The organism is Myceligenerans salitolerans, from assembly GCF_017349295.1.
GTDB classification, from domain to species: Bacteria; Actinomycetota; Actinomycetes; order Actinomycetales; family Cellulomonadaceae; genus Myceligenerans; species Myceligenerans salitolerans.
Map to the genome: position 1 here is coordinate 1 of NZ_JAFMPK010000032.1, position 45,451 is coordinate 45,451.

The window sequence follows — 45,451 nt, forward strand, 5'->3', positions numbered from 1 at the left end:
GGGGCTTCCCCCCGAATGGTGGACACCTCGGTGTGTTAACCAGCAATCGGCATTGTAGTGGCGAGGTGAGTATTCTCGAAATCGATTGGGCTCATGTAGTCGCAGTAGGAGTGTCGTCGTCGCGTGTTGTAGCGGGTGACCCACCGGAACACGGACTTCCTGCACTCCCGGGCCCCGTTCCAGCGGCGTTCACCCTGGAGAGTCTCGCGCTTGAGCGCGGCGTTGAAGCTCTCGGCCAGCGCGTTGTCGGCGCTGGTCCCGACCGCGCCGCGTGACAGGGTCAACCCGTGCCGCCCGGCCGCGGCGAGGAAGTCGTCCGAGCAGTACTGACGGCCGTTGTCGGAGTGGAAAATCGCCCCAGCCAACGAGCCTCGTTCGCGGGCGGCCGCATCGAGGGCCTCGATGACCAGGGTGTCGCGCATGTGGTCGGCGATCTGCCAGCCGACCAGGCGCCGGTTGAAGCAGTCGATCACCGTGGCCAAGTAGAGGAACTGCCCATCCCCGATCGGCAGGTAGGTGATGTCACCGACGTACTTCCGGTTCGGCGCGTCGGCCGTGAAGTCGCGTTCTAGCAGGTCAGGGACCTTCGGGGCGTCCTTGGCCGGGACCGTGGTGCGGACCTTCTTGCGCAGGTGGACCCCCACAACCCCGTGCTCGCGCATCACCCGGGCCACGCGCTTGGCGTTCACCACGACCCCGGCGTCGCGCAGCTCAGCGGTCACCCGCGGGGACCCATAGGTCCCATCGAACTGCGCGGTGATCGCGGACGCCTTCGCGGCCAGATCGGCGTCCGCCGCCACACGCTCGGCCCGACGATCAGCGCCATCACGCCACTTGTAGTAGGAAGACCTGCCGATCTGCAGGACCTCACACAGCCGCTTCACCCCGTAGGTGTCATGGAACTCGGCGACGAACTGGAAACGGCTCACCAGGTCGTCTCGCCCGCGAAATACTTCGCCGCCTTGCGCAGGATCTCCCGCTCGGTCTCCAGCAGTGACTTGTCCGCCCGCAACCGCTTGACCTCCGCGCGCAGCCGCTCCAGCTCCTCAGCCGCCGTCTCAGGCACCCCCGCCCCGCTCGACCCACCGCCGTCATCGGCCCGACCAGCCGCCGTCGGCGACGTCACACCAGCGGCCTGCAACCACCTCGACAGGGTTCCCTCGTGAACTCCCAGGTCAGCAGCGATCTCCTTGATCGTCGCCCCCGGCGTGGAGGAGTACAGCTCGACAGCGTCGGCCTTGAACTCCTCCGGATAGAACTTCCGCACCATGACGGTGAACTCGCTTCCTCCGGACCAAACCAGGTCCAGTCTCTCGCGTGTCCACTACTCAGGGGGAAGCCCCGGTGAAGAACTCTTCGCGCACGGTCGCCGCGGGGAGGCCGCACGGCTCGCCGCTCTGGCCGCGGCGCTGGATGGCAGCACGTTCAGGTGGCTGGAGCGGCTACCGATGCTCCCGCACTGGCGATGCCTTGACATCGGCACCGGGATCGGCACGGTAGCGACCTGGTTGTCGCGGCGCTGCCCCGACGGCCGGGTCGTGGCCACCGACCGCGACTGCGCCCTGCTGCCACCCGCAGCGGAACGCGACTGGGAAGCGCTCGAACACGACGTGACCACCGACGACTTCCCCAACAGGTCGTTCGACCTGATCCATATTCGGTGGGTGCTGTCTCACCTGCGCGACCGTGAAGCCGTACTGGCCCGAATCGTACGGTGGCTCGCACCCGGCGGCTGGATCCTGATCCAGGACCTCGACCGGTTCCCCATCGCCTCCTCACCCGACCCGGTCTACCGAAAAGTCAGCGAAGCGATGTGCGACGCGGTGGAGGCCAGAATCGGCACCGACACCTCATGGGCACGCACCTTTCCAGCCCCACTTCGGCGCGCCGGCCTGGTCGACGTCGACACCGAGGCGCACGTCGCCCCGACCGGAGCCACGGCGATGGGCCGATTCTGGCTGGGCAGTACCGACCAACTGCGGGGAGATCTGCTCGACCAGTTCGCCGTCACCGAACCAGAGCTGAAGCACGTGCGCGAACAGATGGTGAACCCGAGCTATCGCGACTTCGCGCTGGCGTCGGTCGCAGCATGGGGCCGCCGCCCCTCACCCCGTCACGCTTGAACTATCCACGAAGCCTGCGAACACCCCACCGCCACATGTCAGGGCAGCCCCGTGATCACGTACGAGCATCAGGTACGAGCATGCGCATGCTTGAGCGTCTCGCCCGGCCGCTCACCGTACCGATTGCGGTACTCGGCAGCGAACCGGCCGATATTGCTGTAACCCCAACGGGCGGCCACCTCGCTCACCGACGCCGCACCGCCCCGAAGGTCGGCACGAGCCCGCTTCAAGCGCGCCGAACGAAGGTACTCCCCCGGCGTCGAATCGAGATAACGCCGGAACCCCGCCTGCAGCGCCCGCGCACTGGCCCCCACATCGCGGGCGAGCTCAGCGATCGAAGACACGGCGTCGGGCCGCTCCTCAATCAGCTCGACCGCCCTGCGCACCTGCTGCGGACCCAAGGATCGTGTCCGCCCGGTCAGCGCATCGGTGTAGTTGTGCCTCTGCACCGTCAGGAGCCCCGTCGTCACGACATGCTCGACCGCATCGCTCGACATCGCCTGCTCGACCAAGTTGTCCTCAAAAGCTAGATCCGAGGCCAGATGGCTCACATAGCCCCACCAGCTCCGACCCAGGCCCCGGGTCAGATCCATCGCCGCATGGAATCGGATCGGATGGTCCAGTGGCGCGTCGAGCAGGTCCCGCAACTCCGCCTCGAGCGCCGACCGCTCGATCCGGACCACCAGATAGGTGCTCGTTGCGGCCAGTTCCAACGACAGGTGCCTCATCGGGTCCGGAACACAGGCCAGCCCTGGGTGCACGTCCACGCGATCCGTCCCGGAGGTGAACACGTCGGCTCCGATCAGCGGGACGTGTACCAGATAGAACGACTCCAGCTCGCCGGGCGTAACCGTTACCTCGGCCCCGTACTGCATGTAGTTAAACGATGTCGTCCGCAGCCGCGCACTGTGTAGCCGCGCGTCCAGCACCCGGTCGACTCCAGTGGGTTCGAGCCGATGCGGGCAGAACAGCCGAGTGCTCTCCTCAGCCATCTCATCTACATCGGCGGTACGCAGCAACTCGTGCCGGTGCAACGGAAGCGAACCGTGTTGAGATTGATCGAGCTGTGACATCGTCGATGTGCTCCTGCCGTGATCGATCCACGCCCCCTCATCGCGGCAAGCCAACGCACGGTATGAGTGTAAACGCGAAGAACCGGGCACGCACCCATTCCGTCAGGATCAGCAGATTTCGTGCCGACCGATCAGGGCCTTCCGCCTGGCGGGCTGGTCGATCGCCGACCACATGCACACACAGCTCGTCGCCGACGCGCTCCAGGCCGCCGCGGCCGAGCGTGGTTCGCCGGCCGGAGCGATCTTCCACAGCGACCACGGGCCCAGGACAGTTCCCGCTCAGGTCGGCGGGTGCGGGTGCCAGGGTGCCCCCTGGGTCGGTGGGCGGCCGCATCCGGGCCGGCCACGAAAGGTCGGCCCGAACCCACATTTCCTCCGCCGCCCTGTCTGCTCACCAGCAGCACCGGGGATCCGGGGGCCCGGCCCCCCGGGGCGGGGCGTGGGGGCTCCGCCCCCACACAACATGACGAGACGGCGTGGCCCGAAAGGGCACACGCCGTCTGTCGTCGAGTGTCCGAGAGGGGACTTGAACCCCTACGCCCTAATACGGGCACTAGCACCTCAAGCTAGCGCGTCTACCAATTCCGCCACCCGGACAGGTGGACCGGCCCGGCCCTTGCGGCGCCGTTCCGGTGCGGAAAAAACATAGCACGAACCGGGCGCGAACTTCGCATCGATAGGGATGTGACCTGTGCCGCTCCCCGCCGCCCCGGCGTCGTGGCCCGCGCGGTGGCGACCTGCCGCCGCGCGCACGACGATGGAACGGAGCTGACCCAGGGCCGACCCGGTCGGCCCGCCGAGATGGCCGGAAGAGAGGACCCGCAATGTCCCCGAAGCTGCCCCGCTACACCGTCCCGTCCCTCACGCCCGAGGAGGGCGGCAAGGTCGCCGGGATCCTGCAGGAACGCCTGCACGCCCTGAACGACCTGCACCTGACTCTCAAGCACGTGCACTGGAACGTGGTGGGCCCGCACTTCATCGGCGTCCACGAGATGCTGGACCCGCAGGTCGAGGCGGTTCGCGCGATGGTCGACCAGATCGCCGAACGCATCGCGACGCTGGGTGCCGTCCCGATCGGTACGCCCGCGGCCCTTGTCGCGGCGCGCAGCTGGGACGACTACAAGCTGGGCCGCGCCCCGGCGATCGAGCACCTGGGCGAGCTGGACCATGTCTACGACGGCGTCATCACGTCCCACCGCGAGGCCGCCGAGAAGACGGCAGGCCTGGATGACGTCACGAACGATCTGCTCATCGGCCACCTTCACGACCTCGAGCAGTTCCACTGGTTCGTCCGCGCCCATCTGGAGTCGGCATCGGGCGCGCTCCCGGAGTGACCGAGCCCGCCGCCCGTTCATGACCGCGGGCTGAGGGGCGGCCCGGACCGCCAGGCCACGCCGGGGGGGGCGCCGAGCGCGCGGCGCCACCCGGCTCGACCTATGTGAGAACCGTGTGTCGGTTCCGCGCAGGCAGCATGGTTCCTCGCTTCTCCGCGCCGACTTGGATACGTTGGCAACGTGGTCGAGCAGGGGCCATCAACAGGCTGAGCACTGTCGATGGAGCAACCATGCGCGATTCCGTCCCTGTCCCACTCCCCGCCCCAGTCTCCGACCGCCTGACCATGGGCAGCGCCACCCCCGTCGGGCGGTTCGCCGCCGATCTCTCCACCGGTCGATGGCGGTGGTCGGACGAGACCTACCGCATCCACGGCTTCGAGCCCTCCGAGGTGGTTCCGAGTACCGCCGTCGTGCTCGCGCACACCCACCCGGACCACCGTGAGCGGGTTCGGGGCGTCCTCGACCACGCCGTACGCACCGATGAGCCCTTCGCCACCGTGCACCGCATCATCGACGCCGATGGGCGCGACCACGTCGTCTCGGTGGTCGGTGAGGCACGGCCGGGGCCTTCCGAGTCGTCCCACGAGGTCACGGGTTACGTGCAGGACCTGACGAGCACGGTCAAGGAGTTCGCCGCCGAGCAGGCCGACGAGTCCATCCGGGCCGCCGCCCGCAGCCGCCGCGACGTCGAGCAGGCCAAGGCGATCGTCGCGATGCTCCTGGACGTGGACGACGACGTCGCGTTCGGGGTGCTGCGCCACGAGTCCGACGTCACCAACACCCCGGTCCGGGAACTCTCCCAGGACCTGGTGGCTCGCGCCCGTGAGACGGGGCGCGACTACTGCCTCTCCCCCGACCTCCTGCCCCGCCTGCTCCGCTCGTGACGCCGGCCGGATGCCGCCGCACCACACCATGACACGACGACGCGAACCCGGCCGCCCCCCGGAGAAGTCCGGGAGCCGCCTGCTCACGATGCTGTGGCACCCGCGGTGGGGGCTCGCGGCGCGGGGTGCGGTCGCCGCCTCGCTCGCCTGGCTCGCCGGTGAGCTCGCGCCGGCGCCCTTGTCCGACTACGCCTACTACGCGCCCCTGGGGGCGGTGGCGGCGACGTCGAGCACGACGATCCGGTCGGCACGGGAGTCCGCGCACGCGATGCTCGCCGTGCTGCTGGGCGCCGCGATCGCGCTCGGCGTCGACGTCCTGGCGCTGCCCGGCACCCTCGCGGTGGGCCTCGTGGTGGCACTCACCCTGCTGTTCGCCGGATGGCGTGCGCTCGGCGAGATGGGCAGCTGGGTGGTCACCTCCGGCCTGTTCGTGCTGCTGCTCGGCAGCGCGCACGACCTCGAGTACCCGCTCGCGTTCGCCGGGCTGCTCTCCGCCGGCGCGTTGATCGGTGTCGTGCTCAACCTGATCGCGCCTCCGCTGCCGCTCGCGCCGTCCGACGTCGCCCTCGGCCGGCTGCGCGGGGCGCTGGTCGACCAGCTCGACGCCCTCGCGTCCCAGCTGGAGTCGCACGGTCCGCTCGTGGCGGACGAGTGGGAGGACCGGCGCCGCGCCCTGGTACCGACGCTCCACCGCGCGCAGGACGCCGTCTCGCATCTGCAGGAGGCGATGCGCGCCAACCGCCGCGTGCGTCGCTTCCACGACCGCACCACGGCCCAGATCCGGCGTGCGGAGCAGCTCAGCAGATCGGCGGACGTCGTCGACGACGTCGTGCGGCTCCTGGCGGACTGGGAGCGCCAGGATCTCACCGAGGTCGCGTTCGGGCCGGACCTGCGCCCCCGGCTCGCCGCGGCGCTGCGGGCCTACGCCAGGGCCGTGGAGGCGGCGGCACCGGACGAGGAGGACGAGGCCTCCGAGGTGGCCCTGTCCCGGTTCACCGACGCCGTCAGGACGTTGAGCGAGGACGTCGAGGCCGCTTCCCGCACACCGGGTCACCGCTACTTCGTGGCCGCCGCCTTGATCGTGGTGCTCTGGCGGGGCGGCGACACGCTCACCTCCCGGTGACGAGTGCCGCCGCCCCGCGGACGGCCCGACGAGGTGAGCGCGCCCGCCCGCCGGCTTCGTGAGCGTGCCCGGGGCGGCGGTCCGCGCCGGGCGGCTCAGAGCGCGCGGATCCGGTCGGCCAGCGGCCCGGCCGCCTCGGCGAGGAAGCGCTCCTGGTGGTGGTCGCCGATCTGGATGATCGCCAGGTCGGTGAATCCCGCGTCGAGGAACGGCCGGGCGCTCTCGGCGAGCTTGTCCAGGTCGGGGCCGCACGCGATCGACGCCGCGACGTCCTCGTGGCGCACGAACCGCGTCGCGGCCGAGAACCCCGCGGGCGTCGGCAGGTCCGCGTTCACCGACCAGCCGCCTCCGAACCAGCGGAACTCGCGGTGGGCACGTTCGACCGCCGCCTGCTCGTCGGGATCCCAGCACACCGGCAGCTGGCCGTACACCCGGGAGCCGCCGGGGTGCCCGTCGGACCAGCCACGCACGACCTCGCCGTCGGGCATCGCCTGGACCAGGTGGTCCGCGATCGGGGCGAACCGTTCGACCCCCCGGTCCCCGGACAGCGCGACGCCGATCTCGACACCGACGTCGGGGACGTCCCACAGGCGTGCGGAGTCGACACGGAAGTGGTCGCCCTCCCAGGTCACCAGCTCACCGGTGAAGAGCTCCCGGATGATGTGCATCGCTTCCTCGAGGAGGTCCTGACGCACCTCGATGCTGGGCCAGCCCTCGCCGACGACGTGCTCGTTCAGGTTCTCGCCGCTGCCCAGCCCCAGGGTGAACCGGCCGTCGGCCAGGAGCTGCAGCGTCGCCGCCTGCTGGGCCACCACCGCGGGGTGGTACCGCATGGTGGGGCAGGTCACGAAGGTCATCAGCTCGACGTCACGGGTCGCCTGGGCCACGGCCCCGAGCAGCACCCAGGCGTTGGGTGCGTGTCCCTGCTCCGTGAGCCACGGGGTGTAGTGATCGCTCGACAGCTCGAAGTCGAAGCCGGCCTCCTCCGCTGCGACGGCGTATCGCAGCAGCTCGCGTGGACCGCTCTGCTCGGTCATGAGGGTGTATCCGACGCGCATGATCTGCTCCTTGCCGCGTGTGCCGGGAACGTACGCCTTCGACCATAGGCAGGCCCGTGGCCACTCGCCCGTCCCACAGTCCCGGCGTGCGAGCGCTGTCGTCGCGCGGCACGATGCGGCCGTGACCCGTGACCTCCCCCGGCGCCTGCGCCGTGCCTGCGCCGCGGTGGCGGCGGCGTGCGTGACCGCCGGCGCACTGGTCGCCTGCGGCCCGGCCGCGGTCCGCGCGGACGACGTGAACGCCCTGAGAAGCGTGTCGGACCACCTCGACGCCTCCGCGTCGGCCGTCGCGACGGCACGGCTGGCCGTCCGGGCACGCGCCACGGGACGCCTGCCCTCCGTGACGGCCGACGCCACCGTCGCGGAGGCCGCCGAGACCGCCACCGGCGCGGTGCACGGCATCGGCACGCTCACCGTCGCGGGGCAGGACGCCGCCGGCGCGCGTGAGAAGGCTCTCGATGCGGCGTCGGGTGCCGTCGGCCCGATCGCCGCGGTCCGCACCTGGCTGGGCGGGTCGCCGTCGGCCCCGGACGACGTGCTCCGCGCCCTGGACGACGCCGCGACGGCCCTGGACGACGCCGACCGCATGGTCCGGCGGACAACCGGCGAGGTGGCGCCATGAGCCGTCGGCTGCTGGTCGTCGCCCTGGGGGTGCTCACGGCCATCGGCGGCTTCGTCGACGCGGGCGACCTGGTCACCAACGCGGTGGTCGGCTCCCGGTTCGGGCTGTCGCTCGTCTGGGTGGTCGCGGTGGGCGTGGTGGGCATCTGCGTGTTCGCCCACATGTCCGGCAAGGTCGCGGCCGTGTCCGGGCGGGCGACGTTCGAGATCATCCGCGAGCGCCTCGGGCCGACGGCGGCAGGTCTCAACCTCCTGGCGAGTCTCGCGGTCACGGTGCTCACGCTGGTGGCCGAGGTGGGCGGGATCGCGCTCGCGCTGCAGCTCGCGAGCAGCGTGGACCACCGGTTGTGGGTTCCCGTGGCGGCTCTGGCGCTGTGGCTGGTGCTGTGGCGCGTGAAGTTCAGCGTGATGGAGAACGCCGCGGGCCTGCTGGGCCTGGCGCTCGTCGGCTTCGCCGTCGCGGTGTTCCTGCTCGGCCCCGACTGGGCCGAGTTGGGCGCGCAGGTGGCTCAGCGCTCGGCCGCCACGGAGACGGGGGCCACGTACTGGTACTTCGCCGTGGCGCTGTTCGGCGCCGCGATGACGCCGTACGAGGTGTTCTTCTTCTCGTCCGGTGGCGTCGAGGAGGGCTGGGGCACGAAGGACCTGGCGACCTCGCGGCTGAACGTCCTGGTGGGTTTCCCGCTCGGCGGGCTGTTGTCGGTCGCGATCGCCGCGAGCGCCGCGGTCGTGCTGCTGCCGGCGGGGATCGCCGTGGACTCGATGGCCCAGTTGACGCTGCCCGTCGCGCAGGCGGGCGGCACGCTGCTCGTGGCGGTCGTGATCGTCGGTCTGGTGGCGGCGACCTCGGGTGCGGCGATCGAGACGACGCTCTCCACGGGTTACACGCTCGCGCAGTATCTCGGATGGTCGTGGGGCAAGTTCCGGCGCCCGGCAGAGGCGCCCCGGTTTCATCTGGCCATGATCGTCGCGCTCGTGGTCGCGGTGGGCGTCCTGATGACGAACGTGGACCCGATCGCCGTCACGGAGTACTCGGTGGTCTTCTCGGCCGTGGCGCTGCCGTTGACGTACGTGCCGATCCTGGTGGTCGCGAACGATCCGGAGTACATGGGTGAGCACGTCAACGGGCGGGTGATGAACTTTCTGGGCACGGTGTACCTGGTGATCCTCGTCGTCGCGGCGGTGGCGGCGATCCCCCTGATGATCGTGACGGAGGCGGGTGGATGAGCGTGAGGCGTGCCGAGAAGGCGAGGTCTGCGGTGCCGGAGCCGCCGCAGCCGGGCCGGGTGCTGGACGCGCGGCTCCATCTGCTCGACCGGCAGGTGCTCGACGTCGACGGCGTGCCCGTGTGCACGCTCGACGATCTCGAGCTGGACGACGTCGCGGCGGAGCCCGCGACTCGCGCGGCGGGCGGCGGCACCGCCGTCGGCGACGGCCCGGTCGTGATCCGGGCGCTGCTCAGTGGCCCGGTGCTGGGTACGCGGATGTTCGGCGGGCGGCCGCCCGGGTCTCGGTGGCACCGCCTGCCGTGGCGGGACGTCACGGACATCGGCACGGCGGTGCGCCTGGGTGTTCCCGGGGCGCGGCTCGACGTGACGTGGCTCGAGCGGTGGGCCCGCAACCACGTCGTGGGGCGGATCCCGGGCGGCCGGGCCCGGCCGGGGAAGGGCTGAGGGGATGATCGCTTCGGACCTGCTCGACGTCCGGGTGCTGGACGCGGGGGGCACGCCGGTCGGCTGGGTGGTGGACCTGCGTTTCGTGCTCGACGGGCCACCGGACGGCCGGCTCGCCGGGGCGCGGCTGCACGGGCTGGTGGTGTCCCCGCGCACGCGGTCCTCGTTCCTGGGCTACGAGCGGTCGCGCGTGCGGCACCCGTGGCCGATCGCTCCGCTGGTGCGCCGCCGGCACCGTGGCACGTTCCTGGCCCACTGGGAGGACGTCGCACGGGTGCCGGACCGGGACGACGGCACGGATCCGGAGCGCGAGCCCGTCGTCGTGCTGCAAGTGGGATACACGCGCTACACGGCCGGTCTCTGACCAGTGCCGGGGCGAGGTCCGGCCCGCCGCCGCGACGCCTCGTGCTGGGAGAGGGCGGCGGCGCGGGGCGGGACGGTCATTTGCGTGCGGGGCGTGGGCGCCGGGTGAGCAGCGGGTCGCGGCCGTGCGGACGGTCGACGGGATGGATGGCGTCCAGCGCCCGCGACAGCGCGGCCTGCGTGACGCCGGACTTCTCCCCCGTCTGCAGGGCCGCGATCATCTGGTCGGCCGCGACGCGCAGGGGGATGCCGACCTCGCCGGCCGCGTCGCGCAGCAGCTGCTCCGCCGCGCTGTCCCCGATCCCGCGGACGGCCGATATCACGCCCTTGGCCTGTTCGATCACGGCGCGGCTGACGAAGGCGTGCTGCACGACCGACGCCGCGCGGCGGTCGAGCGCCTCCTTCTGCACGGGGGTCACGTCGACCACGTATCCGGCGATCTCCGGTGTGCCCGCGGGTGTGTTCCGCCGACCCTGCCCGACCACGACGAGCGACCGTGTCCGGCCGTCGTGGCCCACGATGCGGTGCCCGCAGGCGAACGGGCGCCCGGCGCGCAGGGCGTCGCCGACGGCGCGGACCATGCGGGCCCGGTCGTCGGGGTGTTTGCGGGAGCTGAGTGCCTGGAGGCTCGGCTGCACCTCGTGCCGCTTCCAGCCGTGCATGGCGTACACCTCGTCCGACCACCACCAGTCGCCCGAGGCGAGCTCGACGCAGTAGCGGCCGATCAGCAGGTTGGTCCCGACGCCGAGGGCGTCGGTCAGTTCGCCGGCGGAGAGTGGCGGGAGCGTCCCGTTCGTGGCCCCGTTCTCGACGGCCGGACGGGATTGCTGGGCGGGGGACTTGACAGGGGACATGTGAACCTCTCAGATCCGGGCGCGATCTGAAGCCGCTTCATGACTCCGTCCGTTGCGAGTGTAGAGCGTTCAGCAGAAAAGGGACACCCCGCCTGGCAGGGCGGCCGCCCGCTGCGAGTGGCGGAGCTCCGTGTCAGGCTCGTGAGGCTGTCCGGGAAGCGACCGCGTGCGCAGGAGGCACATCATGAGCAACGAACCCCGCCACCGCACCCCCGGCCCCGGAGGGACGGGCACGCCCGACGTCATGGCGCCGGGCCCGCTCCGTGCGGACGTCGTCGTGGTCGGCGCGGGCCTGACCGGGGTCACGACCGCCGGCCTGCTCGCGGAGGGCGGTGTGGACGTCGTCGTGCTCGACGCCCGGACCGCCCGGGCGACCACCACCGCGCGCTCGACGGGCAAGCTGTCGGTGCTGCAGGGCACGCGGCTGGCCCGCATCGCCCGCCACGGCGACGAGACGCTGCGTTCCTACCTCGCCGCCAACTTCGCCGGTCTCGGCTGGCTCCGGCGCACCCTCGAGGACCTGGGGGTCCCCGTGGACAACCGCGACGACCTCACCGTGGCCACGACGCCGGACCAGGTGAGCGAGGTCGACGACGTGCTCCTGGCGTGCGCGCGCCAGGACGTCGCGGCCCGCTGGGAGGAGGACCCGCCGTTCCCCGGACGAACCTTCGGCGCGGTGCGCCTGCCCGGGCAGGGGCAGACGGATCCGCTGCGCATGCTCTCGGCCCTTCGTGCCCGCCTCCGCGCTCGCGGGGTACCCGTGCACGACGGCGTGCGGGTGCGGGAGGTACGCCGCCACCGCTCCGGCATCGCGCTGCGCACCACGCGTGGCACGGTGCAGGCCGACCGGGTGGTGCTGGCCACCGGCGCCCCGCCCGGGCGGCTCGGCGGCCTGTTCCTGCGCCTGGAGGCCGGACGCAGCCTGCTGACCACCTGGGAGGTGCCCGATCCGGCCGCCCTGCCGCTCGGCTTCGGCGACACCATGTCGATCACGGCCGGCACCCCGGTGCGTTCGCTGCGCATGGCGGGCGATCTGCTCGTGGTCGGCGGCGAGGGCTACACCGTCGGCCGGGAACGCCACCCCTCCCGGCGGCTGGCCGCACTGGACGAGTGGACCGGCACGCAGCTGCCGGTCGGCGATCCCGTGCACGCCTGGGCCGCCCAGGACTACACGACCGACACGGGGCTGCCGTTCGTGGGGCCCGCCGTACCGGGCGACGAGCGACTCCTCGTGGCGACGGGCTACGCCAAGTGGGGCCTCACCAACGCCGCGGCGGCAGGGCTTGCGCTCGCCGGACGTATCCTCGACGACCCCGTGGAGTGGGCGGCGGACCTGGAACCGTGGGCACGCCCGGCCGCTCCCACCACCCGCGCCGCGGCGACGTTCGGGGAGCAGGCCAAGGGGTGGGCGTGCGCCACGACGCGTCCCGCGGGGCAGCGGTCCGGGGCCCGCCGGGTGTCGCGCGTGTGCCCCCATCTGGGCGGCGTCGTGCGGTGGAACGACCAGGAGGAGTCCTGGGACTGCCCGGTCCACGGCTCGCGGTTCGCCGCCGACGGCACGCTGCTCGAAGGACCCGCCACGGAGGACCTGTCCCCACGATGACCTGCGCCGACATGGGGAGAGCACCGAGAAGCGCTTCAAGATGCGAGTGGTTCTCCGGCCTGAGAGCGTGAGTGAACCGGAAGAAGCCCGGTGACGACCACTTGTGGAGGTCACTGTGCGAGTTCTCGGGGTCAACGCTCTGTTCCATGATCCGTCGGCGGCGCTCGTCGTGGACGGGCACGTGGTGGCCGCGGCCGAGGAGGAACGGTTCTCCCGGCGCAAGCACGGCAAGCGCCCGGTGCCGTTCGCGGCCTGGGAGCTGCCCGAGCAGGCGATGCGCTGGTGCCTGGAGGTGGGCGGGCTCGAACCCGCCGACCTGGACGCGGTCGCCTACTCGTTCGATCCGGGCCTGGCCAAGCCGTCCGACGAGATGGGGCTGCCCGACCCGTGGGACTGGCTGCGCCTGCGCTACGCGGAACGGGCGCCGCAGTTCATCGCGACCGCGCTGCCCGGCCTGAGCCCCGCGACCGTGCGGTTCGTGCCGCACGAGGTGGCGCACGCCGCGTCGGCGGCACTCGCCTCGCCGTTCGACACGTGCAGCGTGATGTCGCTCGACGGGCGCGGTGAGCGGTCCTCCTACCTGGCGGGCCGGTACGACCACGGGCGGCTGGAGATGCTCGCGAGCCAGGACCTGCCGCACTCGCTCGGCCTGGTCTACGAGTCCCTGACGGAGCATCTCGGCTTCCTGCGCTCGAGCGACGAGTACAAGGTGATGGCCCTGGCCTCGTACGGCCGTCCCCGGTTCCTGGACCAGCTGCGCGACATCCTGCGCCCCACGCCCGACGGCGGATTCGTCGCCGAGGCACCCGACTGGTCGCGCTGGGCGGCGGCGGCCGCTCCCGGAACCGCCGACGAGGTCATCGCCACCGGCACCCCGGCATCCGACCGGGCCGACCTGGCCGCCTCCGTCCAGGCACGCCTGGAGGAGGTACTCGTCGAGCTCGCCACGGCGCTGCACGCCCGGACCGGTGACCGGGCGCTCACCCTGGCCGGCGGCACCGCACTGAACTGCGTGGCGAACTCGCGGGTGTGGCGGGAGGCACCGTTCGACGAGGTGTGGGTGCAGCCCGCGGCCGGGGACTCCGGCACGGCGCTGGGCGCCGCCCTCCAGCTCACGGCCGAGGCAGGCGTCCCCGTCGTGCCCATGGAGTCGGCGGCCCTCGGCCGCTCCTGGTCCGACCGGGAGCTGTCGGACGCGCTGCGCGCCGCCCGGCTCCCGTTCACCACGCCCGCCGACCTGCCCCGGCAGGTCGCCGACGTGCTGGCGGGCGACGGCATCGTGGCCTGGTTCGACGGCCGCGCGGAGTTCGGGCCGCGCGCGCTGGGCCAGCGTTCCCTGCTGGCGCATCCCGGCCGGCGCGCCACCACGGAGAAGCTGAACGACGTCAAGGGACGCGAGCAGTTCCGGCCGGTGGCGCCCATGGTGCTGCTGGAGGACGCCCCGGACATCTTCTCGGGCGGGCCCGTCCCCAGCCCCTACATGCTGTTCGTCCACGACGTCGCACCCGAGTGGCGCAACCGGATTCCCGCGACCGTCCACGTCGACGGCACCGCGCGGATCCAGACGGTCGACGACTCCCAGCCGCGCCTGCAGGCGACGCTGCGCGCGTTCCGGGACCGCACCGGGCTGCCGGTGGTGGTGAACACCAGTCTCAACACCGCCGGAAGGCCGATGGTCGACAGCCCGCGCGACGCGCTCGAGCTCTTCGGCTCCGCGCCCGTGGACCTGCTGGTGCTCGGGCCCCACCTGGTGCGCCGGGCGGACCTCGCGGCACTGCCCGCCCGAGAGGAGACGACCTCATGACGCCGTCGTACTCCGTCGTCGTGCCGACCATCGGGCGGCCCGTGCTCGGCAACCTGCTCACCTCGCTGGCCGCGGCGCTGACCGCGGGACCACGGCCGCTCGACGTCGTGGTGGTCGACGACCGCCCGTTCCCCCGCCGCGGCACGAACGCTCCCCTGGCCCTGGGGCCCGCACCGGTCGCGGGTGTCCGCGTGTTGCGTACCGGCGGGCGGGGCCCCGCCGCCGCGCGCAACGCCGGGCGGCGCACGACCCGCGCGGACTGGATCGCCTTCCTGGACGACGACGTCGTGGTCCCGCCGGACTGGGCGGAGGCGCTGGAGCGGGACCTGGCGGACGCCGGCCCCGAGGTGGCCGGCGTCCAGGGCCGGATCGTGGTCCCGCTGCCGGAGCACCGCCCGCCGACCGACCTCGAACGCAACACCGCGGGCCTGGAGCACGCGGCATGGCCGACGGCCGACCTGGCCTGCCGGCGCGCCGCCCTGGAGTCCGTGCACGGGTTCGACGAACGCTTCACCCGGGCCTACCGGGAGGACGCCGACCTCGCCCTGCGGCTGCGCGAGGCCGGCTGGAAGCTCGAGCGCGGTGCCCGGCACGTACGGCATCCGGTGCGGCCCGCCGGCAACCTGGCGAGTGTGCGGGCCCAGGCCGGCAACGCGGACGACGCGCTGCTGCGCGCCCTGCACGGACGCCACTGGCGCCGGCGCACCGAAGCCGGCCGCGGGCGCCTGCCGTGGCACGCGGCCACCGTGGCGGCGGGACTGACGGCGCTGGGCGCCGGCCTGACCGCGGCCCGCTCCCCTGCCCGGCGGCCCGCGGGCGCCCGCGTGACCGCCGTCGTGGCCGGTGCCGCCTGGGCAGGCCTCACCGGCGCGTTCGCCCGCGAGCGCCTGGCTCCCGGCCCGCGGCCCGGCGACGAGGGTTTCGCCGCGGAGGTGGGGCGCATGCTCGTCACGAGCGCGCTGATCCCCTTCGCCGCGGTCGCGCATCGTGCCCGGGGGGCCTGGAGCTGGCGGGGCCGGGAGGTGCCCGCCTGGCCGCTGCCCGTGCGGGCCGTCCTGTTCGACCGTGACGGCACCTTGATCCACGACGTGCCGTACAACGGTGATCCGCGGGCCGTGGAGCCACTTCCCGGTGCGCGGCGGGTGCTGGACCAGCTGCGCGCGCGCCGGCTGCGGGTGGGCGTGGTGTCGAACCAGTCGGGCATCGGCCGTGGCCTGCTGACGACGGCTCAGGTGGACGCCGTCGACGACCGGGTGCGTGAGCTGCTGGGCCCCTTCGGTACCTGGCAGCGCTGTCCGCACCACCCGGAGGACGGGTGCACGTGCCGCAAGCCGGAGCCCGGCCTGGTGCTGCGGGCGGCGGCGGAGCTCGGGGTGCTTCCCGCGGAGTGCCTCGTGGTGGGCGACATCGGGGCGGACGTCGACGCGGCGATCGCGGCGGGCGCCCGGAGTGTTCTGGTTCCGACGGCGATGACCCGGCGGGAGGAGCTGTCCTCCGCGCCGGTGGTCGCCTCGACGCTCGACGAGGCGGTGCCGCTATGACTTCGAGATCGGCTCTGACGAACGCTTCTCCCGTGCCGGACGGTGCGGCGGACCGGCAGGTGCGGGTGCTGGCCGTGCGGCTCGACAGCGACGGGGACGTCCTGGTGACCGGGCCGGCGATCCGTGCGCTGGCCGCGACCTACGGTCAGGTGGACCTCCTGGTCTCCGGGGCGGGGACGCAGGCCGCCGCGCTGCTGCCCGGGGTGACGGAGACGCTCCGGTTCGACGCGCCCTGGTCGGGCACGCACCCGCCGCGCGTGTCGCCGGAGGCGGTCCTCGACCTCGTGGCCGGGCTGATCGCCCGGCGCTACGACCTGGCGGTGATCTTCACGTCGTTCCATCAGTCGCCCCTTCCGATGGCGCTGCTGGCGCGCCTCGCGGGCGTGCGGCAGGTCGTCGCGACGAGCGAGGACTATCCCGGTTCGCTGCTGGACGTGCGCCATCACCGGCCGCCGGGGCTGCACGAGGTGGAGGCGTGCCTCGACCTGGCCGCCCGGGCCGGTGCCCAGCTACCGCCGGAGGACGACGGGCTGCTCGCCGTGCACGACGCGCTGCCCCCGGTCCCGGCGTGGCCCGCACCGCGCGGCGCCGGCGACACGGGCGGCCGCGACGGTGACACGGTCGTGCTCCACCCCGGCGCCTCGGTTCCCGCCCGGGCACCCCGGCCCGAGGACTCCCGGGCGTTCGCCGAGCGGCTGGCGCACGACGGCTGGGACGTGCTGGTCACGGGGACGGCCATGGAGCGTGAGCTGACGTCGTACGTCGCGGGGGGCCACGCCGTGGACCTCGGCGGGCGCACGAGCCTGGCCGAGCTGGCGGCCGTGCTGCGGACGGCGGCGTGCGTGGTGGTGGGGAACACGGGCCCGGCACACCTCGCGGCGGCCGTCGGGACCCCGGTGGTGAGCCTGTTCGCGCCGGTCGTCCCTCTCGAACGGTGGTCACCGTACGGCGTGCCGCTGTTCGTGCTGGGCGACCAGGGCGCCGCCTGCCGGGACACCCGGGCACGCACGTGTCCCGTCTTCGGCCATCCCTGTCTCGCGTCGGTGACGCCGGACCAGGTGTCGGACGCGGTGGCGCGGCTGGCCCGCCCGCCGGCCGGTGCAGCGGCCGGCGGCCGGCGGCCGGCCGTGGGGAGGTGGTTCTGATGAGGATCCTGTTGTGGCACGTCCACGGCTCATGGACGACCGCTTTCGTGCAGGGCGAGCACGAGTACCTGGTACCCGTGCTGCCCGGACGGCCCGCGGACGGCAGGGGCCGGGCCCGCACCTGGGACTGGCCGTCCTCGGTCCGCGAGGTGACTCCCGGCCGGCTGCGCCGCGCGGTCGAGGACGGCGAGGTGGACGTGGTGCTGCTGCAGCGCCCCCACGAGGCCCGGCTGCTGCGCGAGTGGACCGGGCGGACCGCGGGCGGCGACCTGCCGGCGGTGTATCTCGAGCACGACGCGCCGGGCGGGCCCGCGGCCGCGACGCGCCACCCGCTGGCGGACGTCGACGCCGTCGCGGACGGCCGCGTCCCGATCGTGCACGTGACCGCCTTCAACGCCCTCATGTGGGACACCGGTACCGCGCGCACCACCGTGATCGACCACGGCGTGCCCGACCCGGGACACCGCTACACGGGCGAGCGCGAGCACCTCGCGGCGGTGGTCAACGAGCCCGTCCGCCGCCGGCGCGCGGCGGGCACGGACATCCTCCTGTGCCTGGCACGGGAGATCCCCGCCGAGGTGTACGGGATGGGGACGGAGCGGCTCGCCGAGCAGCTGGCTCCGCTCGGCCCGGTCGCGGCCGGGACGGCGGGGCGGCTCCACGACTTGCCCCAGCCGGAGCTGCACGAACGGCTCCCCGGGGCGCGCCTCTACCTGCATCCGTACCGCTGGACGAGCCTCGGGCTCGCGCTGCTGGAGGCGATGGCGCTGGGCATGCCCGTGCTGGCGCTGCCCGTCACGGCGGCGTACGAGGCCGTGCCCCCGGAGGCCGGCGTCCTGAGCGCCGACCCGGACGAGCTGGCCGCGGTCGCACGCCGCTGGCTGAACGACCCGGCGGAAGCCGCCGCCTACGGCAAGTCCGCCCGGGAGCACGTGCTGCGCCGCTACCCGCTGGACCTCTTCCTCGACCGCTGGTCCACGCTGCTGACACAGGAGGTGTCCCCATGAGGATCGCCATGATCTCCGAGCACGCCAGTCCGCTCGCCACCCTGGGCGAGGCGGACGCCGGCGGGCAGAACGTGCATGTCGCCGCGCTGGCGAAGGGCCTCGCGGCCGAGGGCCACCGCGTCGACGTCTACACGCGGCGTGACGACCCGGACCTTCCGGAGCGGGTGCCTCTGACGCACGGCGTGGACGTCGTGCACGTCGACGCCGGTCCGCCCGAGCCGCTGCCGAAGGACGAGCTGCTGCCCTGGATGGACCGGTTCGGCGACGATCTTGCGGCGCGTTTCGCCGACCCGGGCTCCCGTCCCGACGTGCTGCACGCCCACTTCTGGATGTCCGGCCTCGCGGCCCTGCGGGCGACCCGGGGCGGGGCTCGCACCGGCTCCGGCCGGGTCCCGGTGGTGCAGACCTTCCACGCGCTCGGCTCCGTCAAGCGCCGCCACCAGGGCGCGGCCGACACCAGCCCGGCCGAGCGCATCGGGCTGGAGAGCAGGCTGTGCCGCGAGGTCGACCTCGTCGTGGCGACGTGCCGGGACGAGATCCGTGAACTGCACCGGCTGGGCGCGACGGACGACCGGGTCGAGATGGTGCCCTGCGGCGTCGACCTGCGCACGTTCGCGCCCGGCCCGGGCCCGGCCCGCCCCGCCGACGACCCGCTGCGGGTCCTGTCCCTGGGCCGGCTCGTGGAACGCAAGGGGGTCGCCACCGTCGTGGAGGCTCTCGCGCGCCTCGCCGAGCGCGGGAACGCGCCGGTGGAGCTCCTGGTCGCCGGCGGACCGCCGGCCGCGGAGCTCGACCGCGACGCGGAGGTGCGGCGCCTGCGGGACCTGGCCGCCCGTGCCGGGGTCGCCGGCCGGGTGCGGTTCCTGGGCGCCGTGGCGCACGAGGACATCCCGGACCTCATCCGGGGCGTCGACGTCGTCGCCTGCACCCCGTGGTACGAGCCGTTCGGCATCGTGCCGCTGGAGGCCGGGGCGTGCGGGCGGCCGGTGGTCGCCTCCGCGGTGGGCGGGATGCTCGACACCGTGGCGCACGACCGCACCGGCATCCTCGTGCCACCGCGCGATCCGGCCGCCGTCGCCGCAGCTCTCGGAAGGCTCTCGGACCGCCGGTTCCGCCGGCGTCTGGGCGCAGCCGCGCGGGTCCGCGCGGAACGCCGGTACGGCTGGGCGGAGATCGCCCGGCAGACGTCCGGCGCCTACGCCGGGGTCGCCGGTTCCGCGGCTCCCCGGCACCCCGTCACCGCACGCACCACCGAGACGCGTGCGCCACTGGCCACCGCGGCAGGAGGTACCCGATGAACTCCGCGCTCGACGACCTGACCACCGAATCCGACGCCTCCGGCGGACACCGCTGGCTCGACGAGCACCGCAGCGACCTCACGCTGGGGCTCGACCACCTGACCGCCTCCGTGGACCGCATCGAGTCCTGGGGCCGGGAGCTCGCCGACCGGATGCTGGACGGGCACCGGCTGCTGGTGGCCGGCAACGGCGGCAGCGCCGCCGAGGCGCAGCACCTGACGGCCGAGCTCGTGGGCCGGTTCGAGGGCGAGCGGGTTCCGCTCGCGGCGATCGCCCTGCACGCCGAGACGTCCAGCCTCAGCGCCATCGTCAACGACTACGGCCAGGACGAGATGTTCGCCCGGCAGGTCGCGGCGCACGGCCGCCCGGGCGACGTGCTGCTGTGCCTCTCGACGTCCGGGGCGAGCGCCAACGTGCTGGTCGCCGCGCGCCGCGCACGTGAGCTGGGCCTGACGACGTGGGCGATGACCGGTCAGGCGCCCAATCCGCTCACGGCGCTGTGCGACGACGTCCTCGCGGTCCCCGCGAAGTCCGGTGCCGCCGTGCAGGAGGTCCACCTCGTCGCGGTCCACGCGCTGTGCGCGACACTGGACGCGCGGGTCGCCCAGCGCTCCCGCTCCCACGTCCGCGCGCGGCGAACCACCCCGCCGTCGGTCGGGACGCGAGCATGAGCGGCCCGGCCGGCGCCCGCGGCGGCTCCGCGCGCGCCTACCTCGCTCCCGTACCGGGCGACGCACCCGCGCGGCCGCGGGTCGCGGTGGTCGGAGACGTCCTGCTCGACCGGGACATCGACGGCACCGTCACCCGCCTCGCCCCGGACGCGCCCGTCCCCGTCGTCGACGTGACGACCGTGCGCCACAGCCCCGGGGGTGCGGGCCTCGCCGCCCTGCTGTGCGCCCAGCGGGCCGACGTCGTCCTCGTCGCGCCGCTGGCCGACGACACCGACGGCCGCGAACTGCGCCGCCGGCTCGAGGGAATCACCCTGGTGCCGCTCGGCCACGAAGGGCCCACCCGCCGCAAGACCCGCGTGCGCAGCGACGGGCAGGGCATCGTCCGTGTCGACGAGGGCGGCCCCGGCACCCCGACCGGCACGACCCCGTCGGCCGTGACACGGGTGCGCGACGCCCTGGCCGGGTGCGACGCCGTGCTCGTCGCCGACTACGGCGGCGGCACCACCCGCGACCCGCACCTGCGCGAGCTGCTCACCGAAGCGGCCGCGCGCGTACCGCTCGTGTGGGACCCGCACCCCCGGGGCGGTGCTCCCGTACCGGGTGCCGCCCTGGTGACGCCCAACGCCGCCGAGGCCGAGCGCGCCGCCCAGGACCTGCCCGGGGCCGGCGCCACCACGCCGCTCCCCGATCTGGCCGAGGTGCTGCGCCGCGCGTGGTCCGCACGAGCCGTCAGCGTCACCGCGGGCGAACGCGGCGCGTTCGTCGCCGCCCGCCCGCACGACGGCGACGACGGCGAGCCCGCCGCCGTCCGGCACCTGCCCGCGCGGCCCGCGCACGGGGCCGACTCCTGCGGGGCCGGCGACCGCTTCGCCGCGACGGTCACCGAACGGCTCGCCGGCGGCGACGAGCCGGCCACCGCCGTCCAGGAGGGCGTGCTCGCCGCGAGCGCCTGGGTCGCCTCGGGCGGCGCCGACGGCTTCCGCCGCGCTCAGGAGGACGGGCAGCAGCGACCCGAGCCGGACCCGGCGACGTCCCTGGAGGAGCTCGGCGCGCGGCTGCGCGCCGCCGGCGGCGTCCTCGTGGCGACCAGCGGCTGCTTCGACCTGCTGCACGCCGGCCACGTCACCATGCTCGACGCCGCCCGGCAGCTCGGCGACCACCTCGTGGTGCTCGTCAACTCCGATCGTTCCGTGCGCCGCCTCAAGGGACCCGAGCGGCCGCTCGTGCCGTTGGCGGAGCGGCTGCGCGTCCTGGAGAGCCTCGCGTGCGTCGACGCGGCCGTCGTGCTGGAGTCCGACGAACCGTCCGACGCCGTCGCGGCCCTCCGGCCCGACATCTGGGCGAAGGGCGGCGACTACACCGTCGCGGACCTGCCCGAGGCCGCCGTCGTGCGCGCCTACGGCGGACAGGTCGTCACGCTGCCCTTCCTGCCCGGCCACTCCACCACCCGGCTCGTCGACCGTGTCCGGGAGTCCGAGTCCGTCACCGCCACACCGACCATGAGGAGGTCATCATGACCGCGACCACGACCGGCACGTCGCAGGGCACCGTGCCCGTGCCCGCCACCGCTTCGCTCACGCCCCGTGCCCTCGGCACCGTCTTCGTCACCGGAGGGGCGTCCGGCCTCGGTGCCGCGCTCGTCGACGTGCTGGGGGCGTCCGGGGGCCGGCCCGCCGTCGTGGACGTCGTCGAGCCGCCGGGCGACGTGCCCTTCGCGGCCGCGGACCTCGGGGACCCCGGCGCCGCCCAGGCCGCCGTCGACCAGCTGGTGGAACAGGTGGGCCCGCCCGACGCGGTGGTGACCGCCGCCGGCATCGACGCCTGCGGGCCGCTGCTGGGGATCGACCCGGACAAGTGGGAACAGGTGGTCCGCGTCAACCTGTTCGGCACCGTCTCCGTCGTCCGTGCGGCGCTGCCGTACCTGGAGGAGCGTCGCGGCACCGTGGTCACGGTCGCCTCGACCCTGGCGCTGCGCGGCGCCGGGGACGCGACCGCGTACTGCGCGTCCAAGTGGGGGATCCGCGGTTTCAGCCAGGCGCTCGCGGCCGAGTACGCGGGCCGGGTCGGGGTGACGTGCCTCATCCCCGGTGGCATGCGGACCCCGTTCTTCGACGGGCGCACCGAGCAGTACAAGCCCGGCCCGGACGCCGACCTCAACGATCCGGCCGCGACGGCCGCGGCCGTGGTGGCCGCGCTGACGCAGCCTCCGGGCAGCGAGATCCGCGAGATGCTGGTCATGGCCTCGGGTGAGGCGTCGTGGCCGTGATCGGGCGGGCCGTCCGGGGCCGGTCGTGACCGTCCTGGCGCTGCGGGCGCTGGGGCTGGGTGACGCGCTGACGGGCGTGGCGGCACTGCGCGGGGTGCGGCGGGCGTGGCCCGGGCACCGGCTGGTGCTCGCCGCGCCCCAGCCGGTCGGCCAGTGGCTGACCGACCTCGGCGTGGTGGACGCGGTGCTCCCCACGCCCGGGCTGACACGGCTGCCCTGGCCGTGGAGCGGGCCGGGCGGCGCCCAGGACGCACCCGGATGCCTCGCCGTGAACCTGCACGGCAGCGGGCCGCAGAGCCACCGCGTGCTGCAGGCGACGCGGCCGGACGCCCTGATCGCCTTCGCCAGCCCGGCCGCAGGGCATCCTGGCCCGGCATGGGACGAGCACGAGCACGAGGTACTGCGCTGGTGCCGCCTGGTGAGCGGTGTGGGCGGCCGCTGCGGTCCGGAGGATCTCCGCCTCGGCGCGGCCGACGCGCCGGACGCGCACGACGGCCCGGACGCCGGACGCACCCGGGTGGTCGTCCACCCGGGTGCGTCCGCCGGGGCCCGGCGCTGGCCCGCCCCCCGCTGGGCGCAGGTCGTCAGGGCGCTGGTGGCGCAGGACTGCGACGTCACGCTGACGGGCTCCCGCGCGGAGCAGCGGCTCTGCCGGCGTGTGCGCGCGGCAGGGCCCGCCGACGGGGTGCGGGACGACTCGGGGCGGCTCGACCTGCCCGCGCTGGCGGGGCTCGTGTCACGCGCGCACCTGGTGGTCAGCTCCGACACCGGGGTCGCCCACCTCGCGACGGCCTACGGCACGCCGTCGGTCACGTTGTTCGGGCCCACCCCGCCCGATCTCTGGGGCCCGGCGATCGACCGGTCGCGGCACCTCGTGGTCTGGCACGGCGAGCCGGGGGCGCCACCCCGGGACGCGAACGCCGAGCGTCTCGACCCCGCGCTCGCCCAGGTGACGGCCGAGGAGGTGCTGGCCGCGTGCGAGGCGGCGCTCAGGCGGCCTCCTGCCCCCGCCGCCGGAACCACCCCACCGTCCGGGACAGCCCGTCCGGCCACGTGACGCCCGGCTCCCAGCCCAGCTCCGTCCGGGCCAGGGTGATGTCGGGGCACCGCATCCCCGGGTCGTCGACCGGCCGCTCGATGTGGTCGATCCGTGAGCGAGACCCCGTCGCGTCGATCACGTCCTCGGCGATCCGGCGGACCGTGAGCTCGTGCGGGTTACCCAGGTTCATCGGGCCGGGGTGGCCGCTGCGGGCAAAGGCCAGCAGGCCCGCCACCATGTCGTCGACGTAGCAGAGCGAACGGGTCTGCGACCCGTCCCCCGCCACGGTGAGCGGCTCGCCGGCGAGCGCCTGGCGGATGAACGTGGGCACGACGCGGCCGTCGTGCTCCCGCATCCGGGGCCCGTAGGTGTTGAAGATGCGCACGATGCCGGTGTCCGTGCCGAGGGTGCGGCGGTAGCCCGACACGAGCGCCTCGGCGAACCGCTTGGACTCGTCGTAGACGCTGCGCGGCCCGACGCTGCTCACGTTGCCCCAGTACTCCTCGCGCTGCGGATGCACCTGCGGGTCGCCGTAGACCTCGGACGTGGAGGCGAGCACGAGACGCGCGCCGTGCTCCTGGGCCAGGTCGAGCGCGGCGCGGGTGCCGCGCGACCCCACGTCGAGCGTCTCCAGCGGGTGTTCCAGGTAGTCGACGGGCGAGGCCGGGGAGGCCAGGTGCATGACGAGGTCGACGCCGGGTCGCAGGGCGGCGCGCACGGCGGGCGACGTGAAGCCGTCCTCCGCGATGTCGGACCGGACGAACCGCAGGGCGCCGCGTCCGCGCAGGGCACCGAGGTTCTCGATGGCTCCGGTCAGGAGGTTGTCCACGCACACGACCTCGGCACCCGAGTCGACGAGCGCCTCGCAGAGCCTGCTCCCGACAAATCCTGCCCCACCCGTGACGACGGCCCGTGTCACGGACACCCGCGGGAAGTACGTCTGGCTGCTCATCGGTCGTCCTTTCGCCGGCGGCTCCGGCAGCCTGTTCTCGACCACTTCCCCTACGGTGCACCGCTCCACGCCCACTCGCAGAAGCTGGACGGCAGGCGCGCCGGAACGAGGTCCCTGCGACCGGGCGGCGCCCCGGTTAGCCTGAGGAAAGGTCGAGCAGAGGCCGGCACGTCGATCGAGAACGCCCGACGACGGAGGACGGCATGAGCCAGGACCAGCACTTCCCCGCCCAGCGGCAGAGCCCGCCGGGCGCCACCGACGCGATGACGCCCGAGCCGGACTGCGGCGAGGCCGACTACGTCGGCACGGAACAGCTCACCGGCCGCCGGGCCCTGGTGACGGGCGGCGACTCCGGCATCGGGCGGGCCGTCGCCATCGCGTTCGCCCGCGAGGGCTGCGACGTCGCCCTGTCCTACCTGCCCGAGGAGGAGCAGGACGCGCGCACGACGGCCCGGTGGGTGCACGAGGCGGGACGCCGGTGCGCGCTGCTGCCGGGAGACCTGCGCGACGAGGCGACCGCCCGCGGCGTCGTGCACCGCGCGGCCGGCGAACTGGGCGGCCTCGACGTGCTGGTGAACAACGCCGGCCACCAGATGGCCCGCCGTGGCTCGGTGGAGGACATGACCACCGAGGAGCTGGACCGGGTGCTCAAGACCAACCTGTACGCGCTGTTCTGGGTCACCCAGTCGGCGCTGAAGTACCTGGAGCGCGGCGGGGCGATCATCAACACCTCCTCGATCCAGGCGTACCGGCCGTCCGGCACCCTCCTCGACTACGCCGCCACCAAGGCGGCGATCAACAACGTCACCGTGAACCTCGCCGCGGAGCTCGGGCCACGCGGCATCCGGGTGAACGCCGTCGTGCCCGGGCCGGTCTGGACGCCCCTGCAACCCGCGACCCAGCCGGCCGAGAAGATCCCGGCGTTCGGTGCCGACACGCCGCTGGGCCGCGCCGCTCAGCCTGCCGAGGTCGCACCCGCCTTCGTGTTCCTCGCCTCGCCCCGCACGGCGTCCTACGTGTCCGGCACGGTGCTCGGCGTGACCGGCGGACATCCCGTCTTCTGACCCCGGAGCGGGGCCGCACCGTCCGCCGCCCGGACGGCCCTCCCGCGTGCGAGTGACCCAGCCGGTGGCGACAGTGGATCCACCGGCGCGACAACACCGAGGAGCCCGACATGTCCTCCCTTCCGGTACGAGAAACCAGCTCCGGCCCGACGAACGGGGCCTTGCCGCGCGGCTCCGCCCCGCAGGGGGCCGCCGCCCGGCTCCCGGTCCCGCGGCCCCGCGGACCGTTGAGCGCACTGCTGCTGACCACCCTGACGGCAGGCCCGCCGGCCGGGTCCGCGGACCCCTGGGCGTCACCGCTGCTGCGGGCCGCCGAGGAAGCGGCCGACGCCGCCGCCGACCCCTTGCGGGACGACGACACGCAGCTGGCGCTCGCGGTCCTGTACGAACTGCACCACCGCGGCGTCGAGGGCGTCGACGACGCCTGGGAGTGGGAGCCGGGACTGCTGTCCGCACGGCGTGTCCTGGAGGTGCCGTTCGAGGCGGCCCTGCGCCGGCGGGCAGGGCAGCCGGTCGCCACGGAGTCCGACGCGGCCGGCTTCGCCCGCCGCCTGTTCGAGTTCGTGGCCGACGACGGCGGCCCGGCGCTGGCCCGCTACCTGGCCCGGCGCGCCGACCGGGAGCAGGCGCGCGAGTGGCTGGCGCTGCGGTCGCTGTACCAGCTGCGGGAGGCGGACCCGCACTCGTGGGCCCTGCCCCGCCTGGCCGGCGCGCCGAAGTCGGCACTCGTGGAGATCCAGGCCGACGAGTACGGCGGCGGACGGGCGGGCCGCACGCACGCGGAACTGTTCGCGCGGACGCTGCGCGGCGCGGGGCTCGACGACCGGTACGGCCGGTACGTCGACGTCGCGCCCGTACCCGTCCTGGCCGCGCTGAACACGATGTCGCTCCTGGGGCTGCACCGCAGGCTCCGGGGAGCGATCGTCGGCCATCTGGCGGCGTACGAGATGACCTCCCCGATCCCCAGCCGCCTCTACGGCGACGGCTTCCGCCGGCTCGGGTACGACGCGGACACGACGCTCTACTTCGACGAGCACGTGGAGGCCGACGCCGTGCACGAGCAGATCGCGGCCCGTGACCTCGCGGGACGGCTCGTCGAGCAGGAGCCCGGGCTGCGCGACGACGTCCTGTTCGGGGCCGCCGTGTGCCTGGCCGTGGAGGGGGACGCCGCCGCCCACACGCTCACGCGCTGGAAGGAGGGCCGCTCGGCCCTGCGGGCGCCGCTCGACGATCCGGAGGAGACATGAGGGCCCACGACGAGATGCCCCGGCACGACGACGAGGTGACCCTGGCGGCCTGCCCCGACGGCCCGCTGCTGCTTCGCGGCCCGGTACGGATCGTCGACGACCGTGGCCAGGACGTGCCACGGCACCGCGCGACGGTGGCACTGTGCCGCTGCGGCGGCACGGCCATCCCGCCGTGGTGCGACGGGACGCACAAGGTGAACGGCTACCGCAGCGAGACGTGACACCGGCGCGGTTGCGGCGCCCGGCGGCGCTGCGGGACCGGGCGTTCACCACGGCGCGAGCAGCGCCCGCAGCGCCATCACGTCGGCCGGGACCGGGCGGCGCCGTCGCAGGGCGGCCGGCGCCTCCCGGAGCCCGTGCAGCACGCCGGCCCGGTGGCTGGGGCTCATGGCCGCCACCCGGCGGATCTCCCCCACCGCGTCGCGCCACGGCAGGCGCATCAGCGCGCTGAGCGTCGCGGCGCGCGCGATCCCGCGCCGTCGCCGGTCGGGCGAGTGCCTGCTCGGCGACGGATGGTGGTGCACCACGACGTCGTCCAGGTAGCTCATCGCCCAGCCGGCGGCGGCGAGGTCGAGCGCGAGACGCTCCTCCTCGCCCGGGAACCGCACCACCGGGTCGAACCCGCCCACGGCGAGGAAGGCGCTCCGGCGCACCATCGCGGCGCACGCCACGAAGCCCAGGAGCGGCTCCCCGGGCAGCCGCGGGTCGCGCGGCAGGGGCGAGCGGGCCATCGCGGCGCTGATCGGGTCGGTGCGTTCCTCGGGCCCGACGAGGATCCGGGCGCACACCAGCCCGAGGCGCGGGTGCGCCGCCAGGGTGCGGGCCGCCTCGCGCAGAGCCCCCGAGGCCCACCACGAGTCGTCGTCGGCGAACGCGACGAACGGCGTGGTCGCCGCCTCCACGCCGACGGTCCGGGCCATGGCGCCGAGGTTGCGCGGCAGCCGGATCACGGCCGCGTCGGGCCGGGCCGCGGCCACCGCGTCGGGACTGGCGTCGGTCGATGCGTTGTCCACCAGGATGACCGGGGCTCGGTGCCGCGGCAGCGAGGCGAGGAGGTCGTCCTGGCGGTTCCTCGTCGCGACCACGACGGTCACGCGGTCGTCCTCGGGCTCCATGACGGTCCTCCTCGCTCTCGCGTGCGGTTCAGCTGTCGACCGGCACCTCCGGGTCCTTCAGGAACGCGTCGATCGCCTCGCGGGTCGGGAACACCGTGACGTCGGGCCCGGCGATCAGCTCCACCAGCCTGTCCGCGAGGTCTCGCACGGCGATGTTCGTCCGGTTCGACGCCTCTCGCAACAGCTCGAACGCCTCCAGCTCCTCCACGCCGTAGACCGCCATCAGCATGCCCTTGGCCTGCTCGATCACGGCGCGGTGCTCCGCCGACGCCTTGATGGACGCCGTGGCGTCCCGCTGCGCCGCCGCGCGGTGGGAGTCGGTGACGTCGATGAAGTACCCGATGAGTTCCGTGACCCGGCCGGTGGCAGGGTCACGCCGGCCCTGTCCCGTGACGGCCAGGGTGCGCGTCGAACCATGGGCGTCACGGATGCGGTGCACGGAGCTGAACGTCTGCCCCGTCTCCGCGGCCCGGCGCAGCACGCCGTCGACCCGCCCGCGGTCGTCGGGGTGCTTGTGGGAAAGCATGAGCGGTGTCGTCGGCACGATCTCGCCCGGCTCGAAGCCGTGCATCAGATAGACCTCGTCCGACCACGCCCACTCCCCCGTGGCGAGATCGAGACGGTAGCGTCCGACCGGGGGGCGAGTCCCCCCGTCGAGCGCCTGTTCGACCTTCCCCTCGAGTGGAGAACCGCCCGAAGGCTGTACAGAGGTCACGATTCCTCCTGGGATGAATTTCGTGAATGGCCTACATGACCGGACAGAAGGGTACGACACCCGCGACACAACGAGCGTATCCGATCCAGCGCGGCTTGACTCCCGGGTGAAGGAACATAGGGCGACGAGTATATGGTGCGCCGATCGTGAGCCCTCGGTGCCGAGGCGGCACACCACATCGCCCGCGCTGCTGCTGCGGCGGCTGCGGCGGCGGCTGCGGTCTCGCCCTGCGCGGTTCGCGCGATGCCCGGCAGCGCGACCCCGTGACGTCGCCCGGAGCGGCCCGGCGGGGCCGCTCCGGGCGACGGCTCACCGCTCCCCGGCCCGCTGTTCCCGCAGCAGGCCCCGGGCCTGGTCGCCGTCGCTCTCCTGGTCCAGGGCGTCGGCGGTCCGCGCGACCTTCTCCTCCGGCTGACGTGGCGGCAGGAGCGGGACGTCGGGGTCGACGAGCGCCTCGACCAGCACCGGCCGGTCGGCGCTCAGCGCCATGGACCAGACCTCACCGACCTGCTCGGGCCGCTCGACGCGCAGGCCCCGCAGGCCCAGCAGCTCCGCGTAGGCGGCGTACGGGAACGACGGCACGGCCTGGGAGGCCGGGAACCGGGGCTCGCCCTCCATCTCGCGCTGCTCCCAGCTGACCTCGGCCAGGTCGCCGTTGTTCAGGACGACGACGACGAACCGCGGGTCGGGCCAGTCCTGCCACCGGTCGGCCACGGTGATGAGCTCCGACAGCCCGTTCATCTGCATCGCCCCGTCACCCGCGAGGGCGACCACGGGGCGGTCGGGGTGCAGCAGCTTGGCCGCGATCCCGTACGGCATGGCGGAACCCATGGAGGCGAACGTGCTCGACAGGTGCGCCGGTACGCCGTCGGGCAGCCGCAGGAAGCGCGCGTACCAGTACGTGACGGATCCGACGTCCACGGCCACCTGCGCGTCCGCCGGCAGATGGCCGGACAGCTCGCCGACGAGGAACTGCGGGTTGAGCCTGTCGGGTTCCTCCGCGAGGCGCCTCCGCGCGACGTCGTGCCAGTCGGCGACGGCGCGTTCCACGTCCGGCCGCCATCCCGGTTCGTCCGGCAGCAGGGGCAGGAGGGCGTCCAGCGTGGCGGCGGCGTCGCCGACGAGCGCCACGTCGACGGGGAACTTGGTGCCGATGTTGCGGGCCGTGACGTCGATCTGCACGGCCCGGGCCTGGTCCGGCCGCGGGTAGAACTCCGTCCACGGATCGTTGCTCCCCACGATCAGCAGCGTGTCGCAGCCGTTCATCAGGTCGGCCGAAGCCGTGGTGCCCAGATGTCCCATGACCCCGCAGTGGTACGGCAGGGACTCGTCGAGCAGGGGCTTGCCCAGCAGGGAGGTGGTCAGCCCGGCGCCGAGCCGCTCGACGACGTCGCGCAGCTGCCGTTCGGCGCCCGCCGCACCCTGGCCCGCCAGCACCGCGACCCGCCGCCCGTCGGCGAGCAGGTCGGCGGCCGCCCGCAGCTGGTCCGAGCCCGGCAGGGCACGGCCGCGCGCGTAGGCCGTGGACGTCGGCACGATGCCGTGCCCGTGGTCCTCCTGCGCGGCCGACTCGGCCGTCTGGACGTCGTGCGGGATGATCACGCAGGTGGGGCTGGACGTGGCCAGGGCCGTGCGGAACGCGTTGTCCAGCACGTGCGGCAGCTGCTGCGGCGACGACACCGTCTGCAGGTACTGCGCACAGACGTCCTTGAACAGGGTGTGCAGGTCGACCTCCTGCTGGTATCCCGACCCCAGCGCCGTGCTCGTCACCTGCCCCACGATCGCCACGACCGGCCGGCGGTCCAGCTTCGCGTCGTACAGGCCGGCGAGCAGGTGGACGGCGCCGGGGCCCTGCGTCGCCAGGCACACGCCGACGCCTCCCCCGTACTTCGCGTGGCCGCCGGCCATGAAGGCGGCCATCTCCTCGTGACGGGCCGTGACCAGCTCGATCCGGTCCTCCTGCCGGTGCAGGGCCCCCAGGATCGGGTCGACGCCGTCGCCCGGGTAGCCGAAGACCCGTCGCACGTCCCAGTCGACCAGCCGGTCGACGATGTGATCGGCCGCGATGGTGGAGCTCATGCGCTCTCCTCGTTGTCTCCCGTCCGCGGACGGCGGGCCCACGTCCCGGCGTGGGCTCCACCGGGAAGCGCCCTGCCGCCAGTATGGGCAGGGTGCCGGGCACTCGCCACGCGCGGGCGCTCCCGCCCCACGGCGGCTACCCTGCGCCGATACCGAAGCGCAGGGCGAGGTGGTCCATCGTGCACGGCAGCGGGTCGTGCCGCAGGAACCGCCCGCGTTCGACGCGCGGGTCGTGGCCCGACAGCCGGCTCAACGCGTGGGAGGCGACCAGCAGGACGAGGTTCCGGGCGGGGCAGGCGGCCGGTCCGCCGCTGAACGGCACCATGCGGGCGTCCGCGTCGTGCCGCCCGTCGATCCAGGCGTCGGGCACGAACCGGTCGGCGTGTGCGAGCCGCCCCGGGTCCCGGTGGAAGAACGCGCTGACGATCACGAACCCCGTCCCCGCCGGCAGCATGCGCCGGCCCCAGACGATGGGGCGCGTCGCGTCGCGCAGCACCGCGAGCGTCGTCGGCCACAGGCGCAGCGACTCCAGCACGCACGCGCGCGCGTAGGGCAGCGGCGCCGGGCCCGGCCCGGCCTGCGCCGCCTCGGCGCGCAACCGGTCACGGACCTCGGGCCGCGCCGAGGCGACCGCGAGCGCCCGCAGGGTCGCGGCCGCGGCGGCGTCGAACGCGAACAGCCAGTGCGGCACCTGGCTGACGGCGACGGCGAGGCCGGCGGGCCGCAGGCGGGCCGCCAATGATCCCGGCGCGGGCGTGTCCAGGTGTGCCGCGATGCGGCGCTCCAGCTCGCGACGCAGCCACGGCCGGCGGGGCCGGAACCACGACCAGTTCCCGTCCCGGCGCAGCCGGTCGAGAAGATCGATGATCCGCCGGTCCGTGCGCGCCGCGGGGCCCAGCACGATCTCCAGGACGAGCTCCCACCAGGCGTCGGTGAAGCCCGCGGCGTCGAACTGCCCGGCCGGACGGGCCCGGTCGACCAGACCGTCCATGGCCGCGGCGGTCGCCCGGACGAACCCCTGCCCGTCGTCGTGCACGGGACGGCCGGCCTGGAGCGCCGCCTCGTTCACGGGCCGCAGCACCGCGCGGGCGGCAGCCGAGGAGATGAGGACGCCGTCGGGCTGGAAGTGCGCGAGCGCGCCGCGCTTCTCGAAGGAGGCCGGCGTGAAGGGGGCGGGCGTGCCCTCCAGAAGGCGCCGCACGTCACGGGGCTGCGTCACCACGACGAGACGGCGCCGGCCCACCGGCAGGACGAGCGGGGCGTCCCCGTACCGGTCGCGCAGGCCGGCCAGGACGGCACGGGCCCGGCGGTCCGTCTGGTGCCGCTCGGCCCAGGCCGTGGCGCGGGGGCGGCGGATGATCGCTCCCTGCGCGACGAGCGGCAGCAGCACGGAGGCCGCCACGCGCAGACGTTCGGCAGGCTTCAGGTCGACCGGGGTGCTGGGCATGGCCGGTCAGACGGTGGGCGCGGGGACGGGATGTGCCGCCAGCGCCGAGGCGACGGCGTGGAGGTTGTGCGCCATCAGCCGGCCGGTCCCGTGCGACCACTCGTGCCCGTGCTCGGTCTGCGGGTACTCCGCGCCCGGCCCCGGTCCCTGGTTCCAGTACGTCCAGGCCTGGCCGGGGATGGTGTAGCCGATGTCGGCGAGAGCCCCGTTGATCTCGGAGATGACGTGGTGCGCGCCGTCCTCGTTGCCGGTCACCACCACCCCCGCCACCCGGTTGTAGGCCACGGGCGTGCCGTCGGAGCGCTTCTCGGTGAGCATCGCGTCCATCCGTTCGAGCATGCGCTGGGCGATGGACGACGGCCGCCCCAGCCACGTCGGGCTGACCACGACCAGGATCTGCGCGTCCAGGAGCCGCTCGTGCACCCCGGGCCACTCGTCGTCACCGCCCAGGTCGGTCACGACCCCCGGCGGCACGTTCAGGTCGGCGAGGCGGACGTGCTCGACGGCCACCCCGCGATCCTCCAGATCGGCGGCGACGACCCGGGCCAGCGCCTCGGTGTTGGACGGTTCGGGGGACGGCTTGAGCGTGCAGCTGAGGAACAGCGCCTTCATGGAACACCTCGTCGGGACGGTGTGGCGACAGCCGCTTCTCGACCACTGCCACCATAACGCGGGGGTCGCGCGTCAACGAGTCCGGCAGCGCCCGGGCGCCGTCACGTGCCATCCGCGCCCGGGCGGAAGACGCGCCGGTAGACCGCGCCCGCCTCCTCCACCACGGCCGGGCGGATCGCCGCGACGGGTACGACGTCGACGAGCAGCGGCTCGCAGTCCGGGCCGCGCCCGGCCACCCGCCCGGACAGCAGCCACGGCAGACGGCCGTCCACCATGAGGTGCGCGTACTGGCACAGCTGCCGCGCCGCCCAGTGCTCCACGGGCCGGGTCCACCACGGCTCGGGCGTCATCGGGTTGACGCTCAGGCCCGGCAGCACGCAGCCGCTCTCGTGGTCCCGGCTCACGATCGTGCGGTCCGCCTCCGGGCCGGCGCTGAACCGCACGTACACCGCGGGCAGCGCCTCGACCAGTTCGGCGAGCTCGCCGAGGGAGCCGAGAAGCGGCGCTCCCGGCGGCATGAGCAACCTTCGCGGTTCGCCGTTCACGCCGTCCACGCTAGCCCGCCTCGCCGCACGCTTGCGAGTGCGGGCCACGTTGTTAGCGTCGAGATGCTCCCACGCCCTGCGCCCCGACCCACCGCGAGGTGATCCCGTGACCGCCCCCGAGACGAGGCCCGACGAGACCGGGGACGACCCGGCCACCCAACCCCGGGCGGCGGTGACCCGGCGGTCGGTGCTCCGGTCGCTCTCGCTGATCAGCGGCGCCGGGCTGGTCGGCGGGACGGCGCTCGCGGGCTGCACGCCGGACTCGCCCGGTGGCGTCGCGACGCGCGGCCGTCCCGGCGACGACGACGTCCACCAGCCCGAACGCCCGCCGCTGCCGCCGGAGGAGGCACCGGACGAGTTCCGGTTCCTCACCGACGAGGAGGCGCGCCTGCTCGAGGCGGTCCTGGCCCGGCTCGCGCCCGGCGACGACGGCGACCCGGGCGCCGTGCAGATGGGGGTGGCGAGATACATCGACGGCAAGCTCGCCGACGCCACGTACGCCGAGCCCACCTACACCCACGGCCCCTTCGCGAGCGCCTACGAGGAGTCCCCGGACGAGGTGGAGCGCGACCAGGTCCCGGTCGCCGCGGACCAGCTCTACCGGTACGGCTACCAGGACAGCCGGCCGCCGCAGGACGTGTACCGGCTCGGCCTGGCCGCACTGGACCGGTACGCGCAGACACGGTTCGGGCGCCTCTTCGCCGATCTGGCCCCGGAGCGCCGGGACGGGATCCTCGTGGTCCTGGAGGACCACGGGCGGCGCGGCGAGGGGGACACGGTCCCGACGAGCGACACCGTGCTGGACCAGGCCGGTGAGGTGTTCGGCGCGGTGGACCCGGGCGGCTTCTTCGCCATGGTGCGCGAGGACATGATCGAGGGGATGTTCGCGGACCCGGTCTACGGCGGGAACCGGAACCTGGCCGGCTGGCAGCTGATCGGCTGGCCCGGCGCGCAGCGCTCGTACTCGCCGCAGGAGATGCTGCACGGCACGGACAAGCAGCCGCGCCCGATGCACGAGCTGCCCGTGATGAACCCCGACCGTCCCGGCGGCGGCAGGCAGGCCCTCGAGCGGCCCCGCACCGGCTCCGGGGAGGGCTGAGGATGCGGCGTCACGACCCCGTGGACATCGTGACGATCGGTGGGGGCATGTCCGCCTCGATCCTCGCCTCGCAGATCCTGCCGCCCACGTCGCTGCGGATGGTGTCGCTCGAGCAGGGGCCCGCCCAGTGGACCTACCCGGACTTCGCGCACAACCACGACTCGCTGCGCTTCCGCAACCGCTACGCGATGATGCAGGACCTCTCGCAGACCACGTGGACGTGGCGGCCCGACGCGCGCTCACCGGCACTCCCCTACCGGCAGTTCGGCAGCTTCCACCCGGGCGAGGGCCTGGGCGGCTCGATGGTGCACTGGACGGCCGTGATGTGGCGGTTCCTGCCGGACGACTTCCGCTACCGCAGTCTCAACGAGGAGAGGTACGGCGCCGACCGCATCCCGGACGAGATGACCACTCAGGACTGGCCGATCGGCTACGAGGAGCTGGAGCCCTACTACGACCAGCTGGAGTACGACATGGGCGTCTCCGGCCGGGCCGGCAACCTGGGCGGGCAGATCCTGGCCGGGGGCAACCCGTTCGAGGGCCACCGCCGCCGCCCCTACCCGAACCCGCCGCTCGCGCGCAGCAAGTTCGGCCGGCTGTTCGCCGGTGCCTGCGAGGGACTGGACCTGCACCCCTTCCCGACGCCGGCGGGCATCCTGTCGCAGGGGTACACCGATCCGTACGGCAACACCCGTGCGGGCTGCCTGTACTGCGGCTTCTGCACCCGGTACGGCTGCGAGGTGGGAGCCAAGACGAGCCCTCTGACGACGTGGCTGCCCCCGGCGCTCGACACCGGACGGTACGACGTGCGCACGGGCTGCCGGGTGCTGCGCATCGAGACGGCCGACGACGGGAGGGCCACCGGCGTGCGGTACGTGGACTCCGCCGGCGAGGAACACGTGCAGCCCGCCGAGGTGGTGGTCTGTTCGGCGTTCACCCTGGAGAACGTCCGGATGCTGCTCCTGTCCCGCGGTGACGCGCACCCGGACGGCATCGGGAACGACCGGGGGCAGGTGGGACGCAACTACACGTACCAGATCATCCAGTCGCCGGCGAAGGGCCTGTGGGAGGACGAGACGTTCAACTTCTACATGGGCAACGGCTGCACGAACGCGCAGATCTACGACTACAACGCCGACAACTTCGACCACTCGGACCTCGACTTCCTGGGCGGTGCGGCCATCTCGGGCCAGGCCGGGCAGCGCGAGCCGATCAGCTCGTCGATGTCGCTCCTGAGCGGGTTCACCGACCGGCAGTGGGGCGCGGAGTGGAAGTCGATGCTGGGCCGTTCCTGGGACCGGGTGGGCTCGGTGAACATCCAGGGGGACAGCCCGGCCTACGCCGGAAACTTCCTGGACCTCGACCCCACGTACAAGGACGCGTGGGGGGTTCCGATGCTGCGCATCACCTTCGACTGGCGGGAGAACGAGCGGAACATGTACCGCTTCCTCGCCGCCCGGTGCGAGGAGGTGCTGCGGGCGATGAACCCCGACCGGGTGACCGTGAGCCCCGAGCTGGGCTCCTACCGGATCGACCAGTACCAGAGCACCCACCCCACGGGCGGGGCGATCATGGGCCGGGACCCCGGCGAGAGCGTGACCAACAGCTACGGGCAGGTGTGGGACACGCCCAACGTGTTCGTCACCGGGGCGGCCCTCTACCCGCAGAACCCCGGCGCGAACCCGAGCGGCACGGTGGGGGCGCTGGCCCTGCGCACCGCCGAGGCGATCCGCGACCGCTACTTCTCCGCACCCGGGGAGCTGCTGTGACCCGCCCCGCCGCCCCCGCGACGCCGTCCGCCCGGACGCGAGGCCGCACGGCGAGCCGGCCTCGCACGGCGGCCGGCACGCTCGTCCGGGCGGCGGCGTCGCTCGTCGTCGCCGCGGCGGTCCTGACCGGATGCGCCGACGCCGGCGGGCCGCCACCCGTGGAGCTGCGGCTCCGCGCCTCGGGGTTCGACCCGGTGCGCCTCGAGACCGCCGCGGGCGCGGAGGTGCGCTTCGTCAACGACTCCGGCCGCCCGCAGCGGATCGTGTCCGCCGTGCTCGGCGACGGTGACGGCGTCGCCGTCCCGGCGGGAGCGGAACCCGTCGACTCGGGCCGTCTCGTGGCGGGGGCCGCCCACGCGAGACGGCTCGACGTGCCGGGCGAGTACGTGGTCGAGGCGGTCCCGGCCGACGGCGGCACGCGCGCGGTCGCCACGATCCTGGTGGAGGAGGCCTCATGATCGACGCCCGGATCCGGTCCATGTTCCCGCCCGCCGGCGACGTCGCCGACCGCGTCGACAGTCACTGGCAGCTGCTCCTGGTCGTCGGCTCGGTGGTGTGGCTGGTCGTCGTGACGGCGATGCTCGTCGCGGTGCTGCGCCGCCGCCGGGCGGAACGGGAGGAGCGGGACGACGACGTCCCCGGCGACGAGCCGGGAAGGGGCCATCTCGTGGTCGCGTTCCTCGGCGGCGTGGCGCCGGCGCTGATCATCCTCGGCATCATGGCCGACTCGGTGCTGACGCTGCGCGACACCGGTGCCGCCACCGACGCGTCGCGGGCACCGGTCGTCGTCGAGGTCGACGGCCGCCAGTTCTGGTGGGAGGTGCGCTACCCGGACCACGACGTCGAGACGGCCAACGAGATCCACATCCCCACCGGCCAGGACGTGCGCATCGAACTGACCAGCGACGACGTGATCCACAGTTTCTGGGTGCCGCAGCTCGCCGGCAAGGTGGACCTCGTCCCGGGCCGGACGAACGTCCTGACGCTCCACGCGGACGAACCCGGCACGTACTGGGGGCGGTGCGCCGAGTACTGCGGCCTGCAGCACGCCTGGATGCGGTTCGTCGTGGTGGCCCACGACGCGCCCGAGTACGCCGGCTGGCTGGAGGCGCAGGCGCGGCCGGCGCGGTCCCCCGACCGCGTCGACGACGGCGACGACCAGCCGGGCGGCGACGAGACCGGCGGCGACGACGGGCCGGGCGCCGGCCCGGACACGGAGGTGGCGGCGGGCCGCGAGATCTTCATGTCGTCGTCCTGCGTGTACTGCCACACGATCGCCGGTACGGAGGCGCGAGGCACCCTCGGACCGGACCTGACGCACCTGGCGAGCCGGCAGGCGATCGGCGCCGGCGTCCTGCCCAACGACCGGGAGAGCCTCGCCCGCTGGATCACCGAGCCGCAGGACGTGAAGCCCGGTAACGCCATGCCCGGCACCGAGCTGGACGACGACGAGCTCGACGCCCTGATCACCTACCTGGAGAGCCTGGAGTAGCACGTGACGACGACCGACCAGGAGACCCGCCCCACCGCCGAGGACAGGTCCCGCTTCGAGGAGGTCTGGGCCAGGCCGCGCGGCTGGCGGCGGGCGCTGACCTCCGTGCAGCACAAGTCGGTCGGCACGCGCTACATGGTGACGGCGGCCGTCTTCTTCTTCGTCGGTGGTATCCAGGCGCTGTTCATGCGGGTGCAGCTGGCCCAGCCCGAGCAGCAGGTGCTGTCCGCGCAGACGTACAACGAGCTGTTCACCATGCACGGCACGACGATGATGTTCCTCTTCGCCGTGCCGTTCCTGGAAGGGCTGGCCGCGTACCTGCTGCCGCTGATGCTCGGCGCCCGCGACATGCCGTTCGCCCGCTACAACACGTTCAACTACTGGTGCTACCTGTTCGCCGGCATCATCCTGTACAGCAGCTTCCTCGTCGGGATGGTGCCCGACGCCGGCTGGTTCGCCTACGTGCCGCTGTCCGGCCCCGAGTTCGCCGACAAGGCCATGGACATCTGGCTGTTCGGCCTGGCGCTGGCCGAGCTCGCCGCGATCGGCGCGGCGATCGAGATGATCGTGGTCGTCCTCGGCATGCGCGCGCCCGGCATGTCGCTGGACCGGATGCCGATCTTCGCGTGGACCATGCTGTGCGTCGCGGCGATGATCATCCTGGCCTTCGTGCCCCTGCTGGTCGGTTCCATGCTGCTGGAGCTGGACCGCAACGCCGGCACCGCGTTCTTCGACGTCGAACGCGGTGGCGACCCGCTGCTGTGGCAGCACCTGTTCTGGATCTTCGGGCACCCGGAGGTCTACGTGATGTTCCTGCCGGGCGCCGCCATCATCAGCCAGGTGGTGCCGGTGCACTCCCGGCACCGGCTGGTGGGCTACCCGTTCGTGGTCGCCGCCGTGGTGGTGACCGCGATCATGAGCCTGGGCCTGTGGGTGCACCACATGTACACGACCGGGCTGCCACCGGTGACGCTGTCGTTCTTCACCGCCGCGAGCATGTCGATCAGCGTGGCCTCCGGCGTGCAGGTGGTCGCGTGGATCACCACCCTGTGGTCGGGCCGGCCGCGGCTGACCGTGCCGATGCTGTTCTCCCTCGGCTTCCTGTTCACGTTCGTGGCGGGCGGGATCACCGGGGTCATGGTCGCCTCCGCCCCGTTCGACGCCCAGGCGCACGACTCCTACTTCGTCGTGGCCCACTTCCACTACGTGCTGATCGGCGGCATGCTGTTCCCCGTCATGGCGGGACTGTTCCACTGGTGGCCCAAGTTCACGGGCCGCATCCCGTCGGCCCGGCTCGGCACGGTGAGCTTCTGGCTCACGTTCGCCGGCTTCCACCTCACGTTCTTCCCGATGCACCTGACCGGGCTGTGGGGCATGCCGCGCCGGGTGTTCACCTACGACGCCACGCTCGGCGTCGGCCTGCTGAACCTGTTGTCCACCGTCGGCGCGTTCGTGCTCGCCGCCGGCTTCGTGCTGGCCGCCACGACCCTGCTGGTCGCCCTGCGCCGCGGAGAGCGGTCGGGACCCAACCCGTGGGGGGCCGACTCCCTCGAGTGGGCCGCCGACTCGCCGCCGTCGTCCCCGAACTTCGGCCGGATACCGGTGGTCGGCAGCCGGGCGCCGCTGTGGAACCCGCCGCCGCAGGACCCGGAGCTCGACGGGATGGCCGCCGCGTTCGACCACGCCCCGCAGAACGTGCGCGCCACACCCTTCACCACCGTCCTGGCGGCCCGCCCGGGCACCGCGGCCGTCCAGGCCCGCCCGAGCCTCTGGCCCCTCGTCACCGCCGGTGGGCTCGCCCTGGTCGCCGTCGGCCTGCTCGTCGGAAGCGTCTGGGTCGTGGCCGCGAGCGTGCTGGTCATCGTTGCGGGATTCGTGGCGTGGGAACTGCAGAACGAACGGGAACTGGGCGCGGGGGAAGCCAGGGAACCCGTGGGCGGCCGGTACCCCGTCGAGGCGCCCGGCCCCCGCTCCCCCGGCTGGTGGGGCGCGACCGCCGCCGCGGTCGTGCTCGTCGTCGCCGTCGCGACCGTCGCCTTCAGCCTGCTGTTCCTGGAGGTGAACGCGCCCGTCTGGCCCGCGGGAGAGACCCTCGGGCGGCCATGGCTGTCGGCGGGAACGGGCGTCGCTCTCGCCCTGGCCGTCGCCGCGGCGTGGTGGGGGTCGCGCCACGGTCCCCTGGACCACGCCGCCGCGTCCGAGGCACGCGGCGTCCACCTCGCCGCCACCGCGACGGCCGGCCTGGCCGGAACGGCCGCCCTGGCGCTCACGGTGGCCCAGTGGGTCACGTCGGACCTCGACCCGACGGCGCACGCCTACGACTCCGGCGTCCTGACACTCCTCGGGACACAGGCCCTGGCGATCGTGCTCGGCCTCGGCATCACCGGCTGCGCCGTGGTGGCGCGCCTGACGCACGCCCGCGACGTCCGCCCCCGGATCATGCTGCAGAACAGCGCGATGCTCTGGACCGGCGTGCTCGTCGTGTGGGCGATCGCGTGGGCGGCCACCGACCTCGTCCCCGTGGCGGTGGTCTGACGTGACCGCCGTCCCCGCCGCCCGCCCGCGCACCGTCCGCGCGGCCGTCACCGCCGTGCTCGTCCCGCCCGCCGCATGGCTGGCCGCCCTCGGCCTGTCCTACGTCGTCCAGGACTTCGCCTGCTCCGCGTACACGAGCGCCGGCCGGGTACCGCCCGCTACCGCCATCGGCGCCGTCGTCGTCGGGCTCGACGTCGTCCTGCTGGCGCTGACCCTGGCCGCCGGTGTCGTGGCCTGGCAGGCGTACCGGCACGCCAGTACCGAGCACTCGCCGCTGCCCGGCTTCCTCGGCGTTCTCGGCATGATCCTCTCCCTCGCGTTCGCGGGCGGGATCGTCATGATCGCCGTCAACCCGCTCGTCCTGGAGGTGTGCGCATGAGAACACGTCCCGACCGGCCCGCCGCGCCCGGCCCGCGCCCCCGCCAGGCGCTCACCGCCGCGGCCGGTGTCACCACCGCCGTCGCCCTCGTCCTCGCCCTCGTGGTCGCACCGCCCGACGCCGTCCAGGGCGAGGCCCAGCGCTGGATGTACCTGCACGTCCCAGCGGCGTGGTCGGCCTACCTGTGCTTCGCCGTCGTCCTGGTCGCGTGCCTGCCGGTCGTCCGGCACGACGCCGCACGGCCACGCGCCGTCGCCCGCGCCGCCGCCGAGACGGGCGTGGCACTCACCGCCCTCACCCTGCTGACCGGCAGCATCTGGGGCGCGCAGACCTGGGGCACCTGGTGGGTGTGGGACGCCCGCGTGACCACCACGGTCGCCATGGGACTCGTCCACGTCGCCTTCCTCGCCACGCTCGCCCTGGCCACGACCCGCCGCGCCCGGCGCGCCGCCGGCCTCGTCGGCGTACTCGGCTTCCTCATGGTGCCGGTGGTGCACCTGTCGGTGGTGTGGTGGCGCACCCTCCATCAGCCGCCCACCCTGCTCGCACCCGGCGCGGGCGCGCCGATCGCCCCGGTCATGGCCTGGACGCTCGGCGTGTGCGTCCTGGCGTGCACCCTGCTGACCGCGGCGGCCCTCCTCACCCGGGTACGGTCGGGCGCCCCGCACGACGCCGTCGTGCCCGCGCGCCCCGCAGCCACCGCACCCGCCCCGCGCCCGCAGGCGACACCATGAGGCTCGCGGTCCCGCGCGGACGCCCGCGCGCCTGGCTGGTTCTCGCCGTCGCCTGCCTGGGCCTGGCCCTCCTGCTGACGTCCGCGATGCGCGACGGGCTCACCTACTGGGGCACGCCCAGCGAGGTCGCGGCCGCCGGCCCGCCGCACGACGACGTCCGGCTCGGCGGCCTGGTGGTGCCCGGCACCCTCACCGAGGAAGCCGCCGGCTCCTCGTTCGTGCTGACCGACGGCGCCACCGACGTGACCGTGCACTACGCCGGCGCGCTCCCGGCCACCGTCCGCGAGGGCGAGGGCGCCGTCGTCGAGGGCCGGCTCGACGGACACGTGCTGCACGCGCGTGCCGTGCTGCTCCGCCACTCGAACGAGTACCGGCCACCGGAGGAGACACCATGACCGGCGCCATGCTCGCCGGCACCGCACTGCTCGTCCTCACGCTCACCGCGGCGCTCGCCGGAGCCGCCGGGTGCGGCATCACGGCACGGGCCCCGGCCGCCCGCACCGGCCACGTCCTCGGGCACGCCGCCCGGCTCGGCCCGCGGGCACTCGTCCTGAGCGCCGTCGCCGCCGCGGCCGCCACCGCACACCTCGAGGCCGCCCTGCTGCGCGGGAGCGACGCGCTGCCGTACGTGAGCCGCGTGACCGCCCCCGACATGCCGGCCTACTACCGCGCCACCGCGATGTGGTCCGCACTGGAGGGCTCGCTGCTCCTGTGGCTCCTCGCGCTCGCCGCCGTGGCGGCGCTCGCGACCGCCACCACCCGCCGCCTGGAGCCGCGGCACCGCGCGGCCGTCCTGACGGTCCTCGGCGCCGTCGTCTCGGTGTTCGGTGTGATCTCCCTGCTGGCGTCCCCCTTCACGACCGCGGCCGGCGCCGGTGGCGCGCCGAGCCCGCTCCTGCGCGACCACGCCGCGATGGGCGTCCACCCTCCCCTGCTGTACGCCGGGTTCGCGGCCCTCGCGGTGCCGTACGCGCTGTCCGTCGCGGCGTCCGCCGGACGCCGGCTGCCGCGCGGCTGGGCCGCCACCACCCGCGCCTGGAACCTCGGGGCGTGGATCCTGCTGACCGCCGGCGTCGCCCTCGGCGCGTGGTGGTCCTACGCCGTGCTCGGCTGGGGCGGGTACTGGGCGTGGGACCCCGTCGAGAACGCGTCGCTGCTGCCGTGGCTCGCGTCGACCGCGCTCCTGCACACCGTCGGCCCCCGCACCCGCGGCGGGCACTGGGGCACCTGGGCGGTCGTCCTGGCCGGGCTCGGGTTCGTCCTCGTGGTCCTGGCACAGCTCGTCACCCGGTCCGGCATCGTGGAGTCCGTCCACGCCTTCACCACCTCGGCGCTCGGGCCCGCCCTGGCCGTCACGCTCGGCGTGGTGACCGTGCCGTGGGCGGCCCTGCTCGTGCGCGGCCGCTCCCCCACCGGCCTCCCGGGCAGCGGCCCGGCCCGCCACGGCCTGCGCGGCGCCGCGCTCGACGCACAGCGCACGATCCTCACCGTCGTGCTCGTCGTGGTCGCCGTCGGCACCCTGCTGCCCACCGCGCTCCTCCTGGCCACCGGCGAACGGTTCTCCGTGGGCCCGCCCTGGTACCAGCGCACCCTCGCGCCCTTCGCCCTGCTGCTCCTCGTGCTGCTCGCCGCCGCCCCCTGGCTCGCAGGCCGCCCACGACCACCGCGCCCGCTCGTGCCCGCCGCCGCCGGCGCCACCGCGTGCTGCGCCGTGGGCGTCGTCGTACGCGACCCCGTGCTCGCCGCCGTCGCCGGCCTCGCCGCGTTCACCGTCGTCGCCGGCGCACCACCCCTGCGCCACGGCCGGGCACGGGTTCCCGACCGGCGGACCGCCGGCTCCTGGCTCGCGCACACCGGGGTCGCGCTCGGCGCGGTCGCCGTCGTCGCCGGCAGCCACGGATCCGTCCAGGAGGGCGTCCTGGCCCCGGGCGAGACCCTCACCGCGGGGGACACCACCGCCACCCTCATCCACCTCGACCGGCGCGACGACGCCGGCCGCGACGTGGCCGAGGCAGAACTCCTCCTCGGCCGCGACGGCCGCCCCCTCGGCACCGCCCGCCCCGAACTTCGCTGGTACCCCGACCACGCCACCATGCTCGCCGGACCGGACATCCACGGCGGCGCCGTCGACGACGTCTACGTCACCCTCCTCGACGCCGACCCCGCCTCCGGCGCCGCCACCGTCCGGCTCGCCGTCACCCCACTGGTCGGCTGGCTGTGGGCGGCGGCGGCGCTCGCCGTCGCGGGCGGGCTCGTGGCCGGCGCGCCCGGGCGGCGGCGGACGACGCCACGCGTCCGCCTGCACCGGATACCGAGCACGCCGGCATCCGCCCGCCTGCTCACCCTCCTGATCGTCCCCGGTCTGGTCACCGGGCTCGTCGGCTGCGCCCCTGCCGAGGACGAGCCGTCCCCGGCGCCACCCCTCGCGGGTGAAGGGCTCGACGGCGGCCGGTACGACGTCGCGGACCTGCGCGGGTCCGTCGTGCTCGTCGCCGCCTGGGCGTCGTGGTGCGCCCCCTGCCGCGACGAGCTGCCGCTGCTCGAGGACGCGGCACAACGGCACGAGGACGACGGCCTCGAGGTGCTCGGCATCAACGTGCGCGACCTGCCCGGCCCCGCCCGGCGGTTCGCCGCCGAGCACGACGTCTCCTTCCCGAGCGTCGTGGACCGGCGCGGCACGCTGTCGGTCGCCTGGGGCCTGCGCGGCCTCCCCGCCACCTACCTCGTCGACCGGGACGGCAACCTCGTCGCCCGGCATCCCGGGCCCGTGACCGAGGAGTGGATCGACACCGTCGTCGTGCCGGAGGTGCGCCGATGACGACGCCCCGACGCCCCCGCCCCGCGGTCCTGCTCGGCCAGCTCGCGGCCATGATCGCCGTCGCCGGCCTGATCGTCGCCCTCGTCGGCGCGGAGCCTGCCACCCAGGCCCAGCAGGTCCGCGAGGTGGCGAGCACCCTGCGCTGCCCCACCTGCGTCGGCGAGCACGTCGCCGACTCCACGTCCCCCGTGGCGCAGTCCATGCGGCTGGTCGTGGCCGAACAGCTCCAGGCCGGGCGCTCACCCGACCAGGTACGGGCCTGGTTCGCCGACGCCTACGGCGACGACGTCCTCCTCGAACCCCCACGCCGCGGACTCGGCTGGACCCTCTGGGCCGTGCCCCTCGTCGTGGTCGCCGCCGCGGCCACGGCCTTCGCCCGGCGACACCGCGGCCCGGCCCGGCGCCTCCGCCGCACCCTCGGCGCCGCGGCCGCCACCGTGGGCGTCGCCGCCCTCGGCGTCTGGTGGCTCGCACCCGGCCTGCTCCCCGGACCCGGCGGCCAGGCGGGCGCCGCCAGCACCGGGGCCGACACGCCCGACGGCGCCACCGTCGTGCTCGAACGTGCCGTCGAGGACCAGCCCGGCCGCGTGGAACTGCGCACGGCGCTCGCCCACCGCCTCGACGACACCGGCCAGGAGGCCGCCGCCGTCCCGCAGTGGGCCGCCGCCGTCCGCCTCCGGCCGCTGGACGCGGACCTGCGCTACCGCTACGCCTTCGCGCTCACGCGCACCGGCTCCACCCCGCAGGCCGTCCCGATCCTGGAGGAGACACTCACCATCGACGCACGGCACGCCCCCTCGCTCCTGCTGCTCGGTTCCGTGATCGAGAAGTCCGACCCCGACCGCTCGGCGGCCCTCCTGGAGCGCTACCGCGCCCTGCGCGCGGACGCCGGGGAGGACGACCGATGAGGACACCACGGCACGCCCGGCGACATCCCGCCCGGGCTCACCCCGCCCGGCCGCGCAGGCCCGGGAGCCTCCCGGCCGCCCTCCTGGCCGGCGCCCTCCTGACCGGTGGCCTCCTGACCGGATGCACCGCGGCAGCCGACCCGCCTCCACCGGCGCCGTCCGGCGGCCCCACCAGCACGCTGCGTGTCGGCCTGACCGAGTGGACCATCGAGACGGGCGACGCCGTGCCCGCGTCCGGACGGCTCACCGTCCTGGTCACCAACGTGGGCGCGACCGGCCACGACCTCATCGTGCGCGGCAGCCGCGGCACCTGGGGCACCCCGGTCCTCGCCCCGGGCGAACGACACGAGCTCACCGTCACCACGGTGCCCGGGGAGACGCTCGAGCTCGACTGCAGCGTGTCGGGACACCACGCCGCGGGCATGAGCGCCGAACTGGACGTCGCGGAGGAACAGTGACCC

At 74.2% G+C, this 45,451-nt stretch carries 43 protein-coding genes, 1 tRNA gene and 1 pseudogene; 33 read left to right on the forward strand and 12 right to left on the reverse strand.

From position 1 onward, the window contains the following. Nucleotides 1-35 precede the first annotated feature (35 nt). A protein-coding gene (locus J0911_RS08095; protein WP_372434853.1) for an IS3 family transposase occupies nucleotides 36-1,270 on the reverse strand; the annotation gives its coding sequence in 2 pieces (ribosomal slippage) (nucleotides 36-943 and nucleotides 943-1,270; 1,236 coding nt in all). Between J0911_RS08095 and J0911_RS08100 the strand changes: the two genes are divergently transcribed. Next, a complete protein-coding gene (locus J0911_RS08100; protein WP_278186764.1) occupies nucleotides 1,269-2,123 on the forward strand; it encodes a class I SAM-dependent methyltransferase in 855 nt (284 codons plus the stop codon). The two genes, J0911_RS08095 and J0911_RS08100, sit on opposite strands and share 2 nt — an antisense overlap. 68 nt (nucleotides 2,124-2,191) lie before the next feature. Here J0911_RS08100 and J0911_RS20225 read toward each other — a convergent pair whose 3' ends face one another. Beyond that, nucleotides 2,192-3,196, reverse strand: a complete 1,005-nt coding sequence (locus J0911_RS20225) for an AraC family transcriptional regulator (protein WP_242636463.1) — start codon at nucleotides 3,194-3,196, stop codon at nucleotides 2,192-2,194. A gap of 142 nt (nucleotides 3,197-3,338) precedes the next feature. On the opposite strand from J0911_RS20225, the pseudogene J0911_RS20230 reads away from it, so the two are divergent. After that, nucleotides 3,339-3,458: pseudogene (locus J0911_RS20230) on the forward strand (IS3-like element IS1206 family transposase); the annotation flags it as partial. 249 nt (nucleotides 3,459-3,707) lie between these two features. Here J0911_RS20230 and J0911_RS08110 read toward each other — a convergent pair. Next, nucleotides 3,708-3,793, reverse strand: a tRNA-Leu gene (locus J0911_RS08110). Nucleotides 3,794-4,020: 227 nt separating this feature from the next. Between J0911_RS08110 and J0911_RS08115 the strand changes: the two genes are divergently transcribed. The 3 genes from J0911_RS08115 to J0911_RS08125 all read left to right on the forward strand — a co-directional run bounded on the left by J0911_RS08115 (nucleotide 4,021) and on the right by J0911_RS08125 (nucleotide 6,537). Next, complete coding sequence (locus J0911_RS08115; protein ID WP_207274955.1) at nucleotides 4,021-4,530, forward strand: Dps family protein; 510 nt, start codon at nucleotides 4,021-4,023, stop codon at nucleotides 4,528-4,530. Between the two features lie 230 nt (nucleotides 4,531-4,760). Further along, complete coding sequence (locus J0911_RS08120; RefSeq protein ID WP_207274956.1) at nucleotides 4,761-5,414, forward strand: PAS and ANTAR domain-containing protein; 654 nt, start codon at nucleotides 4,761-4,763, stop codon at nucleotides 5,412-5,414. 28 nt (nucleotides 5,415-5,442) lie between these two features. Beyond that, a complete protein-coding gene (locus J0911_RS08125; RefSeq protein ID WP_207274957.1) occupies nucleotides 5,443-6,537 on the forward strand; it encodes an FUSC family protein in 1,095 nt (364 codons plus the stop codon). A gap of 95 nt (nucleotides 6,538-6,632) precedes the next feature. Here J0911_RS08125 and J0911_RS08130 read toward each other — a convergent pair whose 3' ends face one another. After that, the gene (locus tag J0911_RS08130; protein WP_242636464.1) at nucleotides 6,633-7,595 is read right to left on the reverse strand and encodes a TIGR03557 family F420-dependent LLM class oxidoreductase; all 963 of its coding nucleotides are present in this window, start codon (nucleotides 7,593-7,595) and stop codon (nucleotides 6,633-6,635) included. 121 nt (nucleotides 7,596-7,716) lie between these two features. On the opposite strand from J0911_RS08130, the gene J0911_RS08135 reads away from it, so the two are divergent. The 4 genes from J0911_RS08135 to J0911_RS08150 are packed head-to-tail and all read left to right on the forward strand — an operon-like array spanning nucleotide 7,717 to nucleotide 10,253. Next, complete coding sequence (locus J0911_RS08135; RefSeq protein ID WP_207274995.1) at nucleotides 7,717-8,217, forward strand: hypothetical protein; 501 nt, start codon at nucleotides 7,717-7,719, stop codon at nucleotides 8,215-8,217. Further along, nucleotides 8,214-9,443, forward strand: a complete 1,230-nt coding sequence (locus J0911_RS08140) for an NRAMP family divalent metal transporter (protein WP_207274958.1) — start codon at nucleotides 8,214-8,216, stop codon at nucleotides 9,441-9,443. The genes J0911_RS08135 and J0911_RS08140 overlap by 4 nt, the downstream gene beginning before the upstream one ends. After that, complete coding sequence (locus J0911_RS08145; RefSeq protein ID WP_207274959.1) at nucleotides 9,440-9,889, forward strand: hypothetical protein; 450 nt, start codon at nucleotides 9,440-9,442, stop codon at nucleotides 9,887-9,889. The genes J0911_RS08140 and J0911_RS08145 overlap by 4 nt, the downstream gene beginning before the upstream one ends. Nucleotides 9,890-9,893: 4 nt before the next feature. Then, nucleotides 9,894-10,253, forward strand: a complete 360-nt coding sequence (locus J0911_RS08150) for a PRC-barrel domain containing protein (RefSeq protein ID WP_207274960.1) — start codon at nucleotides 9,894-9,896, stop codon at nucleotides 10,251-10,253. A gap of 76 nt (nucleotides 10,254-10,329) precedes the next feature. Here J0911_RS08150 and J0911_RS08155 read toward each other — a convergent pair whose 3' ends face one another. Further along, nucleotides 10,330-11,106: a PAS and ANTAR domain-containing protein gene (locus J0911_RS08155; RefSeq protein WP_207274961.1), complete on the reverse strand. Its 777-nt coding sequence runs from the start codon at nucleotides 11,104-11,106 to the stop codon at nucleotides 10,330-10,332. 184 nt (nucleotides 11,107-11,290) lie between these two features. Here J0911_RS08155 and J0911_RS08160 point away from each other — a divergent pair, with 184 nt between their 5' ends. From J0911_RS08160 to J0911_RS08205, 10 genes are all read left to right on the forward strand, one after another. Continuing rightward, a complete protein-coding gene (locus J0911_RS08160; protein ID WP_207274962.1) occupies nucleotides 11,291-12,709 on the forward strand; it encodes an FAD-dependent oxidoreductase in 1,419 nt (472 codons plus the stop codon). A 115-nt stretch (nucleotides 12,710-12,824) separates the two neighbouring features. After that, nucleotides 12,825-14,513 carry a carbamoyltransferase family protein gene (locus tag J0911_RS21040; RefSeq protein ID WP_207274963.1) on the forward strand — a complete coding sequence of 563 codons (1,689 nt, stop codon included), beginning with the start codon at nucleotides 12,825-12,827 and terminating at the stop codon, nucleotides 14,511-14,513. Beyond that, nucleotides 14,510-16,054, forward strand: a complete 1,545-nt coding sequence (locus J0911_RS21045) for an HAD-IIIA family hydrolase (RefSeq protein ID WP_207274964.1) — start codon at nucleotides 14,510-14,512, stop codon at nucleotides 16,052-16,054. Before J0911_RS21040 ends, J0911_RS21045 begins: the two co-directional genes overlap by 4 nt. Beyond that, complete coding sequence (locus J0911_RS08175) at nucleotides 16,051-17,199, forward strand: glycosyltransferase family 9 protein (RefSeq protein ID WP_207274965.1); 1,149 nt, start codon at nucleotides 16,051-16,053, stop codon at nucleotides 17,197-17,199. The genes J0911_RS21045 and J0911_RS08175 overlap by 4 nt, the downstream gene beginning before the upstream one ends. Then, nucleotides 17,199-18,206 carry a glycosyltransferase family 4 protein gene (locus J0911_RS08180; protein WP_207274966.1) on the forward strand — a complete coding sequence of 336 codons (1,008 nt, stop codon included), beginning with the start codon at nucleotides 17,199-17,201 and terminating at the stop codon, nucleotides 18,204-18,206. The genes J0911_RS08175 and J0911_RS08180 overlap by 1 nt, the downstream gene beginning before the upstream one ends. After that, nucleotides 18,203-19,504: a glycosyltransferase gene (locus J0911_RS08185; protein WP_207274967.1), complete on the forward strand. Its 1,302-nt coding sequence runs from the start codon at nucleotides 18,203-18,205 to the stop codon at nucleotides 19,502-19,504. The genes J0911_RS08180 and J0911_RS08185 overlap by 4 nt, the downstream gene beginning before the upstream one ends. Then, nucleotides 19,501-20,175 carry a D-sedoheptulose-7-phosphate isomerase gene (locus J0911_RS08190; RefSeq protein WP_207274968.1) on the forward strand — a complete coding sequence of 225 codons (675 nt, stop codon included), beginning with the start codon at nucleotides 19,501-19,503 and terminating at the stop codon, nucleotides 20,173-20,175. Before J0911_RS08185 ends, J0911_RS08190 begins: the two co-directional genes overlap by 4 nt. Then, a complete protein-coding gene (locus tag J0911_RS08195) occupies nucleotides 20,172-21,692 on the forward strand; it encodes a PfkB family carbohydrate kinase (RefSeq protein ID WP_207274969.1) in 1,521 nt (506 codons plus the stop codon). Before J0911_RS08190 ends, J0911_RS08195 begins: the two co-directional genes overlap by 4 nt. Further along, nucleotides 21,689-22,441 carry an SDR family oxidoreductase gene (locus J0911_RS08200; RefSeq protein ID WP_207274970.1) on the forward strand — a complete coding sequence of 251 codons (753 nt, stop codon included), beginning with the start codon at nucleotides 21,689-21,691 and terminating at the stop codon, nucleotides 22,439-22,441. Before J0911_RS08195 ends, J0911_RS08200 begins: the two co-directional genes overlap by 4 nt. 25 nt (nucleotides 22,442-22,466) lie before the next feature. Continuing rightward, a complete protein-coding gene (locus J0911_RS08205; protein WP_207274971.1) occupies nucleotides 22,467-23,498 on the forward strand; it encodes a glycosyltransferase family 9 protein in 1,032 nt (343 codons plus the stop codon). Here J0911_RS08205 and J0911_RS08210 read toward each other — a convergent pair. Further along, nucleotides 23,431-24,432, reverse strand: a complete 1,002-nt coding sequence (locus J0911_RS08210) for an NAD-dependent epimerase/dehydratase family protein (protein WP_207274972.1) — start codon at nucleotides 24,430-24,432, stop codon at nucleotides 23,431-23,433. The two genes, J0911_RS08205 and J0911_RS08210, sit on opposite strands and share 68 nt — an antisense overlap. 203 nt (nucleotides 24,433-24,635) lie before the next feature. On the opposite strand from J0911_RS08210, the gene J0911_RS08215 reads away from it, so the two are divergent. From J0911_RS08215 to J0911_RS08225, 3 genes are all read left to right on the forward strand, one after another. Continuing rightward, nucleotides 24,636-25,496, forward strand: a complete 861-nt coding sequence (locus tag J0911_RS08215) for an SDR family oxidoreductase (protein WP_207274973.1) — start codon at nucleotides 24,636-24,638, stop codon at nucleotides 25,494-25,496. Nucleotides 25,497-25,606: 110 nt separating this feature from the next. Then, nucleotides 25,607-26,743 (forward strand): iron-containing redox enzyme family protein, encoded by a 1,137-nt coding sequence (locus J0911_RS08220; protein ID WP_207274974.1) that lies wholly within the window; start codon nucleotides 25,607-25,609, stop codon nucleotides 26,741-26,743. Beyond that, nucleotides 26,740-26,964: a CDGSH iron-sulfur domain-containing protein gene (locus J0911_RS08225; protein ID WP_242636465.1), complete on the forward strand. Its 225-nt coding sequence runs from the start codon at nucleotides 26,740-26,742 to the stop codon at nucleotides 26,962-26,964. Before J0911_RS08220 ends, J0911_RS08225 begins: the two co-directional genes overlap by 4 nt. A gap of 45 nt (nucleotides 26,965-27,009) precedes the next feature. Here J0911_RS08225 and J0911_RS08230 read toward each other — a convergent pair whose 3' ends face one another. The 6 genes from J0911_RS08230 to J0911_RS08255 all read right to left on the reverse strand — a co-directional run bounded on the left by J0911_RS08230 (nucleotide 27,010) and on the right by J0911_RS08255 (nucleotide 33,256). After that, nucleotides 27,010-27,858 (reverse strand): glycosyltransferase family 2 protein, encoded by an 849-nt coding sequence (locus tag J0911_RS08230; RefSeq protein WP_207274975.1) that lies wholly within the window; start codon nucleotides 27,856-27,858, stop codon nucleotides 27,010-27,012. Between the two features lie 28 nt (nucleotides 27,859-27,886). Further along, nucleotides 27,887-28,573: a PAS and ANTAR domain-containing protein gene (locus tag J0911_RS08235; protein ID WP_207274976.1), complete on the reverse strand. Its 687-nt coding sequence runs from the start codon at nucleotides 28,571-28,573 to the stop codon at nucleotides 27,887-27,889. A 309-nt stretch (nucleotides 28,574-28,882) separates the two neighbouring features. Further along, nucleotides 28,883-30,652 carry a thiamine pyrophosphate-requiring protein gene (locus J0911_RS08240; RefSeq protein ID WP_207274977.1) on the reverse strand — a complete coding sequence of 590 codons (1,770 nt, stop codon included), beginning with the start codon at nucleotides 30,650-30,652 and terminating at the stop codon, nucleotides 28,883-28,885. 136 nt (nucleotides 30,653-30,788) lie between these two features. Beyond that, nucleotides 30,789-32,099, reverse strand: a complete 1,311-nt coding sequence (locus J0911_RS08245; RefSeq protein WP_207274978.1) for a cytochrome P450 — start codon at nucleotides 32,097-32,099, stop codon at nucleotides 30,789-30,791. A 6-nt stretch (nucleotides 32,100-32,105) separates the two neighbouring features. Further along, nucleotides 32,106-32,711 carry a flavodoxin family protein gene (locus J0911_RS08250; RefSeq protein WP_207274979.1) on the reverse strand — a complete coding sequence of 202 codons (606 nt, stop codon included), beginning with the start codon at nucleotides 32,709-32,711 and terminating at the stop codon, nucleotides 32,106-32,108. A gap of 101 nt (nucleotides 32,712-32,812) precedes the next feature. Continuing rightward, on the reverse strand, nucleotides 32,813-33,256 hold the full coding sequence (locus tag J0911_RS08255) for a DUF6098 family protein (RefSeq protein ID WP_307864982.1): 444 nt from the start codon (nucleotides 33,254-33,256) through the stop codon (nucleotides 32,813-32,815). A 106-nt stretch (nucleotides 33,257-33,362) separates the two neighbouring features. On the opposite strand from J0911_RS08255, the gene J0911_RS08260 reads away from it, so the two are divergent. From J0911_RS08260 to J0911_RS08310, 11 genes are read left to right on the forward strand one after another with little or no spacing between them, the layout of a single operon-like run. Continuing rightward, complete coding sequence (locus tag J0911_RS08260) at nucleotides 33,363-34,355, forward strand: gluconate 2-dehydrogenase subunit 3 family protein (RefSeq protein WP_207274980.1); 993 nt, start codon at nucleotides 33,363-33,365, stop codon at nucleotides 34,353-34,355. A gap of 2 nt (nucleotides 34,356-34,357) precedes the next feature. Beyond that, complete coding sequence (locus J0911_RS08265; protein WP_207274981.1) at nucleotides 34,358-36,124, forward strand: GMC family oxidoreductase; 1,767 nt, start codon at nucleotides 34,358-34,360, stop codon at nucleotides 36,122-36,124. Continuing rightward, nucleotides 36,121-36,582: a cupredoxin domain-containing protein gene (locus tag J0911_RS08270; RefSeq protein WP_207274982.1), complete on the forward strand. Its 462-nt coding sequence runs from the start codon at nucleotides 36,121-36,123 to the stop codon at nucleotides 36,580-36,582. The genes J0911_RS08265 and J0911_RS08270 overlap by 4 nt, the downstream gene beginning before the upstream one ends. After that, a complete protein-coding gene (coxB, locus tag J0911_RS08275; protein ID WP_207274983.1) occupies nucleotides 36,579-37,616 on the forward strand; it encodes a cytochrome c oxidase subunit II in 1,038 nt (345 codons plus the stop codon). Before J0911_RS08270 ends, coxB begins: the two co-directional genes overlap by 4 nt. A 3-nt stretch (nucleotides 37,617-37,619) precedes the next feature. Then, on the forward strand, nucleotides 37,620-40,151 hold the full coding sequence (gene ctaD / locus J0911_RS08280; protein WP_207274984.1) for a cytochrome c oxidase subunit I: 2,532 nt from the start codon (nucleotides 37,620-37,622) through the stop codon (nucleotides 40,149-40,151). A gap of 1 nt (nucleotide 40,152) precedes the next feature. Next, a complete protein-coding gene (locus J0911_RS08285) occupies nucleotides 40,153-40,530 on the forward strand; it encodes a hypothetical protein (protein WP_207274985.1) in 378 nt (125 codons plus the stop codon). After that, nucleotides 40,527-41,264, forward strand: coding sequence for a cytochrome c biogenesis protein CcsA (ccsA, locus tag J0911_RS08290; protein WP_207274986.1), 738 nt, complete (start codon nucleotides 40,527-40,529; stop codon nucleotides 41,262-41,264). The genes J0911_RS08285 and ccsA (J0911_RS08290) overlap by 4 nt, the downstream gene beginning before the upstream one ends. After that, the gene (locus J0911_RS08295; protein ID WP_207274987.1) at nucleotides 41,261-41,659 is read left to right on the forward strand and encodes a cytochrome c maturation protein CcmE; all 399 of its coding nucleotides are present in this window, start codon (nucleotides 41,261-41,263) and stop codon (nucleotides 41,657-41,659) included. Before ccsA (J0911_RS08290) ends, J0911_RS08295 begins: the two co-directional genes overlap by 4 nt. Beyond that, the gene (gene ccsA / locus J0911_RS08300; protein ID WP_207274988.1) at nucleotides 41,656-44,082 is read left to right on the forward strand and encodes a cytochrome c biogenesis protein CcsA; all 2,427 of its coding nucleotides are present in this window, start codon (nucleotides 41,656-41,658) and stop codon (nucleotides 44,080-44,082) included. The genes J0911_RS08295 and ccsA (J0911_RS08300) overlap by 4 nt, the downstream gene beginning before the upstream one ends. Then, nucleotides 44,079-44,990 (forward strand): cytochrome c-type biogenesis protein CcmH, encoded by a 912-nt coding sequence (locus J0911_RS08305; protein ID WP_207274989.1) that lies wholly within the window; start codon nucleotides 44,079-44,081, stop codon nucleotides 44,988-44,990. Before ccsA (J0911_RS08300) ends, J0911_RS08305 begins: the two co-directional genes overlap by 4 nt. Next, a complete protein-coding gene (locus J0911_RS08310) occupies nucleotides 44,987-45,448 on the forward strand; it encodes a hypothetical protein (RefSeq protein WP_207274990.1) in 462 nt (153 codons plus the stop codon). The genes J0911_RS08305 and J0911_RS08310 overlap by 4 nt, the downstream gene beginning before the upstream one ends. Nucleotides 45,449-45,451: the final 3 nt, after the last annotated feature.

Excerpts from the sequence above, each read along its gene's own strand:
- J0911_RS08100 (WP_278186764.1), top strand. The coding sequence starts at position 1,269 with ATGACGGTGAACTCGCTTCCTCCGGACCAAACCAGGTCCAGTCTCTCG.
- J0911_RS20225 (WP_242636463.1), bottom strand. The coding sequence starts at position 3,196 with ATGTCACAGCTCGATCAATCTCAACACGGTTCGCTTCCGTTGCACCGG.
- J0911_RS08115 (WP_207274955.1), top strand. The coding sequence starts at position 4,021 with ATGTCCCCGAAGCTGCCCCGCTACACCGTCCCGTCCCTCACGCCCGAG.
- J0911_RS08120 (WP_207274956.1), top strand. The coding sequence starts at position 4,761 with ATGCGCGATTCCGTCCCTGTCCCACTCCCCGCCCCAGTCTCCGACCGC.
- J0911_RS08125 (WP_207274957.1), top strand. The coding sequence starts at position 5,443 with ATGACACGACGACGCGAACCCGGCCGCCCCCCGGAGAAGTCCGGGAGC.
- J0911_RS08130 (WP_242636464.1), bottom strand. The coding sequence starts at position 7,595 with ATGCGCGTCGGATACACCCTCATGACCGAGCAGAGCGGTCCACGCGAG.
- J0911_RS08140 (WP_207274958.1), top strand. The coding sequence starts at position 8,214 with ATGAGCCGTCGGCTGCTGGTCGTCGCCCTGGGGGTGCTCACGGCCATC.
- J0911_RS08145 (WP_207274959.1), top strand. The coding sequence starts at position 9,440 with ATGAGCGTGAGGCGTGCCGAGAAGGCGAGGTCTGCGGTGCCGGAGCCG.
- J0911_RS08150 (WP_207274960.1), top strand. The coding sequence starts at position 9,894 with ATGATCGCTTCGGACCTGCTCGACGTCCGGGTGCTGGACGCGGGGGGC.
- J0911_RS08155 (WP_207274961.1), bottom strand. The coding sequence starts at position 11,106 with ATGTCCCCTGTCAAGTCCCCCGCCCAGCAATCCCGTCCGGCCGTCGAG.
- J0911_RS08160 (WP_207274962.1), top strand. The coding sequence starts at position 11,291 with ATGAGCAACGAACCCCGCCACCGCACCCCCGGCCCCGGAGGGACGGGC.
- J0911_RS21045 (WP_207274964.1), top strand. The coding sequence starts at position 14,510 with ATGACGCCGTCGTACTCCGTCGTCGTGCCGACCATCGGGCGGCCCGTG.
- J0911_RS08175 (WP_207274965.1), top strand. The coding sequence starts at position 16,051 with ATGACTTCGAGATCGGCTCTGACGAACGCTTCTCCCGTGCCGGACGGT.
- J0911_RS08180 (WP_207274966.1), top strand. The coding sequence starts at position 17,199 with ATGAGGATCCTGTTGTGGCACGTCCACGGCTCATGGACGACCGCTTTC.
- J0911_RS08185 (WP_207274967.1), top strand. The coding sequence starts at position 18,203 with ATGAGGATCGCCATGATCTCCGAGCACGCCAGTCCGCTCGCCACCCTG.
- J0911_RS08190 (WP_207274968.1), top strand. The coding sequence starts at position 19,501 with ATGAACTCCGCGCTCGACGACCTGACCACCGAATCCGACGCCTCCGGC.
- J0911_RS08195 (WP_207274969.1), top strand. The coding sequence starts at position 20,172 with ATGAGCGGCCCGGCCGGCGCCCGCGGCGGCTCCGCGCGCGCCTACCTC.
- J0911_RS08200 (WP_207274970.1), top strand. The coding sequence starts at position 21,689 with ATGACCGCGACCACGACCGGCACGTCGCAGGGCACCGTGCCCGTGCCC.
- J0911_RS08210 (WP_207274972.1), bottom strand. The coding sequence starts at position 24,432 with ATGAGCAGCCAGACGTACTTCCCGCGGGTGTCCGTGACACGGGCCGTC.
- J0911_RS08215 (WP_207274973.1), top strand. The coding sequence starts at position 24,636 with ATGAGCCAGGACCAGCACTTCCCCGCCCAGCGGCAGAGCCCGCCGGGC.
- J0911_RS08220 (WP_207274974.1), top strand. The coding sequence starts at position 25,607 with ATGTCCTCCCTTCCGGTACGAGAAACCAGCTCCGGCCCGACGAACGGG.
- J0911_RS08225 (WP_242636465.1), top strand. The coding sequence starts at position 26,740 with ATGAGGGCCCACGACGAGATGCCCCGGCACGACGACGAGGTGACCCTG.
- J0911_RS08230 (WP_207274975.1), bottom strand. The coding sequence starts at position 27,858 with ATGGAGCCCGAGGACGACCGCGTGACCGTCGTGGTCGCGACGAGGAAC.
- J0911_RS08240 (WP_207274977.1), bottom strand. The coding sequence starts at position 30,652 with ATGAGCTCCACCATCGCGGCCGATCACATCGTCGACCGGCTGGTCGAC.
- J0911_RS08245 (WP_207274978.1), bottom strand. The coding sequence starts at position 32,099 with ATGCCCAGCACCCCGGTCGACCTGAAGCCTGCCGAACGTCTGCGCGTG.
- J0911_RS08250 (WP_207274979.1), bottom strand. The coding sequence starts at position 32,711 with ATGAAGGCGCTGTTCCTCAGCTGCACGCTCAAGCCGTCCCCCGAACCG.
- J0911_RS08265 (WP_207274981.1), top strand. The coding sequence starts at position 34,358 with ATGCGGCGTCACGACCCCGTGGACATCGTGACGATCGGTGGGGGCATG.
- coxB (WP_207274983.1), top strand. The coding sequence starts at position 36,579 with ATGATCGACGCCCGGATCCGGTCCATGTTCCCGCCCGCCGGCGACGTC.
- ccsA (WP_207274986.1), top strand. The coding sequence starts at position 40,527 with ATGAGAACACGTCCCGACCGGCCCGCCGCGCCCGGCCCGCGCCCCCGC.
- J0911_RS08295 (WP_207274987.1), top strand. The coding sequence starts at position 41,261 with ATGAGGCTCGCGGTCCCGCGCGGACGCCCGCGCGCCTGGCTGGTTCTC.
- ccsA (WP_207274988.1), top strand. The coding sequence starts at position 41,656 with ATGACCGGCGCCATGCTCGCCGGCACCGCACTGCTCGTCCTCACGCTC.
- J0911_RS08305 (WP_207274989.1), top strand. The coding sequence starts at position 44,079 with ATGACGACGCCCCGACGCCCCCGCCCCGCGGTCCTGCTCGGCCAGCTC.
- J0911_RS08310 (WP_207274990.1), top strand. The coding sequence starts at position 44,987 with ATGAGGACACCACGGCACGCCCGGCGACATCCCGCCCGGGCTCACCCC.